Source organism: Aeromonas sp. S15(2024), assembly GCF_041402265.1.
Classification (GTDB): domain Bacteria; phylum Pseudomonadota; class Gammaproteobacteria; order Enterobacterales; family Aeromonadaceae; genus Aeromonas; species Aeromonas dhakensis.
In genome coordinates this window covers 627425-685095 of the sequence record NZ_JBGLQY010000002.1, presented here as the reverse complement: position 1 = coordinate 685095, position 57671 = coordinate 627425, and the positions used below count along the sequence as shown (strand labels likewise).

The window sequence follows — 57671 nt, the reverse complement described above, 5'->3', positions numbered from 1 at the left end:
GCCGGTGCAGATCCTCCACATGACGCTGGGGCACCACATAGAGCAGATGACCCTCGCGCAGATCGTAGATGCGGCCATCCTGCGGGGTGAGGCCGTTGACGTAGGCACCGAAGGCCTGCTCTATCTCGCGGCTCACCTGGTAGCCGTGCTGCTCCAGGCTGTTGACCAGGAAGGGGACCCGAAACAGCAGGTAGTGCAGCTTGTCGTCGAACTCGCTGCTGGGCAGCTCGCTCAGATACCAGCGCTCGGAGCGCTGCTGGCGCTTGGCCATCTCCCGTGGCCAGCGGCTCATCAGTCGCTGCCAGTTGGCCAGCCCGGTGCGTGGCTCGAGCAGCAGCGCCTCGCCCAGCTGCTTGCCCTGCAGGCGGGCGACCCGCAACTTGAGCCAGAGGGTGAAGAAGAGGTAGATGAACAGGGTCAGCAGCAGGCCGGTTATCACGCTCGACCAGAGGTAGCGATCCTGTTGATGCTTGCTGGTGCTGAGCTGCTGCTCCAGCTCCTTGATCTGCTGTTCACGCTCCACCTGGGCGTAGTTGTCGCGGATCGCCTCCTGCTCCAGATCGACCTGCTGCTGGCGCACCTGCTCGCTGCGCTGGTGGAAATTCTTGTAGCTCTCCAGCGCCTGCTGCAGATAGCCCTTCTGTTCGTAGGCGGCCGAGAGCAGGCGGAAGATCTCGAACTGGCGCTGGGTGTCGCCGATCTGGTTGGCCAGCGCCAGCGCGTTCTCCAGCTGCAGGATGGCGATGCCCGCCTCCTTCTGCTTGAGGTGCAGCTCGCCCAGCAGCAGCAGGGTGTCGATCAGCGGCTCCTTGTCATCCCCCAGCTCGTGGGACTGGCGGGCCGCGGTGAGGTAGTTGCGGGCCAGGGTCAGGTTGCCGGTTTCCAGATAGGTTTTGCCGATTTCGTACTTGAGGTTGGCGATGCGGGTGCGGTTGTTGCCCTCGTCCAGCAGGTCCAGGGCGTTGAAGAAGTAGACCAGCGCCATGTTCATCTCGCCCTGCTCCCGGTTGAGGCGGGCCAGCACGATGAGGGCGTCGCTCAGCAGGGAGGGATTGCCGAGGGCGTGGAAGTAGTTGGCTGCCTCATTGGCATATTGCAGCGCCTTCTGCGGCTCCTGCTCCTCTTCATAGAGGTTCACTATCTGGTTCGACAGCAGGCCGAGGAAGAGGGGATCCTGCAGGCCCCTGGCCTGCTGCTGGGCGTCGATGTAGTCGCCCAGCGAGAGCTGCGGCTGCTTGAGGGCGTGGTAGAGATCGCCGCTCACCGCGCTGACCCAGGCGCTGGCCAGCGGGTTCTTGGTCTGATCCGCCCAGCGGCGGGCTTCGGCCAGCTGGCGTTTGGCCTCGTCGAACTGGTGCGCCTCTATGCTGGCATTGGTGCGCAGCAGCCGGCTGTAAACCTGCAGCTGGCTCTCTTTCAGGCTGGGGGTGCTGAGCAGGGTCTCCAGCTGACCGAGCAGGCCGCTGCTGGCACCGTGGGAGCGTTCCAGCAGGTTCTGGCTGCGGATCTTGAGGTAGAGGCCGTGGGCCTGCAACTCCAGCTGCTGCTCCTTGGCCGCCATGGCGATGCCCTGATCGAGGGACTTCTGGGCGGCCTGGAACTGGCCCAGTTGCAGCAGGCACTCCCCCTTGAGCAGGTGGGCGCCGGTGGCCTGGGCGGCGGTGCCATAGCTCAACAGCGGCTCACGGTAGCCGTACTCCTGGCGATTGCTGATGATTTGCTTGGGATTATTGGCCGTGCGCGCAAGGAAGGCGGAGGTGATCTGCACGCATCTGGCAGGATCGGTCAGCACCAGGGTCTGGGCCTGTTGCAGATCGATGGACAACTGCTCCTTGGCCAGATCCAGATCAGGAGCGGACAGGGAGGACATCATCATTGCCAGAAAAAACAGTTGATTCATTGGATTAAGGGCAGCACGGGAGTGAGGGCATGTTATCCAAGCCCGGCCCCGTGCGTCCAGAGTTTACTGACAGATTGCGCGCCAACCCCGTTATCCGGGCGCTGGCGGCGCAGAGCGGCGGGGGCAGTGACTGCGGATTATTGCCGGATCAGGCGCAGGTTGGCCGGCACTACTTCCCAGTCGCTGCGAAACGGGTTGATGTCCAGGCCGCCGCGGCGGGTGTAGCGGGCGTAGACGGTCAGCTGGCTCGGGGCGCAGAAGTGCTTGAGATCGGTGAAGATCCGCTCGATGCACTGCTCGTGGAACTCGTTGTGCTGGCGAAACGAGATGAGGTAGCGCAGCAGTTTTTCCCGGTCCAGCTGCGGGCCGCGATAGTGGATCACCACGGAGCCCCAGTCCGGCTGGCTGGTCACCAGGCAGTTGGATTTGAGCAGGTGGCTGTGCAGGGTCTCCTCCACCTCCTGGCTGCCGGCCGCGCCTTGCAGCAGGTCGGCATCGAACTCGTAACAGTCCACGGCGATGTCCTGCTCGTCGATGCACTCGCCCGGCAGGGCGGCAATGTGGTGCGGAGCCTGGGCCAGCGGGAACAGGGTGACGCTCACATCGCTGCCGGCACAGGCGCTCAGGTCCTTGACCAGCATGGCCTGCACCGCTTCCAGCGAGTCGCAGCGGGTCTGGTTGAAGGAGTTGAGATAGAGCTTGAACGACTTGGATTCGATGAGGTTTGCGCTGGTGGCAGGCACCGAGACCTCGCCGACGGCGACCATGGGCTTGCCTTTGGCATTGAGCCAGGAGAGCTCGTACAGGGTCCAGACGTCGCAGCCCTGGAACGGCAGCTCGCCGCCAAGACCGAGGTCGTCGCGGTTCAGACTGCGGGGCACCGGCTGCAGCAGGGCCGGGGTGTACTGGCTGATGTAGGCCGATTGCTGGCCGAGACTCAGCCCCTGCAGGGCGCTGGCGCCGGCGTATCTATCTTGTTTGCTCATCTGTGTGACTCGAACGTTGAATGGGCGATGGCAGAGGCATGGGCCCCGCTTGGGGTGGCAAGGCGGGGAGTGCCGGCTGGCGATCCGCGCTTCACCTTGTCTGCTCATGGCTTTGATGGTGCAATAGCGGACTTTGGCAGCAATTGTGGGGAATTTCGATGTCGGATCAAGTCTTGTCTGCCCTGGAACACTTTTTTTTGCGCTGGCAGCGCGACGGCGAGGCGAGGCGAGGGCTGCCCCTGTGCGAGTGGGAGGCGGACTGGCGCTCCCCCTGCGAGCTGGATGAACCCAAGGAAGGCCGGGTCGCCTGGCGCCCGCATCGGCGCACCGAGCCCGCCGATTTCACGGCGATGAACGAGGCGCTCGAGCTGACCCTGCACCCGGCCGCGCAGGCCCTGTTTGGTGGCTGGTTCAGTCGCCCTGTGCCCTGCCTCTACAAGGGGTTGCGGCTCGAGTTTGTGCTGCCCTGGAACGAGGCGGATCTCGACCTGCTCAAGGAGAACCTCATCGGCCACCTGCTGATGCTGCGCAAGTTGAAGCGCAGCCCCTCCCTGTTCATTGCCACCACCCGCAACGAGATGACGCTGGTATCGCTCGACAACGAGAGTGGTCAGGTGTGGCTGGAGTGGCTCGACTCGGGCCGCCGATTGGTGCTGGCGCCTTCTCTGCCCGCGTTCCTGGAGCGGCTGGAGACCCTGCCGCAATAAGCGGCGTTAGCCACAATGAAAAACGCCTTGCCGACCGGCAAGGCGTTTTTGTCTGGTTCACCGCCGGGCTCAGTCCTTGAAATCCCAGGAGAGGTTGGCGACCAGCCGACAGGGATCGCACTTGAAGTCGAAGATCTCGTGCAAGGGCTCGGCCAGCGCCCACTCGCCGCCGCAACCCGGACAGGGGCGAGCCTTCTCCTCGGCCGCACTGCGGCCACCCACCCGGTAGAGGTAGTAGTAGGTGGGGATGCCGGTCAGGGCTTCCAGCCGCTTGCCGAGATCGCTGCCACGGCGCTGGAGCCGGCTGCCCACCTCACCGATTTCGTGCAGCGCCGCATGTTCGGCGATGGAGCCGTTCATCTGCAGCTGATCGCACGCCTCCCAATCCTCCTGCCACTTGATGATCTGCTTGTGGTCGCCGTTGGCGACGGCCGGCAGCCGATAGAGCGGGATGGGGGCGAAGTGATCGCCGCAGCGCAGCGGCGAGCAGGTGTGCAGGAAGCTGGTATAGAGCAGCATCCAGCTGGGGCGCTCGCCATCATGGCCGCAGGGGTCGGTGCTGTCAGAGAGCAGGTCCGCCCCCTGCAGGTGGAGTTTGGGGGCGAGCAGCCCGGCCTGGTGCAGGCCCTGCTCCGCCAGCTTGACCTGTTCGCTCTGGTTGTCGGGGTGCAGGCTGTCCTGCTCTGGGCAGACCACCCGGCTGACGAAGTAGCCCTCGTGCATGCTGGTGGGAAACTCCCGACCGAGGATCTGGCCCTGATAGCGCAGCATGTCGAGGTAGTTGACGATGGCCCGCTCGGCCTCACCCAGCGAGGTGTCGCGATAGCACTCAAAGCAGAGTTCAAGGATGTACATGGCTCACGGCTTCCCTTGCTGGAGCAGCAGCTCGGTCAACCGATCCACTTTGCGTTCGATACGTTCGAGCCGTTCGGCAAGCTGCAGCAGGGTGGGCTCGGCGGCGGGAGCGGGGGCTTCCTGCGCCGGGCTGGCGACTTCCGGGGCGCCTGCGGGTTGCTGTTTCCACTGGCTCAACACTTTGAGCAGCTCGGCCATGGGAACGGGCTGGCCGAGGCGGGCCTTGACCATGGCGGTGGTGGGGGCGATGCCCTTGGCCGCCAGTTCATTGGCGATGCGGATGATCTCTTGGGCTGACATGAGTGCTCCTGCACGGCATGGGGATATTGGGGCTGGACGGGGCACAGAGCTTAACCAAAGCGTGCGGGGCTGAAAAGCGGGAAGCGGGTCAATCGTGCCGGCGCAGCAGTACGTCCAGCTCATCGATGGTTTCCGACCAGTCCGAATCGTTCCACAGGGCATCGCGCAGAAAATTGGCCTGGGCACTGGTCCAGAAGGGGGCTTCCGGCAGCAGGGTCTGGTTGTCGAGGCGGTGCTCGTGAATGAAGCGGTGCAGGCTCAGCTCGTCGTTGGCCAGCCCAAGCTGGGCAAACAGGGCGGCCAGATCGTGGGTCAGGAACTCCATCTCATCTCTCCGAAAAGACATTCCAGAACAGTATAGGCTCGCCCCGTGGCGGGAGATTTACAGGCTGGGTACCCGATGTGGCGGGAGGTCAACGCCGACCACCTGCAGCCCCTGCATGCGCAGTTGCCCCAGGTAGTGGCTCTCGCCATCGCTGGAGAATTCGAACTCGTAATAGGTGAGCAGGCGCAGCGGCTGGTGGGCCAGCGCCCGGTGGCTGCGTGCCAGCGACAGCAGTTGCAGGTCGTGATGCTGGCAGTAGCGGCGCATGTATTGCCAGGCGAGTTCGGCCTGGCGCCGCTGGTGCCAGAAGGCACCTGCACCCAGGGTCAGCAGCAAGATGGCGAGCACTTCACCCATCGCGGGCTCCTTTTGCGGTGTGTCCGTGTCGGGTGGCGCCCCGCCAGGGGGCGGGGCGCCGCTATCATCAGGCCGAGGCGAACAGGCGGCCGATGGCCTGGCCCAGGGCGTCGCTGCGCTCGGGGTCGCGTAGTCTGGCCAGCATATCATTGCGCAGGGCCGGCAGGGTCACCAGTTCGGCAAATACCTGATTGAAGAACTGGGTCGGCTGCAGGGCCAGCTGCTCCAGGAACAGGCTGAGCAGGGCGGCATCCTTCAGATCGGGCCAGAGCCGGCCGGCGATGGCCAGCAGCAGGGCCGGGCTCGGCTGGGTTTGCAGCAGGGTCAGCAGCTTGTTGGTGCGCATGCTGCTGCCGTTGCAGGAGGCCAGCGCCCGACACAGGTAGGCCAGGGTCTCGGCGTTGGGCTCGGCGCACTCCTGCTCCTTGCCGATGCGCTCGAACAGGGCGCCCTGTACGGCCGGCGGCAGCGGGGCGTTCTCCAGGCTCTGGCAGAGAGCATAGAGCGGCTCTTGCGGCAGCTTCGGCAGCGCCTTGCACACCAGCGCCAGGTTGCGTTCATCCTGCAGCCGCTCCGCCAGATCAGCAAAGCCCTGCACGCCGAGGGTCTGCCACCCTTCGGGGGAGGGGGCGGACAGGTAGTGGCAGAGCCCTTCGAAGTAGGCGGACGGGGCCTGCTCCAGCTGGCGGGCCAGCTTGGCGTGCAGGCTGGCCATCTTGGCTTCGGCCGGGCGGAAGGTGTAGGGATTCTCGGCCAGCCGCTGGGCCTTCTCCTCATCGAGCTCGCCGGTCAGCTTGTAGCCCAGAGTCTCCACCACCTGATCCATGAAGTGCTTGGGGCCGCTCGAGATGAGCAGACCGCGCTCGTCGAGAGCAAACTTGAGGAACCAGAGGTAGTGGCGCGACTCGGCCGGCTGGAAGAAGTGGACGCCGAGCCAGGCGTGCTGCTGCAGGGGCCAGGGGTAGGGCTCCTGCTGCTGCTCGATGCGCACGAAGGTGTCGCTCGCCAGCGGCCGCACCTGGCGGCCCATATCGAACAGCTGAAACTGGGTATCGGCCTGGGTCAGAAAGTCAGTCAGAGTATTGATGGTGGACATGAGGTGATCCGGCTAAGGGTGATGCGGGCCGATTATAAGGCGCTGGCACAAGATAGCCAGCAGGGAGGCGTGTTGCGGCCCGTACGGATGGCCGTTGGGGTTACCTGTTGCCCGGCCGCCGGGGGCATGGCAGAGAGCGGGGGAGAGGGTGTATAGTAGCGCCCTTTTTTGCAAAGCCCGGTTCGCTGTTGACTGAACCGCGAACCGGGGACGTGGTGATGAGGAAGAGAGCGCAATGAATCAATATCTGCTGGTAGCCGGCCTGCTGGGCGAACTGACCGCCGAACTGCAACGTCTGGAACGTTGGCAAGCGACCCATCCGGGGGAAGAGGCTCTGGCCAGCGAGCTGCCGTTTTGCGTCGATACCCTGAGCTTCGATCAGTGGCTGCAGTTCGTGCTGATCCCGCGCATGGAGCAGTTGGTGCTGCTGCAGGCGCCGCTGCCCAGCAGCGTCTCTCTCTATCCCATGGCCAGCGAAGTCTATAAGGAAGAGCTGGCCGAGGTCGAAGCCCTGCTGCGCCTGATCGCCCGCTTCGATCTGTTGCTCTCCGGCAAAGTGGTCGAACAATGATGAGCGAGCAGACCCTGGGTCATCAGATGAAAACGCAGACGGGCGGCAGTTCCGATGCTTGCACCACTCAAGACGACGGCGAGATGAAGCTGACCCTGCTCTACCAGGATGACTGGCTGGTGGCAGTCAACAAGCCCTCCGGTCTGTTGGTGCATCGCAGCTGGCTCGACAAGGCCGAAACCCGTTTTGCCATGCAGATGACCCGGGATCTCATCGGCGGTCGTCACGTCTACCCGGTACATCGGCTGGATAGACCCACCTCGGGGGTGCTGCTGTTTGCCCTCGATCCTGCCGTGGCCCGTACCCTGACCGAGGCCTTTGCCGCCCGTCAGGTTCACAAGGAGTATCTGGCGCTGGTGCGAGGCTGGGCTCCGGAGCAGGGGGTGATCGACTACCCCCTCAAGGAGCAGCTGGACAAGATCGCCGATGCCATGAGCGATCCGGATCGTCCGGCCCAGGAGGCGGTGACCGCGTTTCGTCGCCTGCATCAGGTCGAGTTGCCCCATGCGGTTTCCAAGAAACACCCTACCAGTCGCTACAGCCTGGTTCGGCTGTTCCCCAAGACGGGTCGCAAGCATCAGCTGCGCCGTCACCTCGATCATCTGTTCCACCCCATCGTCGGTGACACCACCCACGGCGATGGCCGCCACAACCGCTTCTTTCGCGAGCACTATGGTTGCGATCGCCTGCTGCTGGTGGCCCGCACCCTCAGCTTCCAGCATCCGGTGCTGAAGGTGCCGATGCGCATCCAGGCCCCGCTTGGGTCGCACGTACTGCAGCTGTTTGCCGCACTGGGCTGGCCTGCCAGCGAGAGCGACTACTGAAGCGTTCGGGGTGTTGCCTGACTCCGCGCTGTGGCATGCTGGGCATCCATGCTGGTCAAAGGGGGTCGTGATGGTGCAGATAGATATAGTGGTGGGAACCGTGTACGGGGCTGCCATGCTGGTGGCCGAGACGCTGGCGGCGCGGCTGGAACAGGCGGGGCACGGCTGTCGGGTGTTTGAGGAGGCCGAGCTGGAAGATCTGGATGCGAGTCGATTCTTGCTGGTCATCACCGCCACCACCGGCCAGGGCGACATTCCCCCCAATCTGCAACCACTGGCTACTGCCCTGACTGATCGGGCCCCCTACATGAAAGGGTGGCGTTATGCCCTCATCGCCATGGGGGACAGCAGCTATGAGCACTTCTGTGGCGCCGGTCGCCACCTCGATGGACTGCTGCAGGAGCTTGGCGCCAGCCCTCTGCTGCCCCGCCTGGAAATAGATGCCACCGTCGACGATGAACCGGAAAAAGTGGCGCTGGCCTGGCTCAATGACTGGCTAAATAAACTCTAGCGACCACTCTTTTTCATCACTTATAGATCCCCGTTCAGTCCGTCTGGCGCGGATATTTATTTTGTGGGGCAGGCCAGTCTCAACTGGCCATATTTGCCCGCTATTTCTCCGGTTATTTTTCAAGCCGTTCCTTGTTTGCTCAGTGATTTATTTCGGCGCCAGCTGACATGCCGCAAATTTAAAAGTTCCCCATTGAAAGCGATTTCAGTCATGTTTTTGTCATCAATTTGAATATTTATCACTTAATCCTCGAAGCGAATTAATTGCTGGTAGCGGTTTCATGGTGGATCTTTTTGCATTTCAACCATAGTAAATAGTGAGTTATTGCATAGATTTACAGTTATCCATCCCATAAAACCCTCTGCGACCAATGCTGGGCGATTTGTCGCCATTTTGTGAATCAGCTCATGTTTGTCCCGAAATTGGCTACCTATAATCGGCCTCGGTTATCACCCAAACGTTTTTACGGTGATAAGAACTTGGATATTCAGGATCACACTCCTCACAGCGGGAATAAGGAAAATGAAAATGAAAGCAAAGTGGCTCCCGATCGCTGCAGCAGTAACCGCAGCCCTGGCTTCCCAAGCCGCCTTCGCCGTTGATTTCCACGGCTACATGCGTTCCGGTGTCGGTGTTTCCGATAACGGTGACATGCAGGTGTTGGGTGATCAGCAGAAGCACCGTGTAGGTCGTTTAGGTAATGAAAACGACACATATGGTGAAGTGCAGTTGGGCCAAGAGGTGTACAATAAAAACAACCAGACCTTCTATGTTGATTCAATGTTCACTATGAAGAGCAATTTCCAGAGTCGTGACTGGGAAAGCACTAATGGTGATAATGCTGAGTTTGCACTTCGTCAGTTCAACGTTCAGGCCAAAAATCTGTTTGGTGGCAATGAAACCGTATGGGCAGGTAAGCGTTTCTATCAGCGTCATGATATCCACATTTCTGATACCTACTATTGGGATGTGTCCGGGGCCGGTGCTGGTGTAGAAAACATTGAAGTTGGCCCTGGTAAACTTGCTCTGGCGGTTACCCGTAATGACCCATGGGAAGCCGTGACTGGCACCAAAGACACAATCGATACCAATGTGTTTGATATTCGTTATGCTGGTATTCCGCTTTGGGCTGATGCATCGTTGGAAGTTGGTTATGATTTTGCCATGGCAAACCCGACCGATGAACAGGATAAGCTGAATCCAAATATTAATGATGGTCATATGTTGACTGCTGAACTTACCCAATCCATGCTGGGTGGCTTCAACAAGACTGTTGTTCAGTACTTTATAGATGGCTTGGCTGCTCAAGGTGTGAGCTATGGCTCCGGCTCTGGTAGTGGCCTGCAATCTAACTCCAGCAGTGGTGATGGTTTCCGTTTGATAAACTGGGGTGTACTGCCGATTGGTGACAAGGTTGAATTCGGTCATCAACTGATTTATGCGCAGGCAAGTGACTTCACAGAGTGGGGAACCCAGTATGATGACAAGGATACTTTCTCTGTTGTTGTCCGTCCTATGTACAAATGGAATGATGTTATGAAGACCATCGCTGAGGTGGGTTACTTCAAGGATCATGAAACCCAAAAAGGTGCGGCAGAAACGTCCACTGATGGTAGCAAATTTACTCTTGCACAAGCTTGGTCTGCAGGCTCCAGTTTCTGGGCTCGTCCGGAGATCCGTGTGTTCGCATCTTATGTGCAGCAAGATGGGGCGTTCCGTGCTGATAGCAATGGTGTTAAACAAGACGACACTTGGAACTTCGGTGTTCAAGCAGAAGCTTGGTGGTAATCTGTTGACGTCATGACTGCAAGTGCCCCCGCATGACGGGGGCTCTTTTTTACAATACGTTTCTTAGGGTCACGCGATGAGATATTCCAGATTAGCCTTGACTGTATTCTGTTCTGTTGTGCTGGGTGGGTGCGCCACGTTGGAAACGACGGTGGCGCCGACTCAGGAGTTCAAGTCCATCATGGGAAATCGCGACGTTGCGATGAGCCAATTGGCTACGGTTAGCAGCTGCTGTCGCGATGTCTCCAGTCTGCCGTTTCAGGACATACAACCGGGCGCAACCAAGCTTATCCCCATTGATGGCAGCTCCCCCGTTTACGCTTTCAGCGAAGGGAAAAGCCACTTCGCAGCCTTCCGCTTGCCGGTCAACTCCGGTGACCTGCGCATCACGGTTGATGGCTTGATCGACAAATCGCTGTTCAACCCGACCGTCTTGATGCTTGATTCCAAATTCAATGTGACCCGCAAGTTGGGCAGCGACGTGTTCAAGTACGAGCCTGCACGCATGCTGCAGGGGGATCGCATGGAAGCCGTGTTTACCGTGGATCGCTCCTATGTCGGTAACCCCAACAACGAAAGTTACATGGTGATCTACACAGACCAGAGTGGTCTGGACAAAACAACCACCATTCTGAGCCCTTCCAAGCTGATGACCAAGTCACTGGGGGTGGTTGATTATGGTGAAAAAGACCCCGTCATTCCGCACTCCCCCTGGGGCGTGGTCAGCCTCTCTGTGGAGGACTTGAGTGGCGTCAAAACCGAGAGCAACTACTACAAGCCCGTCTATCAGGATGTGATTGATGCCAACACCCCGGTAGTCAACACGGCACCAAACAAGCTTGTCGTGCCCCTGGCGACCGCCGGTGCAGTCAAGAGCAGTGCCCCCATGCTGAGCGAAACCGAGGCCTTCTATCAATCCCAGATCGAGAAAGCGGTGAAAGCCGGTGACATCGACAAGGCGATGAGACTGGTCAGCGAAGCGGAACGGGCAGGTTCGACCAAGGCGAAATCGGTCTTTGTGGATGCGGTCAAGCGTTCCCAGAAAGGCTGAATATCGTCCGGTCTTTAAAAGATAATATTTATTTGAGGCCTCCCTTGTTGGAGGCCTTTTTAATCGGTAGACTAAAATAGAAAAAACAGCAAATGGTTACATTAAGTTACATTGCGTTTCATGGTGTATTGTTTTGATTGGCTAAAATACAATGCGAAACAGCACTTTTCATATTTCTGGTTTAGCATGAAGATGCCGAAATATAGCTGTAATTAGCTGAAAATTCCCGCCGAAATTATCTTGTGATCTCCCCTCCAAATTTTTTATTCGCTTACCCCTGATGGAAGATATTTGCGATCTGCTGGGTTATATTCAGCTGGTCAAAATAAACAAACCCGCGTCGAATTCATGCCGATGAGAGATGATGTTCTTGGTCGTCTATAAATTGGACTGAAGCGTCTACGGTAAGACATTCCATTCAGGAGCGCACACATGTTAAAAAATGCTTTCTCTAATCTGCAAAAGGTCGGTAAGGCGCTGATGCTGCCAGTATCGGTCTTGCCCGTTGCAGGTATTCTGCTGGGGGTGGGTGCTGCCCACTTCAGCTGGTTGCCGGAAATTGTCTCCCAGCTGATGGAGCAGGCCGGTGGTTCCGTATTCGGTCAGATGGCCCTGCTGTTCGCAGTGGGCGTGGCACTCGGCTTTACCAATAACGACGGCGTATCCGGCCTGTCCGCCATCGTTGGCTACGGCATCATGAGCGCCACCCTGAAGGTGATGGCCCCCGTGATGGGCGTCGAGACCATCGAGACCGGCGTACTGGGTGGTATCCTCGCCGGTGGCGTGGCCGCCTGGGCGTTCAACCGCTTCTACAAGATCCAGTTGCCCGAGTACCTGGGCTTCTTCGCCGGCAAGCGTGCCGTGCCGATCATCACCGGTTTCGTCTCTATCGGTCTGGGCGTGATCCTGTCCGTGATTTGGCCGCCGGTAGGTGCCGCCATCGGTGCCTTCTCCGACTGGGCTGCCAACCAGAACCCGGTACTGGCCTTCGGTATCTACGGCGTGGTTGAGCGCTCCCTGATCCCGTTCGGTCTGCACCACATCTGGAACGTGCCGTTCTTCTATCAGGCTGGTACCTGTGTCAACGCCGCTGGCGAAACCGTACACGGCATCATGACCTGCTTCCTGACTGCTGACGACGCCTCCCGCGCTGCCGGCAACGGCTTCGGTCAGCTGGCTGGTGGCTACCTGTTCAAGATGTTCGGTCTGCCTGCCGCCGCGTTTGCCATCGCGCACTCCGCCAAGCCGGAAAACCGTGCCAAGATCGTAGGTATCATGGCCTCTGCCGCCCTGACCTCTTTCCTGACCGGTATCACCGAGCCGATCGAATTCTCCTTCCTGTTCATCGCGCCGGTACTGTACGCCATCCACGCCGTGCTGGCCGGTCTGGCCTACGTGCTGACCAACTCCCTGGGCGTGGTACATGGCCACACCTTCTCCAACGGCTTCATCGACTTCGTGGTGCAATCCCCGCGTGCCGATCACGTGCTGCTGCTGGTGGGTCTGGGTCTGGTTTATGCCGTCATCTACTACGTGGTCTTCACCGTGGTCATCCGTGCCATGAACCTGAAGACCCCGGGTCGTGAAGACGAAACTGCTGAAGAGAGCGTTGGTCAGAGCAAGGACGAGATGTCTGCCGCACTGGTCACTGCCTTCGGTGGCAAGGAGAACATCGCTTCTCTGGACGCTTGCATCACCCGTCTGCGTGTCGGCGTGAAGGATGTGGCCAAGGTTGACCAGGCTGGTCTGAAGAAACTGGGCGCCGCCGGTGTGGTGGTTGCAGGTTCTGGCGTACAAGCCATCTTCGGTACCAAGTCCGACAACCTGAAAACCGACATGGACATCTGGATGAAGAGCAACTAATCCCTGCTTTCATTCCGAGTTCCGAAAAGGGAGGCGCAAGCCTCCCTTTTTGCTGGGCCGCGTTTGGGCGGCGGGGCATGTGCGGGGCTGGCCTGATGACGCCTGCCTGATGTGACCCAATGAAAAAGGCGCCCGTGGGCGCCTTTGCTGCATCAGACCGGTTTAGAGCTTTTCCAGATCCCGCTCGATTTCGCTGATCTTGTTCTGCACCACTTTTTCCAGGTGACGCAGGTCGCGCAAGATCTTCTGCTTGATGTCCGGGTCGGCCTGCACGTGCACGCCCTGGGTCAGGTTGTCGAGCTCGTCCACCACGTATTTCAGATTGGCGTTGATCTCGGTGACATCCTTGTACTCATGGGTGCCCGAATCGACCAGCATGGTCTTGCGCTGGCGCGGGTATTTGAACTTGACGCTCTTGGCGAAAAACTCGCCCTTCTGCTTCTTGAAGTAGATCTTGAGGATGTCGTGGTTGGCCTCCTGGCGCAGGGTATAGCTGTCGACGGAGGCGGGATCCTGGATCCCCAGGCTCTTCAGATTCTCGTACATCAGGCTTCCTCGGTTTGAAACGATCCTGTCACGTCTATCTTAACCGAGCCGGTGTGGCTTGCCTGTGACAGGGGCGCCAAAATCAAAAGGGCGCCATCAGGCGCCCTTTTAAATCACAGCAAAACCGCTTACTCGTCGATGGAACGCAGCAGAGCGTTGATGCCGACCTTGGCGCGGGTCTTGGCATCCACCTTCTTGACGATGACGGCGGCGTAGAGGCTGTACTTGCCGCACTTGGAGGGCAGGGAGCCGGAGACGACCACGGAGCCAGCCGGGACGCGGCCGTAGTGGATCTCGCCGGTTTCACGGTCATAGATGCGAGTGGACTGGCCGATGAAGACGCCCATGGAGATGACGGAGCCTTCCTCGACGATCACCCCTTCCACCACTTCGGAGCGGGCACCGATGAAGCAGTTGTCCTCGATGATGGTCGGGTTGGCCTGCAGCGGCTCCAGTACGCCGCCGATGCCGACGCCGCCAGAGAGGTGAACGTTCTTGCCGATCTGGGCGCAGGAGCCCACGGTGGCCCAGGTGTCGACCATGGTGCCTTCATCGACGAAGGCGCCGATGTTGACGTAGGAGGGCATCAGCACGGTATTGGGCGCGATGAAGGAGCCTTTGCGGGCGGTGGCAGGGGGCACGACGCGCACACCGGCGGCCTTGAACTGCTCGGCGCTGTAGCCGGAGAACTTGAGGGGAACCTTGTCGTAGTACTGGGCATCGTCGCCCTTGATGATGCCGTTGTCATTGATGCGGAAGTAGAGCAGCACCGCCTTCTTCAACCACTGGTGCACCACCCACTCGCCGGCAATCTTCTCGGCGACGCGGGCCTTGCCGGAATCCAGCAGGTCGATGGCTTGCAGGATGGCGGCCTTGGTGGCGGCATCGACGGAGCCGGGAGTGATGGAATCACGGCGCTCGAAGGCCGCTTCGATGATCTGTTGCAACTCGGTCATGACAGGTTTCCTTTAAAAAATTCCGTTTGTTGTATCACACTTTTCCAACTGTTTTTAAGGGCCCGGGCCGATTTCTTCACAAGAACGGCGATTTATTGTACTCGAGTGGCCCAACCACTTGTTCTGACTGAAAAATCAGGTTGATAAACGGGGTCTTGTGAGGCCGGTCCGGGGTGTCATGGGCCTACCCTTCAGCACTCTCCACAGGGTTGAGCTGATTGACCAGCCGCTCCTCCAGCGCTTGCTGCTCGGTCTGGGTCAGGGGTTCTCCAGCCAGGGTGGTGAGGCTGAAGAAGTCCTCCACCCGCTCGCCGATGGTGGTGATCTTGGCGGCGTGCAGCGACAGGCCGCACTGCTGGAACACGGCGCCGATGCGGGCCAGCAGGCCCGGGGTGTCGAGCGCGGTCAGCTCCAGCAGGGTGTGGCGGTTTTCCCCCTTGTGGGGCAGAAACACCACCCGGGTCGGCACGCTGAACTGGCGGTGGCGGCGCGACAGCGGTTTGCTGCGCAGCACCAGCTTGCCCGGCTCCTGCAGCGCCTTCTCCAGTGCTTTCTTGATGGTGGCGGTGCGGTTGGGGCTGATGGGCTCGCCGTTGGGCTCGAGCACCACGAAGGTATCGAGCACGTAGTCGCTGCGCGAATTCATGATCTGGGCGTCGTGGATGTTGAGGTTCTTCTGATCCAGCGCCGAGGCCACGGTGGCGAACAGATTCGGGGTGTCACGACAGTAGATGAACACCTCGCTGCCGCCGCGGGTCGGGTGCTTGCCGATGATCACCAGCGGCGCCGGGTTGTCGCCGTGCTCGATGATCTTGCGGCAGTGCCAGGCGATCTGTTCCGGGGTGTGGCGCAGGAAATAATCGGCCTTGAAATCGCTCCAGAGCTGGTTGATGGCCTCTTCCGGCACGTCGCGCTGGGCCAGGAACTGCTTGGCCTGGCGCTGGTTTTCACGGATCCGCAGGCGCATGTCAGGCGGGTTTTCCAGCCCCTGGCGCAGGGCTTTCTGGGTGGCGAAGTAGAGCTCGCGCAGCAGGGTGCCCTTCCAGTCGTTCCACAGGGTGTCGTTGGTGGCGCAGATATCGGCCACTGTCAGGCAGTAGAGCAGGTCGAGGTGCTGCTCGTCGCGCACCTTCTGGGCAAAGTCGGTAACCACGTCCGGGTCGTAGATGTCGCGGCGTTGGGCGGTGACCGACATCAGCAGATGGTGGCGCACCAGCCAGGCGACCAGCCGGCTCTCGTAGCGATCCAGGCCGTGCAGCTGGCAGAACTCCAGCGCATCGACGGCGCCGAGCTCGGAGTGATCGCCACGTCGCCCCTTGGCGATGTCGTGAAAGAGGGCGGCGATGCTGAGCAGCTCCGGCTTGCGCAGCCGGGTGAAGACCTCGTGGCAGAGCGGGTGGGTCTGGCGGCTGGCCGGGTTGGGAAACTGGTGGATGTTCTTGAGCAGCCGGTGGGTGTGTTCGTCCACCGTGTAGGCGTGGAACATGTCGAACTGCATCTGGCCGACGATAAGGTTCCACTGCGGCAGGTAGGCGGCCAGGATGCCGTATTTGTGCATCAGGCTGAGTGGTTGGCCGATGCCGTTGGGGTGGCGCAGCAGCGCCATGAACAGGCGGCGGCACTCGGGCAGGTCCTGCAGCCAGCAGTTGAGCTTGCGACGCGCCTCGCGCAGCTGGCGCAAGGTGGCGGAGTGGATGCCGGCAATCTCCGGGTGCTGGGCAATCTGGTAGAAGAGGCGCAGGATGGCGGCGGGATCGCGGCCGAACAGCTCGCTATCCACCGCATCGATGAGGCGCCCGCGCAGCTGGAACTCGTCGGAGAGGCGGCGCACGTCCATGGCTGTGTTGCCGAGGATCGCCTCGTCAAACAGCTGCAGCAGCATCTCGTTGAGCTCGGAGACCCGTCGCACCGTTTGATAGAAACGTTTCATCATCTGCTCGACCGGGGCGTTGCCTTCCCCCTCGAAACCCAGCATCTGGGCCACGGTGCGCTGGCGATCGAACAGCAGCCGGTTGTCGCCCTTGTTGATGGCCATGTGCAGGGCGAAGCGCACCTTCCAGAGGAAATTCTGGCAGTCGAGCAGCTCGCGATACTCGGCCCGGTTGAGAAAACCGTGGCTGGTCATCTCGAACAGGGTGGTGGCGCCGAAGTGGCGGCGAGCCACCCAGGCCAGGGTCTGGATGTCGCGCAGCCCCCCCGGATTGCACTTGAGATCCGGTTCGAGCTTGTAGGCTGTACCGAGAAACTGCTGATGGCGTTGGGCCTGCTCTTCGCGCTTGGCCTTGAAGAACTGCTCGCTCGGCCAGAAGTGCTGGGGGCCGGTAGCCTCCTTGAGCTGCTGGAAGCCCGCCTCGCGGCCGGTGATGTAGCGCGCCTCGATGAGGTTGGTGGCGACCGTGATGTCGCCGCGTCCCTGCTCGATGCACTCGCGCACGTTGCGCACCGCCTGGCCCACCTCCAGCTTGAGATCCCACAACAGGGTGATGAACTCGCCGATGCGCAGCCCCAGCACCTCGTCCAGCTCGTCCCCTTCGTAGAGGATCAGCAGGTCTATGTCGGAGTGGGGGTGCAGCTCGCCGCGGCCATAGCCTCCCACCGCGATCAGGGTGAGCTCCGTCTTGTCGAAGCCGAATTTCTGCCACAGCCGGGTCAGCAGCTGGTCCATGTATTCGGAGCGGGTGGCCACCAGTTCGATGATGTTGTCACCGGCGTCGAAGCGGGCGTGCAGCCAGCCGAGAAAACGGCTCAGGTACTCCTTGCAGTTCTCGCGGGTGAGCTGATCGTCGGGCAGCAGATGGGGGGAAAGCAGGCTGGCGTCCATGGCGTCTCACACTCTTGTCGCAGGCCGAAGTGCGGGGCCTGCGGCTGATAAAAACAAAACCCCGGCGAGGGGCCGGGGTTTGATGTTAACCGTGTTTGATGAGACGGTCGATAGTGTCGTCCGGGCGCAGGGTCAGCACCTCGCAGCCATCCTCGGTCACCAGCAGGGTGTGCTCCCACTGGGCGGAGTCGCCGCCATCCTTGGTGGTCACGGTCCAGCCATCCTTCGGGTTGACCTTGCAGTGGTACTTCTTGCTGTTGACCATGGGCTCGATGGTGAAGCACATGCCAGGTTTGAGCTCCAGCTTGCCGCCGTTGCGGTAGTGCAGGATCTGCGGCTCTTCGTGGAACTCGGCCCCGATGCCGTGACCACAGTAGTCACGTACCACGGAGAAACCGGCCTTCTCGACGATGGGCTGGATCACGGCGCCGATCTCGGTGATGCACATGCCGGGGCGCACCTGCTTGATGGCGGCGTAGAGGCTCTCCTGAGCCACCTTGCAGAGCTGGCGGCGCAGCGGGGTGGTCTCGCCCACGATGAACATGGCGGAGGTATCACCGTGGTAGCCATCCTTGATGACGGTGATGTCGAGGTTGATGATGTCACCCTCGCGCAGCTTCTTGTGGTTCGGAATGCCGTGGCAGATCACATCGTTCACCGAGGTGCAGATGGACTTGGGGAAGCCGTGATAGTTGAGCGGGGCAGGGATGGCCTGCTGCACGTCGACCATGTAGTTGTGGCAGATGGTGTTCAGTTCGTCGGTGGTGACGCCCGCCTTGACGTGGGGGGCGATCATGACCAGCACATCGGCGGCCAGCTGGCCGGCAACGCGCATCTTTTCAATCTCTTCCGGTGTCTTGATTTTAATGGACATGGGATCTCTCTTGGGACCTGACCGCGCACCCTGTGATGTCCGGCAATCAGGTAATGAAAAATAGATGCGTTTGCAATCAGGCCAAAATTTTATCCCCAACCCCCGTTTACTTCCAGTGTGATTGTCATCACAGCGTCAAATCGGTGCCGCAACCTGCTCGGCAGGGATCCATTTTTAGCGGTACGGCTGGTGGTGTCCTGACCAAAGTTATGGTATAAAGCGCGCCGGAATGGGGAACTTGTCTCCCCGTACCATCACCCTTACTTAAACAACACACACACATCGACACATATGCCGGGGTGCCTTAACGGGTCGGTTATATGGGATGTGTGGAGGCCTAACCCCAATACAGAGGTATAAAATGGCTAAAGTTTCTATGCGCGACATGCTGCAAGCCGGCGTTCACTTCGGTCACCAGACTCGTTACTGGAACCCGAAAATGAAATCCTACATCTTCGGTGCCCGCAGCAAGGTTCACATCATCAACCTGGAAAAAACCGTTCCGATGTTTGACGATGCCATGAACTTCATCAGCTCCGTAGCTGCCAAGAAGGGCAAGGTACTGTTCGTAGGTACCAAGCGTGCCGCGTCTGAAGCCGTAAAAGAAGCCGCTGAGCGTTGCGACCAGTTCTATGTTAACCACCGCTGGCTGGGCGGCATGCTGACCAACTGGAAAACCGTTCGTCAGTCCATCAAGCGCCTGAAAGATCTGGAAACCCAGAGCCAAGACGGTACCTTCGACAAGCTGACCAAGAAAGAGGCGCTGATGCGTACTCGCGAAATGGAAAAGCTGGAGAAGAGCCTGGGTGGTATCAAGAACATGGGCGGCCTGCCTGACGTTCTGTTCGTTGTCGATGCCGACCACGAGCACATCGCTATCAAAGAAGCCAACAACCTGGGTATCCCGGTAGTTTCCATCGTTGATACCAACTCCAACCCGGACGGCGTTGACTATGTCATCCCGGGTAACGACGACGCTATCCGTGCCGTTCAGCTGTACCTGAATGCTGCTGCTGACACCGTACTGGAAGCTCGCGCTCAGGACATCGTTGTTCAAGCCGAACAAGATGGCTTCGTTGAAGCTGAGTAATTGATAAGGACTGCAAAGCCCTTATTAACCAAGCTGATGTAATTGGTTAGCAGGGGCCCTTGTGGCCCCTGTTTCTTGTCAATTCAAGACCGAGGATACTGGACATGGCAAACATTTCTGCCGCCCTGGTAAAAGAACTGCGCGAGCGCACCGCCGCTGGCATGATGGATTGCAAAAAAGCACTGGAAGAAGCCAACGGTGATATCGAACTGGCTATCGAAAACATGCGCAAATCCGGTCAGGCCAAAGCCGCCAAGAAAGCTGGCCGTATCGCCGCTGAAGGTGTGATCTTCGCCCGTACCGAAGGCAACGTTGCCGTCATGATCGAGCTGAACTGCGAGACTGACTTCGTTTCCAAGGATGCCGGCTTCCTGGCCATGGGTCAGAAAATCGTTGAGATCGCCGCTACCCAGAAGATTGCTGACGTTGACGCGCTGAAAGCCGCCGACTTCGGCAACGGCGAGTCCGTCGAGCTGACCATCACCAACCTGATCGCCAAGATCGGTGAGAACATGAACCTGCGTCGCGTGATGCTGGTTGAAGGTGACAACCTGGGCACCTACGTTCACGGTTCCCGCATCGGTGTTATCACCAAGCTGGTCGGCGGTACCGACGAGCTGGCCAAAGATCTGGCCATGCACGTTGCTGCCAACAGCCCGCAATTCGTCAAGCCGGAAGATGTGTCTGCCGACGTCGTTGCCAAAGAGCGCGAAATCCAGATCGACATCGCCATCAACTCCGGCAAGCCGAAAGAGATCGCCGAGAAGATGGTTGAAGGCCGCATGAAGAAGTTCACCGGTGAGGTTTCCCTGACTGGTCAGCCGTTCGTGAAGGATCCTTCCATGACCGTTGCCGAGCTGCTGAAGAAAGAAGGCGCTGACGTTGTTTCCTTCACCCGTTTCGAAGTGGGCGAAGGCATCGAGAAGCAAGAGACCGATTTCGCTGCAGAAGTAGCAGCTCAAATCGCGGCCGCTCAAAAGGCCTAATCGAACCGGTTTTTCCGTTTCCCCAGACCGCGACTTATGTCGCGGTCTTTATATGACCAGGAATCAGTGACATGAGTACCAATCCCAAGCCTGCATACAGACGTGTTCTTCTGAAGTTGAGTGGTGAAGCCCTGCAAGGATCCGAGGGTTTTGGCATTGATCCGGCGGTGCTGGATCGGATGGCCCAAGAGATCAAAGAACTGGTTGAGCTGGGTGTTCAGGTCGGTCTGGTCATCGGTGGCGGCAACCTGTTCCGTGGTGCCGGTCTTGCCAAGGCGGGCATGAACCGCGTGGTGGGCGACCACATGGGTATGCTGGCAACCGTGATGAACGGTCTGGCCATGCGTGATGCCCTGCATCGTGCTTATGTGAATGCCCGTCTGATGTCTGCCATCTCCCTGCAAGGCATCTGTGACTCCTATGTCTGGGCTGAAGCCATCAGCCAGCTGCGCGCCGGCAAGGTGGTGATCTTCTCCGCCGGTACCGGAAACCCCTTCTTTACTACCGATTCTGCGGCCTGTCTGCGCGGGATCGAGATCGAAGCTGACGTCGTGCTCAAGGCCACCAAGGTGGATGGCGTGTTCACGGATGATCCGGTCAAGAACCCGGATGCCGTGCTGTACCATGAACTGAGTTATGATGAAGTTCTTGAAAAAGAACTCAAAGTGATGGATCTTGCTGCTTTTACTCTGGCCCGCGACCACGATCTGCCGATCCGCGTGTTCAACATGAACAAGCCGGGTGCGCTGCGTCGGGTGATCATGGGTGAGCCGGAAGGTACCCTGATCCACCATGTCAGCAAGTGAGACAAGCGTGAGCTCCGGCTCGTTTGTCCATGACGCCAGCAAATAAGATAGATACGGGCCGGTAGACGGCTCGTTCGCCAAAAGGAAAACCACTGTGATCAACGAGATTAAAAACGACGCCAAGGACCGCATGGGCAAGAGTGTCGAGTCGCTCAAGACCCAGATGTCCAAGATCCGCACCGGCCGTGCTCACCCGAGCCTGCTCGACGGCATCCAGGTGGAGTATTACGGTGCCGCCACTCCTCTGAAACAGTTGGCCAACGTGGTGGCAGAAGATGCCCGCACCCTCTCCATCTCCATCTTCGATCGCTCCATGATCCAGGCGGTGGAAAAGGCCATCCTGACCTCCGATCTGGGCCTGAACCCGTCCAGCAACGGCCAGACCCTGCGCGTGCCGTTGCCGCCGCTGACCGAAGAGCGCCGTCGTGATCTGACCAAGATCGTGCGTGCCGAAGCGGAAGGTGCCCGGGTTGCCGTTCGCAACATCCGTCGCGATGCCAACGCCGATCTGAAGGCCCTGCTCAAAGACAAAGAGATCTCCGAAGACGACGACCGTCGTGCCCAGGAAGAGATCCAGAAGTTGACCGATTCCTTCATCAAGCTGGTAGACGATGCGCTGGCCGTGAAGGAAAAGGAGCTAATGGAAATCTAAGCCTCTGACAGGTATATTACGAGCGCCGTGTAGTGCCCCTGCACGGCGCTTTTGTCTTTGTGGGAGAAATGAATGTCGCTTTTGGCAGCCGTAGGTGATTGTGCCAATTCGTCCCTGCCTCGTCACGTGGCCATCATCATGGATGGCAACGGACGCTGGGCCCAGAACCGTGGCAAGATGCGGGTCTATGGCCACAAGGCTGGCGTGAAGTCCGTTCGCGAGGCGGTGACCTTTGCTGCGCGTGCCAAGCTGGATGCGCTCACCCTGTTTGCGTTTTCCAGCGAGAACTGGCGCCGTCCGGAAGGGGAGGTCAGTGCCCTGATGGAGCTGTTCATGACGGTGCTGGGCCGCGAGGTGCAGAAGCTGCACAGCAACGGTATTCGGCTCAAGGTGATCGGCGATACCGCCCGCTTCAGCGAACGGCTGCAGGCCAAAATCGCCAAGGCGGAGGCGCTGACTGCCAACAACAGGGGGCTGACCCTCAACATCGCCGCCAATTACGGTGGCCAGTGGGACATCACCCAGGCGGCCCGCAAGCTGGCCACGGCTGTGGCGGCAGGTGAATTGTCGGCCGACCAGATTGATGAAACCCTGCTTGGTCGCGAGATGTGCATGGCCGACCTGCCGCCGGTGGATCTGCTGATCCGTACCGGTGGCGATCATCGCATCAGCAACTTCGTGCTGTGGCAGCTCGCCTATGCCGAGCTCTATTTTACCCCGGTGCTGTGGCCCGACTTCGGCGAAGCCGAGTTCAGCGAGGCCGTGGCCTCCTTCGTCTCCCGTGAGCGCCGTTTTGGCTGCACCGGTGAACAGATCCGGGAATTGATCGCCGAGCAACAGACCGGCTAACCCCCCTCCCAAGAGAGAGGCTTCTTTTGCTAAAACAACGAATTATTACCGCATTGCTACTGGTTCCCCTGGTGTTGGGAGCCCTCTTTTTTCTGCCGTTGAAATTCTTTGCCCTGTTGGCATCCCTGGTATTTCTGTTGGCCAGCCGCGAGTGGAGCGGCTTTGTCTCCGCCAAACCGCAACAGTGGCTGCCGCTGGTCTATTGCCTGCTGCTCGGTGCCAGCCTGTTCTGGCTGCCGGTGGAGCAGTTGTGGACTCCCCACCTGCATCCGCTGGTGATGGGCGTGCTCTGGACCGCCGTCAGCTGGTGGCTGCTGGGGCTGCTGCTGGTGCTGCGCTACCCCCAGAGCGCCAAGCTGTGGAAGGAGTCCATCTGGCTCAAGTCCCTGTTCGGTCTGGTGACCCTGGTGCCCTTCTTCTGGTCCCTGGTGGCCATCCGTGGTTACAACTTCTATCACGACCCCATGATGGGAGCCTGGATCCTGCTGTTCGTGATGGGACTGGTCTGGGCGGCAGATTCTGGCGCGTATTTTTTCGGCAAGGCGTTCGGCAAACACAAGCTGGCGCCGGCCGTGAGCCCGGGTAAAACCATCGAAGGCATGTGTGGCGGCCTGTTTACCGCCAGCCTGCTGGCGGTGGGGGTGACCTGGTTCATGGGCTTCGTGCCCGCCAAGATGGCCATAGTGCTGTTCTGCTCCCTGCTGGCGGTGCTCGCCTCTGTGCTCGGTGACCTGACCGAGAGCATGTTCAAGCGCGAGGCCGGCATCAAGGATTCAGGGACCCTGCTGCCCGGTCACGGCGGCATTCTCGACCGTATCGACAGCCTGACCGCCGCCCTGCCGGTATTCCTGCTCAGCTACCTGTTGCTCAGCCAGGAGTTCTGATGGACTGCCCGATGATCCGGCAGGCCGCAGGTGCCATCCATTCGTCATACAGCGGGAGTTTTGATGCATAACCTGGTGATTCTGGGAGCTTCCGGCTCCATTGGTCAGAGTACGCTCAAGGTACTGCGGCACAATCCTGGGCGCTGGCAGGTGCTGGCGCTGACGGCGGCCCGCAGCGTGGATGCCATGCTGCGCGACTGCCTCGAGTTTTCCCCCCGTTTCGCCGTCATGGTGGATGAGGCGGCTGCCGCCGAGCTGGCAGGTCAACTCAAGACCCACGGCAGCGCCACCCGGGTGCTGTCCGGTCCGGCCGCCCTGTGTGACGTGGCCGCTCACCCCGATGCCCACAGTGTGATGGCGGCCATCGTCGGTGCCGCCGGCCTCGCGCCCACCATGGCCGCCGTGCGGGCCGGCAAGCGCATCCTGCTGGCCAACAAGGAGGCGCTGGTGATGTCCGGAGCCTTCTTCATGGAGGCGGTACGCGAGCACGGCGCCGAGCTGCTGCCCATCGACAGCGAACACAACGCCATTTTCCAGTGCCTGCCCGAGGCCATCCAGCGCCAGCCGGGCTTTTGCGACCTGGCGGGGGCGGGGATCAGCAAGATCCTGCTGACCGGCTCCGGCGGCCCGTTCCGCTACACCGACATCGGCGAGCTGGCCCATGTCACCCCGGCCCAGGCCATCGCCCATCCCAACTGGTCCATGGGAGCCAAGATCTCGGTTGACTCCGCCACCATGATCAACAAGGGGCTGGAGTATATCGAGGCGCGCTGGCTGTTCAACGCGGCGCCCGAGCAGATCCAGGTGGTGATCCATCCCCAGTCGGTCATCCACTCCATGGTGCAGTACAAGGACGGCTCCGTGCTGGCTCAGCTCGGCAACCCGGACATGTGCACCCCCATCGCCCACGCCCTGGCCTATCCGGCTCGGGTCGAGTCCGGTGTGGAACCTTTGGACTTCTTCAGTGTCGGAGAGTTCAGCTTTATCCGTCCCGACTATGAGCGCTATCCCTGTCTGCAGCTTGCCATGCATGCCTGTCAGCAGGGTCAGGCCGCGACCACGGCCCTCAATGCCGCCAACGAGGAGGCCGTAGCGGCTTTCCTTGCAGAGCGGATCGGTTTTATGGATATTGCCAGAGTCAATGAGGCCACCATGCTCGCCCTGGGCGGCACGGATGTCGGCTCGCTGGATGATTTGATTGCGCTGGATGGGGCGGCCCGTGCCCGTGCTCACAATTTGATTGAGGAGCTTAGCTGATGAGAAGTATTTCGTGGCATTGTGCTGCCTTCACCCTGAATGTCGGAGACAGGACCATGCATGAATGCGAGGTGATGGGCTGATGGGCGGTGTGTTGTGGAACATAGGTGCCTTTATCGTCGCCCTCGGGCTGCTGGTTGCGGTGCATGAATTCGGCCACTTCTGGGTGGCCCGCCGCTGCGGCGTCAAGGTCGAGCGCTTCTCCATCGGTTTTGGCAAGGCCATCTGGCGCCGGCTCGGCAAGGATGGCACCGAGTACGTGCTGGCCCTGATCCCCCTTGGTGGTTACGTCAAGATGCTGGATGGCCGGGTCGACGAACTCAAGCCCGGTGACGAGCAGTACGCCTTCAACCACAAGAGCGTCTGGGCGCGGATGGCCATCGTCGCAGCCGGCCCCATGGCCAACTTCGTGTTTGCCCTGTTCGCCCTCTGGCTGATGTTCATGATCGGCGTCCCCGCCGTCAAACCCGTGGTGGGCGAGGTGCGTCCCGCCTCCATCGTGGCGGCGGCCGGGGTGGAGCCCGGCATGGAGATCGTCGGCGTCGGCGGCGAGGAGACAGGTGACTGGGAGAGCGTGACCTATGCCCTCATCAGCCACCTTGGCGATGACTCGGTCCAGCTCAAGCTCAAGGCGGCCAACACCAGCTATGCGGTGGACAAAACCCTGCAGCTGGCCGGCTGGAAGTTTGATCCCGACAAGGAGTCCCCCATCGGGAGCCTCGGGATAGTGCCGCTGGGCGGCAAGGTGCTGCCGGTGGTCGATGCGGTGGTGGCCGCGAGCGCCAGCGAGAAGGCCGGCCTCCAGGCTGGCGATCGCATCAAGCGGGTAGGGGATGAGGCGATCACCGAGTGGGCCCAGTTTGTCCACCAGGTGCAGCAGTCGCCCAGGCAGCCGCTTGAGGTGACCGTCGAGCGGGCGGGCAGCGAGCTGACCCTGACTCTGACCCCGGATGCCAAGAAGGTGCGGGGCCAGCTGGTCGGTTTCGTCGGCCTGTCGCCGCAACTGGTTCCATTACCGGATGAGTATCGGATTCTGTTACAGTATGGGCCTTTGCAAGCCCTGTGGCAGGGCGCCCAGAAGACCTGGAGCCTGACCACCCTGACCTTCGACATGATCGGCAAGCTGATCGGTGGCATCGTTTCGCTGGACAACCTGAGCGGCCCCATCTCCATTGCCAAGGGGGCGGGCAGCAGTGCCGACTATGGACTGGTCTATTTCCTCGGCTTTCTGGCGCTGATCAGCGTCAACCTGGGGATCATCAACCTGTTCCCACTGCCGGTGCTGGATGGTGGCCATCTGGTCTACTTCCTCATCGAGGCGGTCACCGGCAAGCCGGTATCGGAAAAAATTCAGGAAGTGGGTTTCCGGATTGGCGCCGCCATTCTGATGTTACTGATGGGTATTGCGCTGTTTAATGATTTCGCTCGCCTCTGAGGCCAGAGCATCAACAAGGACACATAAGAACAAAATGGCTGTTAAAAAAGCATTGGTGTTGAGTTGCCTGCTGGGTGCCAGTTTCCTGGCCCAGGCGGCCCCTGCCTCTTTTGTGGTGCAAGATATTCAGGTTGAAGGTCTGCAGCGGGTGACCCTGGGTGCCGCCCTGTTGAACCTGCCGATCCGGGTTGGCGATTCCGTCGACTCCGTCGCGCTGGCCAACGCCATCAAGAAGCTCTATGCCTCCGGCAACTTCGAGGACGTCAAGGTCTACCGCGACGGCCAGGTACTGCAGGTGATGGTCAAGGAGCGGCCGACCATCTCCAGCATCGAATTCTCCGGCAACAAGGACATCAAGGAGGAGCAACTTACCCAGAGCCTGGAGTCCTCCGGCATCCGGGTGGGTGATCCCCTCGATCGCACTGTGCTGAGCTCCCTCGAGAAGGGGCTGGAAGATTTCTACTACGGCGTGGGCAAGTACTCCGCCAAGGTCAAGGCCATCGTCACCCCGCTGCCGCGCAACCGGGTCGACCTCAAGTTCACCTTCGTGGAAGGGGAAGCGGCCAAGATCCAGCAGATCAACATCGTCGGCAACAACGTCTTCCCGGAAGAGAAGCTGCTGGCCCAGCTCTCCCTCAAGGATGACGTGCCCTGGTGGAACTTCACCGGCGACCAGCGCTACCAGAAGCAGAAACTGGCCGGCGACATCGAAACCCTGCGCTCCTACTACATGGACCGCGGCTACATCCGCTTCCAGCAGGAGTCCACCCAGGTCTCCATGACCCCGGACAAGAAGGGGGTTTACGTCACCCTCAACGTCAAGGAAGGGGATCAGTACAAGGTTTCCGGCATCCAGCTCAAGGGCGATCTGATCGACCGCGGCGGCGAGATGAAGGGGCTCATCCCCATCGAGACCGGCAGCATCTACTCCGCCAGCCAGGTGACCCATACCGAAGAGGTGCTCTCCAAGTTCCTCGGTCGCTACGGCTACGCCTACCCGAAAGTGGTCACCTTCCCGCAGGTCAACGACCAGACCAAGGAAGTGGAGCTCATCGTCAACATCGAGCCGGGCCCGCGCGTCTACGTGCGCAACATCAACTTCAGCGGCAACGTCACCACCAAGGACGAAGTGCTGCGCCGCGAGATGCGTCAGATGGAGGGCACCTGGCTCTCCTCCGACAGCGTCGAGCAGTCCAAGACCCGTCTCAACCGCCTCGGCTTCTTCGAGAGCGCCGAAGTGGACACCAAGCGGGTGCCGGGTAGCGATGACCAGGTCGATCTGGACTTCAAGGTCAAGGAGCAGCCGGCCGGCTCCATCAACGCCGGTGTCGGCTACGGTACCGAGTCGGGCCTGAGCCTGCAGGCGGGCCTGCAGCAGGACAACTTCATGGGGACCGGCAAGAAGATCGGCATCTCAGCCAGTACCAACAAGTACTCCAAGAGCGTCGATCTCAGCTACAACGATCCCTACTTCACCGTGGACGGGGTCAGCCTGGGCGGTCGTCTCTACTACAACCAGTTCAGTGCGGCCGACGCCAACATCGTGGACTACGAGAACACCACCATCGGCTTCCGCCTCTCCAGTGGTTTCCCGGTCAACGAGAACAACCGTCTCGACTTCAGCCTCGGGGTCGAAAACAACAAACTGTCCCAACCCAACCCCTATCTGCAGGTGGATGAGTTCTGGAAGGTGTACAGCAAGAACAAGGATGGCGACAACCGCATGGTGTTCAACACCGTCGACGTCACCGCTGGCTGGACCCGTTCCACCCTCAACAAGGGCCAGTTCCCGACCGCCGGTGATCGTCAGCGGGTCAACGCCAAGGTCACAGTGCCGGGCATGGATCTGCAGTACTTCAAGCTCAACGCCGAAGACGCGCACTACTTCCCGTTCGATGCGGATCACAAGTGGGTGCTGATGGCCAAGGCGCGTGCCTCCTACGGCAACGGCTACGGCAGCAACGGCAACTATGATCATGTACTGCCGTTCTTCGAGAACTACTTCGCCGGTGGTTTCGACACCCTGCGCGGCTTCAAGAGCAACACGGTCGGTCCGAAGGCGCTCTACTACTACAACCTGAGCGGCAACGACGTCATCCAGGGTACCGACAGCTCGGTTGGCGGCAACGCCCTGGCGGTCGCCTCCCTCGAGATGATAGTGCCGACGCCGTTTGCGTCCGAGACCTATCAGCCGCAACTGCGGACCAGCTTCTTCATCGATGCCGGCTCGGTGTGGGATACCACCTTCGACTATGACCAGTACCGCAACCGTTGCTTCAGCGGCTGCAACTATCTGGCCGACTATTCGGATCCGACCAACTACCGCGCCTCGGCCGGTCTGTCGCTGCAGTGGCTCTCCCCGATGGGCCCGCTGGTGTTCGCGATTGCCCGTCCGCTCAAGCAGTACGAGGGCGACCGGACCGAGTTCTTCTCATTCAACATCGGCCGTACCTTCTAAGGACGGACCTTGCCCCCACCCAATGGTGGGGGTATTCAATGATGGGACGCGCAGCCTGCGTGCCTCACCAGGTAACAAGTCGGTCCGGGTACCACTTGCATAATCAGGTAAATCAGGTAGCCCTCACATGAGGGAACAAGGAGTAAGTGTGAATAAAGCGTTGAAAGTAGCTGGTTTGAGTTTTGCACTGATGGCTGCCGGCATGGGCTCCGCCTTGGCCGAGACCAAGATCGCCGTGGTCGACATGGGCGAAGTCTTCCAGAAGCTGCCCCAGCGTGAAGCCGTTTCCAAGAAGCTGAAAGGCGAATTCGAGCCGCGCATGCGCGAGCTGCAGAAGCTGGAAGCCGATGGTCAGAAACTGGTCGAGAAGTTCAAGAAGGACGAAGCCTTCATGAGCGCCGACCAGAAAAAACAAAGCCAGGAGAAGCTGGCCAAGCTGCAGATGGAGTTCAACCAGAAGCGTCAGGCGTTTGAACAGGACAACGGTCGCCGTCAGTCCGAAGAGCGCAACAAGATCCTGACCAAGGTGCAGGCTGCCATCGACTCCATCGCCAAGAGCAATGGTTACGATCTGGTGCTGGAGCGCAATGCCGCCCCGTACGCCGCCAGCAAGCTGGACATCTCTGCCCAGGTTATTTCTCAGGTAAGCAAGAGCAACTAATTGATGGCATTCACTCTCGCACAGCTGGCCCAGCAACTGGGGGCCCAGGTCCATGGCGACGGAACCCTGGAAATCCGCAAGGTAGCGACACTGGAAAAGGCCGGGGAGGGGGACATCACCTTCCTGTCCAATAAAAAGTACCGGCATTATCTGGAGCAGAGCAAGGCGACCGCCGTGCTCATCACAGAAGCGGATCTGCCATTTTGTCCCACCAATGCCCTGGTGCTCAAAGACCCCTACGTGGGCTTTGCAAGGGTTGCCCAACTGCTGGACACCACGCCGCAGCCGGCCACGGATATCCATCCGAGTGCGGTGATCGCGGCGGACGTGCAACTGGGCGAGAGAGTGGCCATCGGGGCCAATGCGGTGATCGAATCCGGCGTGGTGCTGGGGGATGATGTGCGCATCGGTCCGGGCTGTTTCGTTGGCAAGAATACCCGACTGGGAGCCCGCTCCCGGTTGTGGGCCAACGTCACCCTCTATCACGATGTCACCATGGGCACCGACTGTCTGGTTCAATCCGGCACAGTGATCGGCGCCGATGGTTTCGGTTATGCCAACGAGCGCGGCGAGTGGATCAAGATCCCCCAGCTCGGCGGCGTGACCATCGGCAACCGGGTCGAGATCGGTGCCTGCACCACCATCGACCGCGGCGCGCTGGAAGATACCCGCATCGCTGACAACGTCATCATCGACAACCAGTGCCAGATCGCCCACAACGTCGAGATTGGCTACGGCACCGCCGTGGCGGGCTCCACCGTGATGGCAGGTAGTCTCAAGGTCGGCAAATACTGTATCATTGGCGGCGCCTCCGTCTTTAACGGGCATATGGAGATCTGCGACCAGGCCACCGTTACCGGCATGGCTATGGTGATGCGACCCATTACCGAGCCCGGTGTCTACTCTTCCGGCATCCCCCTGCAAACCAATAAAGAGTGGCGCAAGACCGCCGCCCGGGTGATGCGTATCGAAGAGATGCACAAGCGGTTGAGCAAGCTTGAGAAGAAGCTGGACCAAGAATAATCACGATTGGTATAGGGTACTGTTTTGACTACTGAAAAGAAGAGCCTGGGTATCCAGGAAATAATGGATCTGCTGCCCCACCGTTATCCGTTCCTGATGGTGGACAAGGTGGAAAACTACGAGATCAGCGATGAGCGCAAGACCCTGCGCGCCATCAAGAACGTCTCCTTCAACGAGCCGATCTTTCAGGGGCACTTCCCGGCCAAGCCGGTGTTCCCCGGTGTGCTGATCCTGGAAGCCATGGCACAGGCCACCGGTATCCTGGCGTTTACCATGGTGGGCAAGCCGTCCCCCAACGAACTCTATTACTTTGCCTCAATCGACAACGCTCGTTTCAAGCGTCCGGTGGGCCCCGGCGATCAGCTGGTGCTCGACGTGGAGTTCCTGAAAGAGCGTCGCGGTATCGCCAAGTTCACCGGTGTGGCCACGGTCAACGGTGAAGTGGTCTGTACCGCCGAGCTGATGTGCGCCAAACGCGAGGTTTAACACACGTGATCGACCAGACTGCCATCATTCACGATACTGCCGTCGTCCATGAGTCTGCCGTCATCGGTAAAGGGGTTGAAATCGGCCCCTTTTCTGTCATCGGTGCCGAGGTGGAAATCGGCGACAACACCTGGGTCAGCTCCCATGTGGTGATCAAGGGCCCGACCAGGATTGGTCGTGGCAACAAGATCTTCCAGCACACCTCCATCGGTGAGGATTGCCAGGACAAGAAGTACGCCGGCGAGCGCACCTTCCTCGAGATCGGCGACAACAACGTCTTTCGCGAGAACTGTACCGTGCACCGTGGCACCATCCAGGATCAGTCCCTGACCCGGATCGGCAGCGGCAACCTGTTCATGGTCAACGTTCACGTTGCCCACGACTGCATCATCGGTGACAACTGCATCTTCGCCAACAACGCGACCTTGGCGGGCCACGTGGTGATCGGCGATTTCGTGATCTTCGGCGGTCTCTCCGCGATCCACCAGTTCGGCCGCGTCGGCTCCCACGCCTTCGTCGGTGGCTGCGCCGCCCTGAACAAGGACGTGCCGCCCTACGTGATGGCCGCCGGCAACTACGCCAAACCGTTCGGGGTCAACTCCGAAGGGCTGCGTCGCCGCGGTTACACGCCTGAGGCCATCTCCGCCGTCAAGCGCGCCTACAAGGAGATCTTCCGTTCCGGCAAGACCGTCGAAGAGGTGCTGCCTGTGCTGATCGAGATGGCGCAAGCCGAGCCGGCCGTCCAGCTCTATGTGGACTTCCTCAAAGACAACGAGCGCGGGATCATCCGTGCCTGATCCGGTTCGCATCGGTATCGTCGCCGGAGAGGTCTCCGGCGACATTCTGGCTGCCGGTCTGGTACGCGAGCTGCAGGCCCGCTACCCGGACGCGCAGTTCGAAGGGATCGCCGGGCCGCGCATGCAGGCCCTCGGCGTGAAGGCCCTGTTCGAGATGGAAGAGCTCTCCGTCATGGGGATCACCGAGGTGCTGGGCCGTCTGCCGCGCATCCTCAAGGTCCGCCGCGAACTGCTGCGCCACTTCATCGCCAATCCACCCGATATCTTCATCGGGGTGGATGCACCGGATTTCAATATCGGGGTGGAGCTGAAACTGCGCCGCGCCGGTATCAAGACGGTTCACTACGTCAGCCCCTCGGTGTGGGCCTGGCGCCAGAACCGCATTCACAAGATCAAGGCCGCCACCGACATGGTGCTCGCCTTCCTGCCGTTCGAGAAAGCCTTCTACGACCGCTTTGACGCCCCTTGCCGTTTCGTCGGCCACACCATGGCGGACGACATTCCGCTGGTGCCGGATCAGGCCGCGGTGCGCAGAACCCTCGGCATCGACGCCAATCGCCGCTGGCTGGCGGTGCTGCCGGGCAGCCGCACGGCGGAAGTGGGCTTCATGTCGCCGCTGTTTCTCGAGGCGTGCAAGCACCTGACGGTGCGCTACCCGGATCTCGGCTTCATCGTGCCGCTGGTCAACCAGAAGCGGCGCGAGCAGTTCATGGCCATCAAGGCCGACGTGGCGCCGGATCTCGACATGGTGCTGCTGGAAGGGCAGGGCCGCGAGGCGATGATCGCCGCCGACGTGGTGATGCTGGCCTCTGGCACCGCGGCGCTTGAAGCCATGCTGGTGAAAAAACCCATGGTGGTGGGCTACAAGCTCAAGCCCTTCAGCTACTGGCTGGCCCAGCGGCTGGTGAAGACCGAATTTGTCTCCCTGCCCAACCTGTTGGCCGGCCGCATGCTGGTGCCCGAACTCATCCAGCACGAGTGCACCCCGGAGAACCTGGTGGTCGAGGTGAGCAAGTATTTCGAGCACGACAATAGCGCGCTGGTGAACACCTTCACCGAGCTCCATCAGCTCATTCGCTGCAATGCCGACCACCAGGCCGCCGAGGCGGTGGCCGAGCTGCTGGGCCGGTAGAGAGCGGGCGGCCAGTTTGGCTGCGCCAACGCGACGCCAGGCCCTGCGGGGCCTGTTTTGATTCAAGGCTACAAGATGATGATCGATATTCCTGACGACAAGCTGGTTGCCGGTGTGGACGAGGTGGGCCGCGGCCCCCTGGTGGGAGACGTGGTGACCGCCGCCGTCATCCTCGACCCGGCCAACCCGATCGAGGGGCTCAACGACTCCAAGAAGCTCTCCGAAAAGAAGCGGCTCGCCCTGTTTGACGAGATCAAAGAGAAGGCGCTGGCCTTCGCCATCGGTCGCGCCAGCCCGGCGGAGATCGACGAGCTCAACATCCTGCACGCCACCATGCTGGCGATGCAGCGCGCCGTGGCGGGGCTCAAGGTCACGCCCGAGCTGGTCTTCATCGATGGCAACCGCTGCCCGGCTCTGCCGATGGAAGCCCGCGCAGTGGTCAAGGGCGACAGCCTGGTGGCCGCCATCAGCGCCGCCTCGATCCTCGCCAAGGTGACTCGCGATGCGGAGATGACCGAGCTGGACAGTCGCCATCCCGAGTACGGCTTTGCCCGCCACAAGGGCTATCCGACCGCGGAGCACCTCGCCATCCTGGCCGAGCGCGGCCCGTTGCCGGAATATCGTCAAAGTTTCAAACCGGTGCGCCGCGCACTGGGAGTGGAATAACCCATGCTGATTTGTCTAAGCGATGACTGCTTGCGTAATGAGAGGGCATGACGATGGCTGACCCCCGTTTCATTCACCTGCGGGTGCATACCGACTTCTCCATGGTGGATGGTCTGCAGAAGATCAACCCCATCGTCGGGGCCGCGGCGGCCGACAACATGCCGGCGTTGGCCCTGACCGACCAGATGAACATGTGTGGCCTGGTGCGCTTCTATGGCGCCGCCCACGGCAAGGGGATCAAACCCCTGGTCGGTGCCGACTTCTGGGTGCAGAGCAGTGAACTCGGCGACGAGCAGTTTCGCCTCACCCTGCTCGCCATGGACAACGACGGCTACCAGAACATCACCCTGCTCATCTCCCGCGGCTATCAGCGCGGTCATGTGCAGGGGCGGCCGGTCATCGACAAGGAGTGGCTGGTCGAGCACGCCAAGGGGGTGATCGTGCTCTCCGGCGGTCGCGAGGGGGACGTGGGCAAGTTCCTGCTCAAGGGCAACCGCCAGATGACCGAGCAGTGCGTCGCCTTCTATCAGACCCACTTCCCCGACGCCTACTACCTGGAGCTGCTGCGTACCGGTCGCTCCGACGAGGAGGTCTACCTGCACATGGCGGTGAACCTCGCGAGCGAGTTCGCGCTGCCGGTGGTGGCCACCAACGAGGTGGTGTTCCTCACCGCCGATGACTTCGACGCCCATGAGATCCGGGTCGCCATCCACGACGGCTACACCCTGATGGACAAGCGCCGGCCGCGCCGCTACAGCCCGCAGCAGTACCTGCGCAGTCAGGACGAGATGTGCGAACTGTTCGCCGACATCCCGGAGGCGCTGGAGAACACGGTGGAGATCGCCAAGCGCTGCAACGTGACGGTGCGTCTGGGTGAATACTTCCTGCCCAACTTCCCCACCGGCGACATGACCACCGAAGACTTCCTGGTGGCCAAGTCGAAAGAGGGGCTGGAGGAGCGACTCGAGTTCCTGTTCCCGGATCCGGCGGTGCGGGCTGAGCGTCGCCCCGAGTATGACGAGCGCCTCGACATCGAGCTGAAGGTGATCAACCAGATGGGCTTCCCGGGTTACTTCCTCATCGTGATGGAGTTTATCCAGTGGTCCAAGGACAACGGCATCCCGGTCGGCCCGGGCCGGGGCTCGGGTGCGGGTTCGTTGGTGGCCTACGCCCTCAAGATCACCGACCTCGACCCGCTCGAATTTGACCTGCTGTTCGAACGTTTCCTGAACCCCGAGCGGGTCTCCATGCCCGACTTCGACGTCGACTTCTGCATGGATCGACGGGACGAGGTGATCGAGCACGTCTCCGAGATGTACGGCCGGGATGCTGTGTCCCAGATCATCACCTTCGGCAGCATGGCGGCCAAGGCGGTGGTACGGGACGTGGGCCGGGTGCTGGGCCACGCCTACGGCTTCGTCGATCGCATCTCGAAACTCATTCCGCCGGATCCCGGCATGACCCTGGCCAAGGCGTTCGAGGCCGAGCCCAAGCTGCCCGAGCTCTACGAGCAGGACGAGGAGGTCAAGGATCTCATCGACATGGCGCGCCGCCTGGAAGGGGTGGTGCGCAACGCCGGCAAACACGCCGGTGGCGTGGTGATCGCGCCCACCAAGATCACCGACTTTGCACCGCTCTACTGCGATGACGAGGGCCATCACCCGGTCACCCAGTTCGACAAGAACGACGTGGAATACGCCGGCCTGGTGAAGTTCGACTTCCTGGGGCTGCGCACGCTCACCATCATCGACTGGGCCCTCGGCATGATAAACCCGCGCCTTGCCAAAGAGGGCAAGCCGCCGGTCGACATCGCCGCCATCCCCATCGACGACAAGCGCTCGTTCGACCTGCTGCAGCGCTACGAGACCACCGCGGTATTCCAGCTCGAATCCCGCGGCATGAAGGATCTCATCAAGCGGCTGCAGCCGGACTGTTTCGAAGACATGATCGCTCTGGTGGCCCTGTTCCGGCCGGGCCCGCTCCAGTCGGGCATGGTGGACAACTTCATCGACCGCAAACACGGCAATGAAGCCATCTCCTATCCGGACGAGAAGTGGCAGCACGAGAGTCTGCAACCCATCCTCGAACCCACCTACGGCATCATCCTCTATCAGGAGCAGGTGATGCAGATTGCCCAGACGCTGGCCGGGTACACCCTGGGGGGCGCAGATATGCTGCGCCGGGCCATGGGCAAGAAAAAACCCGAGGAGATGGCCAAGCAGCGGGCCGGTTTTGAAGAAGGCGCCATCAAGAACGGCGTCGACGGCGAGCTGGCGATGAAGATCTTCGACCTGGTGGAGAAGTTCGCGGGATACGGCTTCAACAAATCGCACTCCGCCGCCTATGCGCTGGTCTCCTACCAGACCCTCTGGCTCAAGACCCACTTCCCGGCCGAGTTCATGGCGGCGGTCATGACCGCCGACATGGACAACACTGACAAGATAGTGACCCTGGTGGACGAGTGTCAGCGGATGGGGCTGACGGTGATCCCGCCGGACGTCAACACCGGCCGCTACCGCTTCAGCGTCAACGAGGACGGCCACATCGTCTACGGCATCGGCGCGGTGAAGGGGGTGGGGGAAGGTCCCATCGATGCGATCCTGGAAGCACGGGATCGGGATGGCTCGTTCCGCGACCTGTTCGACTTCTGCAACCGGGTCGACATCAAGAAGCTCAACAAGCGGGTGATGGAGAAGCTTATCCTTTCCGGCGCCATGGACCGGCTCGGCCCTCACCGCGCCGCCCTGATGGCGACCCTGGAGGAGGCGATGCGCGCCGCCGAGCAGCACGCCAAGGCCCAGGCGGTGGGGCAGGTCGACATGTTCGGCGTGCTTACCGAAGAGATAGACGACGTCAAGAAGGCGTTCGCCAACGTGCCGCACTGGCCCGACAAGGTGTGGCTGGAAGGGGAGCGCGAAACCCTCGGGCTCTACCTCACCGGTCACCCCATCAACCAGTACAGCGGCGAATTACGTCGTTACACCTCGGGTCGCCTGTGCGATCTGCATCCCACCTCCCGCGATACCGTGACCACGGCAGCGGGGCTGGTGATCGCGGCGCGCAGCATGGTGACCAAGCGCGGCAACAAGATGGGGATCTTCACCCTGGACGACCGTTCCGGTCGCCTGGATGTGACCCTGTTCAGTGAAGCGCTGGAAAAATATGAAGAGTTGATGCAAAAAGACCGTATTTTGGTGGTTTCTGGACAGGTCAGCTTTGATGACTTCTCCGGTGGCCTTAAAATGTCGGCCCGTGAATTACTGGATATCAACGATGCGAGAGAGCGTTTTGCCAGGGCAATCCGCATCTCTCTCGATGAACAGCGAATCGATGATCGCTTTTTCCCGCGTTTGTGCGAGATTTTGGAGCCCGCCCGTGCCGGAGTCTGTCCGGTTCAGGTAAACTATCGTCGCCCCGGCTCCCGGGTGCGATTGACGCTCGGCACCGAGTGGCGGGTGACGCCCACCGATCAACTGATAGATGACTTGCGCGTCCTGCTGGGACGAGAGCGGGTTGAATTGGTTTTTGATTAGAGGATCTATAGTCCCTATGAGTCTTTTTCTGGATTTTGAACAGCCGATCGCCGAGTTGCAGGCACAGATCGATGAACTGCGCCATGTGAGCGAGCACAACAGTGCCGTGGATCTGAGCGAAGATATTCGTCGGCTGGAGAAGAAAAACGAAGAGCTGACCAAGAAGATCTTCGGCGATCTGGGCGCCTGGCAGGTGTCCCAGATGGCGCGTCATCCACAGCGCCCCTATACCCTCGACTACATCGAGCACATCTTCACCGATTTCGACGAGCTGGCCGGCGATCGTGCCTATGCCGATGACAAGGCCATCGTCGGTGGCATCGCCCGTCTGGACGGCGAGCCTGTGATGGTCATCGGCCACCAGAAGGGCCGCGAGACCAAGGAGAAGATCAAGCGCAACTTCGGCATGCCGCGCCCGGAAGGGTACCGCAAGGCCCTGCGCCTGATGGAGATGGCCGAGCGCTTCAAGATGCCGATCATCACCTTCATCGACACCCCGGGCGCCTACCCGGGTGTCGGTGCCGAGGAGCGTGGCCAGTCCGAAGCGATTGCCCGCAACCTGAAAGTGATGGCCGGTCTGACCGTGCCGGTGGTCTGCACCGTGATCGGTGAAGGCGGCTCGGGCGGCGCCCTGGCCATCGGTGTCGGCGATCGCGTCAACATGCTGCAGTACTCCACCTACTCCGTCATCTCGCCGGAAGGGTGCGCTTCCATCCTGTGGAAGAGCGCCGACAAGGCGCCGGTGGCTGCCGATGCCATGGGCATCACTGCCCAGCGTCTGAAAGAGCTCAAGCTCATCGACAACATCGTCGAGGAGCCGCTCGGCGGCGCCCACCGCAATGTGGAGAAGATGGCCAAGCACCTGAAAGACCGCATCCAGCAGGATCTCAACGCCCTGCGTCCCCTCGACAACGAGCAGCTGCTGGAGCAGCGCTACCAGCGTCTGCTGGGCTACGGCTACTGCTGAGCCCGGTCGGGAACAAATGGATGACGAAAGGCCCTCGCACTGCGGGGGCCTTCTTTTTTTACGGCGGCAGGGGCCCTGTCGGCAGGGAAAAATCCTGTCCATATGGATACCTGTTGGCACGATGTTTGCCAAAACCCCCTTGTTGGATCAATTCAGCGGCGATTTGTGGCCAAAAAAAGTGGGATCCCACTCCCGTTTTGCTTAAAGTGACCCTTTCCGATCGACCCGATCGGCATGCCCGCAAGGACGCTCTGCGGACGTAAACAGGCCAGCCCGGCCTGACTCACAGGAATGTTCACCCCGCCGGCGGCACTGCCTTTTGCTGCGCCCTGCTGCCCGTTCAGCCGCCCGGTGTTACGTCACTCTCATCTTGCATCGTCTCCATCTGCAGCGAGTGAATCATGAGCGAATCGGTTTTTGAGATCCACGACTGGACCCTGAGCGTCGACGACAACATGCTCTGTCGCCCTGACCGCGAGGTCTACCTCGAGCCCCGGCTGGTCAATCTGTTGCGCTTCCTGGCGAGCAACGCCGGCACAGTGTTCGGGCGCGACTGCCTGATCAACGAGGTCTGGGACGGTGCAGAGGTGACCGATCAGGTGGTCACCCAATCCATTTTCGAGCTGCGCAAGATCCTCAAGGATGGCCGCAACGACGCCGCCGACTACATAGTCACCGTGCCCAAGCGCGGCTACAAGCTGGTGGCGCCGGTGCGGCCGCAGCAGGTGGTCTCGGTGGTGATGGCAGGCGAGCAGGAGAGCGTCAATGCCCCCCGGCCGCCGCTCGCGATGCCAGACCTCGATGAAGAGGAGGTGCAGGGCAACGTCACCCCCTTCCCGGCCGGCCCGTTGACCCGCGCCGTCACCACCCATGCCAGAGAGGGGGGCAGTCGCTGGAAGCTGGTGGGGTTCGATATCTTCGTGGTGGCGATCCTGGTCGCCCTGGTCAGCCTGCTCAGCTATCAGCACACCAGTCCCCAGGTGCACTCCATGCTGGATCCCGAGCTGCTGGTGTTTCGCTTTCACTCCGGCATGGATGGCAGCAACGAGAACGTGCGCCTCGCCGACGGCATCACCCGCGCCCTGATGGGGGAGGTGGCTGCCGCCACGCCGCTGCGGGTGCAGTACGGCGCTAACACCCTGATGGGGGGCATCCTGCCCGGCAAGGAGCTGAGCGTGCGGGTCTCCCGCCAGCCGGGGGGCACCTATCTCGATCTGGAGTACCGCAACATCAACACCAACCGGGTGCTGTTCAGCCACCAGTACCAGCTCAGCCGCCACAACGTGCACGGGGTGCTGCAGGCGAGCAGCCGGGATCTGCTGAGCGCCCTCAATCAGCCGGATGCGCAGCCTGGCATGGGCTGGCCCACCGATGACGGCGCATTGATGGCCATGATGGAGGCGCACTACTACATCAACAGCCAGGATCCGGTGGCCCTCAAGCGAGGCGTCGAGCTGCTCGACAAGTCGCTGACCAGCCAGCCGGATCAGCCGCTGCTGCTGGCGGAGCGCTATCTGGCCGGGGAGGCGCTGGCAACCCTGACGGGCACCCCCCAGAGCGACCGGTTGCAGCAGATTGGTGCTCACCTGGCCCGGGTGGTTCAGAGCCAGCCCGTGCAGCCGGCCCGGGTGTGGGAGGCGCTGACCCTGCAGGCCATTCTGGGCGGCCAGCAGCAGGAGGCCAACCGTCTGCTGGGTGAGGCCGGCAGCCGGGGCCGCTCTGTGCTCTATCACATATTGCGCGGCAAGCTGGCGGAGCTGGATGGCCACCCGGAAGCGGCGGGGGATGCCTACAGCCAGGCCTTTCTGATGGAGGCGACCGAGCAGACCTACCTGCTCTGCCAGCAGCTCGGCTTCTACAGCAACATGGAAACCCTCACCCCGGCGCTGTTCAACGCCCTGGGCCAGAGCAAGGTCAAGCTGTTCTGAGCGGCGCCGGCCGCGCTCTGCCCCGCCGATCGCAGGCCGCCCACGGGCGGCCTGTGTGTTTCTTGCCTTGCCATAGGCACTCGGGCTTGCTCTTCTATCCCTATCCCTATCCCTATCCCTATCCCTATCCCTATCCCTATCCCTATCCCTATCCCTGACTCGCAACAACGACTGGCCATGGCAGGCCTGTGGCTGCGCCATCCCTCTGCTGGTCAAGCCCCGACCGCCATTTGCAGCTGCAGCCTGTCGATGCCGACAGCCGTGACCGTCGCCCCGGCGACCTGGCCGCCTTAGTCGATATCGTACCGAGTCATCACTGCGCCCGTTTGGTGTGTGGGGGCTGTTATGCCGGCCAGGGGGGCCTAGGTCGTGCAAAGCGAGCGGTGCAATGAAGGGCGGTGAGGGAAAAAGGGGGGGCGCTCGGCCGTATATCGTGCGGGGGAGAGGGGGTTATCGGCCCAGCTGCACCGCAGCGGGTCATCAGAAAAAAATCAAGGTGGTTCGGGTGGCACCGAGTGCTCTCATCAAGGGGGAAAACGAATATCAAGGTTTTATCAAGATGCCTGCGGTTCCTTCAGTCAACCTGCTGTTTTAACTGTGTTTTTATCGGCTTTGACGGGCGGGCTGAAAAAGTTTGCTCATGTTTTTATCCCTTAGCGGGACTTTATGTTTTCCGGGGCGCAGAGGCCTAGTCTGTGGCCATTGATTGGCGGAAGGCTCCGCCAAGCGTGTGTTTGATGCCTTAATATCGACCCGGAGATTTTATGTCCCTAGATACGAGCAAGAAGATCGGCCTTGTCGCCTGTACAGGTGTAGTGGCCGGCAACATGATGGGGAGCGGTATCGCGCTGCTGCCCTCGGCCCTGGCCACCATAGGTTCCATTTCTGTGTTCAGCTGGGCCATCTGCCTGGTCGGCGCCATGGGGCTGGCCTTCGTGTTCGCCCGCCTCGCCACCAAGAACCCGCAGGAGGGCGGCCCCATCGCCTACGCCGGCGAGATCTCTCCGGTGTTCGGCTTCCAGACTGGTGTGCTCTACTACCACGCCAACTGGATCGGCAACCTGGCCATCGCCATCACCGGCGTCTCCTACCTCTCCGTCTTCTTCCCGATCCTCAACAGCCCGATCCCGGCCGCCGCTGCCACCATCGCCGCCGTCTGGATCTTCACCCTGGTCAACCTGCTTGGCGGCAGCTGGGTGAGCCGGCTCTGTACCCTGGGTCTGGTGCTGATCCTGCTGCCGGTGGTGGGCACCGCCCTGGTGGGTTGGGGCCATTTTGATGCCGCCGTCTACAGCCAGAACTGGAACACCACCAGCGGCAGCGACCTGCATGCGGTCATCAGCGCCGTGCTCATCTGCCTCTGGTCCTTCGTGGGGGTGGAGTCTGCTGCCGTCTCCTCCGGCATGGTGAAGAATCCCAAGCGCACCGTACCGCTCGCTACCATGCTGGGCACCGGTATCGCGGGGGTCATCTACATCCTCTCCACCCAGGTGATCAGCGGCATGTTCCCGGCCGGTGAAGTGGCGGCCTCCGGCGCCCCGTTTGCCATGGCCTCCTCCGTCATCTTCGGCAACTGGTCCGCGCCGTTCGTCTCCGCCTTTACCGCCCTGGCCTGCTTCACCTCGCTGGGCTCCTGGATGATGCTGGTGGGCGAGGCGGGCAAGCGCGCCGCCCACGACGGCAACTTCCCGAAAATCTACGGCGAAGTGGACAAGAACGGCGTGGCCAAGAAGGGTCTGATCCTGGGCTCCCTCAAGATGACTGCGCTGATGATCGGCCTGACCGCCTTCACCTCCCAGTCCGCCCACGCGGCTGATCTCTTCAACGTGCTGACCACAGATGCGGTGCTGCTGACCATGCTGCCCTACTTCTACTCCAGCATTAACCTCATTCGCTTCGAGGGCATGACCTCCCGCAGCATCGGCGCCATGATCTTCTCCGGTGTGGCCTGCGTCTTCTGCCTGATTGCCCTGATGGGGGCCAAGGGTTCCAACCTCACAGCAACCTTCGTGGTGTCGCTCATCATCCTGATGTTCTACGCCAAAAAACTGGGCCTGCGTCAGCACGATGCCCTGCTGAGCGAACAGCCCAGCAACTGATTTCCCCTTTTATCTTCCGAGCGCTCTTCACTCACCATCCCTGATGGAGAGCGCCCTCTTACGTGTGGAGCATCAAGATGAACATCATTGCCATCCTCAACCACCTCGGCGTTTTCTTCAAAGAAGAACCCATTCGCCAGCTGCAAGCCTCCCTCGAGCGCAAGGGTTTCGAGGTCGTCTATCCGGTCGATGTGGCCGACTTGCTGAAACTCATCGAGAAGAACCCCCGCGTCTGCGGCGCCATCTTTGACTGGGACAAATACTCCCTGGGTCTGTGCAAGGAGATCCACGATCGCAACGAGAAGCTGCCGATCTTCGCCTTCGCCAACGACCAGTCCACCCTGGACATTCACCTGACTGACCTGCGTCTGAACGTGCACTTCTTCGAGTACCGTCTCGGCATGGCTGACGACATCGCCCTCAAGATGGGTCAGGCCACCCAGGAGTATCAGGACGCCATCCTGCCGCCGTTCACCAAGGCGCTGTTCAAGTACGTGGAAGAGGGCAAGTATACCTTCTGTACCCCGGGTCACATGGGCGGTACCGCCTTCCAGATGAGCCCGGCCGGCAGCATCTTCTATGACTTCTACGGCCCGAACGCCTTCAAGGCCGACGTCTCCATCTCCATGCCGGAGCTGGGCTCCCTGCTGGACCACTCAGGTCCGCACAAGGAAGCCGAGGAGTATATCGCCCGCACCTTCAACGCCGATCGCTCCTACATCGTCACCAACGGCACCTCCACCGCCAACAAGATTGTCGGCATGTACTCGGCGCCGGCTGGCAGCACCGTGCTGGTGGATCGCAACTGCCACAAGTCGCTCACTCACCTGATGATGATGAACGACGTGACCCCGCTCTACTTCCGTCCGACCCGCAACGCCTACGGCATTCTGGGTGGCATCCCGCAGAGCGAATTCAGCCGCGACACCATCGCCGCCAAGGTGGCCGCCACCCCAGGTGCCCAGGCGCCGCGCTACGCTGTGATCACCAACTCCACCTATGACGGCCTGCTCTACAACACCGGCTTCATCAAGGAGGCGCTGGACACCCCCTACATCCACTTCGACAGTGCCTGGGTGCCCTACACCAACTTCAGCCCGATCTACGAAGGCAAGTGCGGCATGAGCGGCGAAGCCATGCCGGGCAAGGTGTTCTACGAAACCCAGTCCACCCACAAGCTGCTGGCGGCCTTCTCCCAGGCGTCGATGATCCACATCAAGGGTGACGTGGAGGAAGAGACCTTCAACGAAGCCTTCATGATGCACACCTCCACTTCGCCGCAGTACAGCATCGTGGCCTCCACCGAGATCTCCGCCGCCATGATGCGGGGCAACACCGGCAAGCGGCTGATCAAGGACTCCATCGATCGCGCCATCTCCTTCCGCAAAGAGATCAAACGCCTGCGTGAGCAGAGCGAAGGCTGGTTCTTCGACGTATGGCAGCCGGACGACATCGACACCGTCGAGTGCTGGAAGCTGGATCCGAAGGATGACTGGCACGGCTTCAAGGACATTGACGACGACCACATGTACCTGGATCCCATCAAGGTGACCCTGCTGACCCCGGGCATGGGCCGTGATGGCCAGCTGCTGGAGCGCGGTCTCCCGGCGTCCCTGGTCTCCAAGTTCCTGGACGAGCGCGGCATCGTGGTGGAGAAGACCGGCCCCTACAACCTGCTGTTCCTCTTCTCCATCGGTATCGATCAGTCCAAGGCGATGCAGCTGCTGCGTGCCCTGACCGAGTTCAAGCGCGGCTATGACCTGAACCTGACCATCAAGAGCATTCTGCCGAGCCTCTATCGTGAAGACCCGAGCTTCTACGAAGGGATGCGCATTCAGGAACTGGCCCAGCGCATTCACGAGCTGACCAGCAAGTACCGTCTGCCGGAGCTGATGTTCAAGGCGTTCGACGTGCTGCCGGAGATGAAGATGACCCCGCACGCCGCCTGGCAGCAGGAACTGGCCGGCAACGTGGTGGAAGTGCCGCTGCGCGACATGGTGGACCGCATTAGCGCCAACATGATCCTGCCCTACCCGCCGGGAGTACCGTTGGTTCTGCCGGGCGAGATGGTGACCAGGGATTCTCTGCCGGTACTCGAGTTCCTCGAGATGCTGTGCGAGATCGGCGCCCACTACCCGGGCTTCGAGACCGACATCCACGGCCTCTATCGTCAGGCCGATGGCAGCTACACCGTCAAGGTGCTGCGTTAATCACAGTGACAACAACGGGCCGCAAGGCCCGTTTTTCCCATTTTGATTCATTCATTTTTTTGCGAGTCAGCATGAAGCGAGTTCTCTCCATCCAGTCCCACGTGGTGTTCGGTTGCGCCGGCAACAGCGCAGCCGTGTTTCCCATGCGCCGCATGGGGCTGGAGGTGTGGCCCGTCAACACGGTGCAATTTTCCAACCATACCCAGTACAGCGCCGGCTGGCAGGGGATGGTGATGCCAAACGGCCATATCCGCCAGCTGATGGCGGGGCTGGCCGACATCGGCGTGCTGGGGCAGTGCGATGCGATCCTGAGCGGTTATCTCGGCTCGGCCGAGCAGGGGGAGGAGATACTGGCGGCGGTGGCTCACCTCAAGGCGCTCAATCCGGCCGCCCGCTATTTTTGCGACCCCGTGATGGGGCATCCCGACAAGGGGTGCATCGTCGCGCCCGGCGTCGCCGATTTTCTGAAAAACCGGGCGCTGGCCTGCGCCGACCTGCTGGCCCCCAATCTGCTGGAGCTGGAGCAGCTGACCGGCCGCGAGATCCACAACCTGAGCGAGGCGATGGCCGCCTGCCAGCAACTGCGTGACGGGGGTGTCGAGCTGGTGATGGTCAAGCATCTGGGCCGCGCCGGCTTGAGCCTGGACCGGTTCGAGATGCTGCTGGTGTGCGAAGAGGGGGCGTTTCATATCTCGCGCCCCCTCTATGAGTTTCAACGTCAGCCCATCGGCGTGGGGGATCTGCTGAGTGCCACCATGCTGGCCAACCTGCTGGCGGGCTTTACGCCGGTGGCGGCGTTCGAGCGCACCAATGCCAGCGTGGACATGGTGCTGGCCCAGACCTGGCTGGCGGGCGCCTACGAGCTGCAGCTGGTGGCCGCCCAGCAGGCGCTGGTCGAGCCCGAGATCCGCACCTGCGCCAGCCGGCTGGGTTAGCCGCGCATCAGCCCGCGCGCCGTGCCAGCGTGACCTGCTGACGGGCAAGCGCCTTGGGCGAGCGCCTGGTGTGCGGGGCGCAGGCCAGCTTGAGCTGGTGCCACTCGCGCCACAGCAACCAGCACAGTGGCAGGGTCAGCAGCAGCACAGTGGTGGGCTGGGCCAGCAGCACGCCGTCGCGGCCCCACCAGAGCGGCAGCATGAAGATCAGCGGCAGCAGCAGCAGGGTCTTGGCGATGGAGATGAACAGCGCCTGACGGGTGCGCGCCATGGATTGCAGCAGCACGATGCCGAACATGATGATCCCCTCCAGCGGAATGGCGCCGAGATTGAGGGTCAGGCTGCTGATGGCGGCCGCAAGCAGCTCGCCATCCTGATCGCCGGTGTAGAGCATGGCCACCTGGCGCGGCAGCAGCTGGATCAGCAGCCAGACCGCCAGACCGTAGACGAGCGTGATCTTGAGCCCCATCTCCATCAGGAACTTGAGGTCACGATGGCGCTTGGCGCCGGCCGCCTGGCTGACCAGCGGCTGGATGCCGAAAGCCAGCCCCTGCAGAATGACGATGAACACCGCCTCGGTGTAGCCGGCCACGGTGAAGCCCGCCAGATCCTTGACCGAGCCGTGCACCATCAGCTGGCTGTTGTGCAGCATCAGCAGCAGGCCAAGGTTGAACTGGGCGATGAGGCTCGGCAAACCGGTGAACAGCAGGTTTGGCATGGCCGGCAAGCTGGGCAGCAGCTGGCGCCATTCCAGTCGCAATCTGGCGTGACGGGTAAAGAAGTAACCCAGGCCCAGCAGGCTGACCACCCCTTCCGAGATGAGGGTGGCCTGAGCCGTACCGATGAGTCCCAGCCCCAGCCGGCCCACCATGATGTAGTTGAGGATGATGTTGAGGATGGCGCCGCCGCTGACCAGCAGCATGGCGAGCCGCGGCCGGCCGTCGTTGCGCAGCAGATAGGGCACCGCCAGGTTGCAGGCCAGCAGCAGGGTGCCGCCGCCGATCCAGTAGAGGTAGTCGCTGGCCTGTTGCCAGGTGTCGGTGCCCTGCTCGATGCCCAGTGCCAGCAGGATGTCGATGTGCCAGTAGTGCAGCAGCAGCGGTGCCACCGTGCCCAGCCCCGCCAGCAGCCAGAGCGCATTGACCAGCGCCTGGCGGGCCAGCCCGGTGTTCCTGGCGCCCTGCTGGAAGGAGATGGCGGTGGCCGCCCCCATGCTGATCATGGCGGCAAGGCCGATCAGCACCATGATGACCGGGTAGACCAGGTTGATACCGGCGAGGCCGGCGGCCCCCACGTAGTGGCCGACGAAGATGCCATCGACCAGGTAGTAGGCGCCGGATACCAGCATGGCCATGACGGAGGGGAGGGCATAGCCCCAGAAACGGCGGGTCATCGCCCGCTGGCGCAGAGTGAAATAGGCAGACATATCTGTTCTCTTGGGGAGTTCGATTATCGAGCAGACAGTCTAGATTAATATTGTTTTTGCGATAATCCGGGTTCTACTTGAAGGATTGATGAGCAATATTCAGTAATTGGTCGGTTGATAGTGGGCTTTCAGCATGTCGATGAGAGCTCGCAAGCCGCTGCCCAGCTGATGCCGGCTGGGATAGAAGAGATAAAAACCGGCAAAGGTGGGGCACCAGGGCTCCAGCACGGTGAGCAGTTTCCCCTGGGCTACTTTTTGGCTCACCTCCTCTTCCAGACAGTAGGCCAGCCCCAGCCCCGCCTCGGCAGCCCCCAGATAGAGGGCCGGCGTGCTGGTGGTGAGCGGACCCGTCACCTCTATCTCCAGCAGGGATCCCTCCTCCCCGGCGAAGGCCCAGCGGTAGTGATGGGAGGGGGTGAGCCGGTAGCCGATGCAGGCGTGGCGCGACAGCTCGCGGGGGTGCTGTGGTGTGCCGTGTTCGGCCAGATAGGCGGGCGCCGCCACCACCAGATAGCGCTGGGGCGGCCCGAGCGGTACCCCGATCATCTCCTTGGGCAGCAGATCGCCGTAGAAGAGGGCGGCGTCATAGCCATCCTCGATGAGGCGCGGCATCAGCTCCTGTTCCACCACCTCCACCTGCATGCGCGGGTAGCGTACCAGGTAATCGATCAACACCGGGGCCAGCAGGTCGTCGATGGCCCCGCGCGGTGCGCAGATCTTCAGCCGTCCCACCGGCTCATCGCTGTGACGGGTCAGCTCGCCCAGTGCGCTCTCCAGATGGTTCAGGGTCGGCAGCAGCTGGGTCAGCAGCCGCTGGCCCGCCTCGGTGGGCACCACGGCGCGGGTGCTGCGGTTGAGCAGCCGTACCCCCAGCCGGGTCTCCAGCCCTTTCAGGCTGTGGCTCAGGGCAGATGCCGAGACCCCGAGTTCGAGGGCGGCCTTGCTGAAGCTCTGGTGACGGGCGACGGCGGCAAACACCGCCAGTTCGGCGAGGTCGGTACGGGTGATGGCCATATTAATTCAGCGGAAAAATGTTGAACAACAGGGTACGCCAGGGCGGGGCAAGGCACAACGTGGCCAACAAACAGACACATGTAGCGAAATTGTTGTACCCATAAGGATATAGATACGGGTGAAACTACCGCTATTTGTTAACGGCTGTTCACAAAATTGGGCTCGAAACGTGATCTCTGACGCCAGAAAGGCGATTCCAATCAAACTTTGGTTGATTAATTCAAAAAAACACTGTGATCGCTAAGGGGATTTAATTAGAGTCAGCTCATCGAAACAAAGGCGTGTTAGTGAGTTGTAAAAACTGACGCGTTTGCGGCCCTCGGGCCCACTCCCCACCGGTCTGTTTGTTGCAATTTGGTTGTTACATGGAGTGATGACCAGTTTGCCGGAGCGATGGGAATGAGAATAAAACAGGGATGGACTGCAGGCGTTCCAGGGAAATGGGACAGGGCATTGCGCCCGGTTGACTAGATATTTTCTATTTTCCTTGATGACAGGAACACCCCTATGTCTGACATGAACATTGCAGTAGAAGGCAACTTAGCCAGTAATGCATCTTCCCGTGGCATCAACAAGGCCGATGTGGTCTGGATGCTGGGTCTGTACGGTACCGCCATCGGTGCCGGTGTGCTCTTCCTGCCGATCAACGCCGGTGTAGGTGGCCTGTGGCCGCTGGTTGCCATGCTGATCCTGGCCCTGCCGCTGACCTTCTTCGCCCACCGTGGCCTGACCCGCTTCGTGCTGTCCGGCTCCACCCGTGACGGCGACATCACCGAAGTAGTAGAAGAGCACTTCGGCAAGACCGCAGGCAAGTTCATCACCCTGCTCTACTTCTTTGCCATCTACCCGATCGTGCTGATGTACTCGGTCGCCATCACCAACACAGTCGAGAGCCTGATTGTTCACCAGCTGGGCATGACTGCACCTCCCCGTGCCGTCCTGTCACTGGCACTGATCCTGGGTCTGATGGCGGTTGTTCGTCTGGGCGGCCAGGTCATCGTCAAGGCGATGAGCGTGCTGGTATTCCCGTTCGTGATCACCCTGATGGGCCTGGCGCTCTACCTGATCCCGCACTGGAATGGTGCCATCATCACCGAAGCCCCGGCGCTGGGTGATGCCTTCAACGGCGATTTCATCAAGACCCTGTGGCTGGCCATCCCGGTCATGGTGTTCTCCTTCAACCACTCTCCGATCATCTCCTCCTTCGCGGTGGACAACAAGGGTCGTTACGGTGAAGGTGCCGAGAAGAAGTGCAGCAACATCCTGCTGGGCGCCCACGTCATGATGGTGATGACCGTTATGTTCTTCGTATTCAGCTGTGTACTGAGCCTCTCTCCGGCTGACCTGGCTGCCGCCAAGGAACAGAACATCTCCATCCTGTCCTACCTGGCCAACCACTTCGACAACCCGGTTATCGCCACCGTGGCTCCGCTGATCGCCATGGTTGCCATCAGCAAATCCTTCCTGGGTCACTACCTGGGTGCGCAAGAGGGCATGAACGGCCTGATGGCCAAGGCGCTGCGCGAGAAGGGCAAGAACGTTGACACCAAGCAACTGAACAAAGTGACTGCCGTGTTCATGATCCTGACCACCTGGGCCATCGCCACCATCAACCCGAGCATCCTCGGCATGATTGAAGACCTGGGCGGCCCCATCATCGCGATGCTGCTGTTCCTGATGCCGATGTACGCCATCACCAAGGTGCCGGCCATGCGCAAATACGCTGGCAACATCAGCAACGGCTTCGTGACCATCATCGGCCTGATCGCCATGTCCGGTATCATCTACAAGCTGATTGCCTGATAACACCGGTTACCCGCTTGAATGAAGAAGCCGCCTCGCAAGAGGCGGCTTTTTTTATGGCCGCGGTCAGGGCTACGGCCTTGCATAAAACCGGGCATATTCTCGCCGCCGCCCTTAACAAAGAGGCGGGGCAGGCCTAACATGGCGGGATGTTTTTCTAGACAGGACAAAAGGATATGTCTGGGTTGAAAAAGGATCTCGGGCTTTTGCAGGGGATGGGACTGCTCGCCACCTCGCTGCTGGGCACCGGGATCTTCGTGGTGCCGGCGACCGCCGCCTCGCTGGCGGGGGGGGCTTCGCTGTGGGCCTGGTTGCTGCTGATTGCGCTGGTACTGCCCATCGCCTTTACCTTCGCCCGCCTCGGCCGTCGTTATCCCCACGCCGGCGGGGCACCACACCTTATCGGCCTTGCCTTTGGCAACGGCGCCGAGCGCTTCTCCGCCTTCCTGTTTCTGGCCGTGTTGCCGGTGGGTCTGCCCGCCGCCCTGATGATCGCCGCCGGCTTCTGGCACGCCCTGTTCGATCTGGGGGAGTGGACCCTGTGGGGCATCCAGCTGCTCACCCTGCTCGGGGTATTTTTGCTGGGGGTGCGCGGGGCGCGCTCCTCCGGCAACCTGCAGTTGCTGATCGCGCTCGCCATTTTGGGGCTCACCCTGCTAATCTGGTTCAAGGGGGATATCAGCTGGCGCGACGCCGCCCGGCCGCTGCCGACGACGGACGAGTGGCCCGCCATGGCCACCGCGCTGGCGGTGATGTTCTGGTGTTTCGTGGGGCTCGAGGCCTTCGCCCACATGGGGGAGGAGTTCAAGCGACCGGAGCGGGACTATCCGCTGGCCCTGCTCGGCGGGGTGCTGCTGGCCGGGCTCATCTACTGGGTGCACTCGCTGGTGGTGCTCAAATATGGCCTCTACGGCGATGAGGCGGCCAACGCCACCGCCATTCCGGCCCTGCTCTCCCTGCTGTTCGGCCCCACCGCCAAGTGGTTGGTGGCGGTGCTCGGCTACCTCTCCTGTTTTGCCAGCATCAACATCTACATTCAGGGTTTTGCCCGGCTTATCTGGAGCATGGCGCGCGAAGGCAAGCTGCCCCCCTCGCTGGCGGTGCTTACCGCTCGCGGCGCGCCGCTGCGGGCGCTCGGTCTGGTACTGCTTATCTGCCTGCTCTGCATCACCCTCATCATCTGGTTGCGGTTGCCCCTCGATGAGCTGATCCGCTACGCCAACGGCAACTTCGTGCTGGTCTACCTGCTCTGCATGGCGGCGGGCTGGCGTCTGCTCGGCGGGGTTGGCAAGGGGCTGGCGGGGGTGAGCGTGCTGCTCTGCGCCCTGGTGCTGGTGGCGCTCGCTTCCCAGGTGCTCTATGCCGTCGTGCTCAGTCTGGGTTACGGCTGCTTCTCGTTGTGGCGGCGCAGAGGTCGCCGCTCGGCGCCAGATGATCGTGTCTGCGCCATCAAGTAACCCGACAAAAGCCCCGCAGTGCGGGGCTTTTTGCTGCCTGTCAGCGGTTGGCGGGCAGGTCACTGCGCAAGATGGCGTAGTGGCGCAGGGAGATGAAACCATCCCCCTTGCGTTCGCACTCCCGCGCGGTGCCCTCGTAGTGAAAGCCGGCCCGCTCCAGCAGGCGGGCGGAGGGGCGGTTGGGCTCCTCCACCACCGCCAGCAGCCGGTGCAGTGCTGTGGTGCGATAAGTGAGCGGCAGCCACAGTTGCAGCGCCGCGCTCATCACTCCCTTGCCCCAGTGCTCGGGATAGAGCCAGTAGCCCAGCTCGGCCCGCCGGTGCTCAGGATCGGCATCGTTGTAGCCGATGGCGCCGAGCGGTTCGCTCGTGTGCCGGTCACGAATGAGGTGCCAGGCGCCGCGGCCGGTGCGGGTCAGCTCGGCATACCAGGCCATCTGGGCCTGGCACGCCGTCAGGCTGTCGTAGCTGACGCCGTAGTAGGCGACGACCCGCGGATCGGAGAGGCCGCGGAAGATGTGGGGCAGATCGGCGTCGCTGACCGGATCCAGCCTGATGTGGGGTTGTTGCGTTGATGTCATGGTGGCTCCTTGCGGCCAACCTGAGTTGGCCGCGTGAGTTGAGTGATAAAGGATGGATGATGCTGGCTGGCGTCAGGCAAAGCCGAGCAGGTCAGCAAGGCGTGCCAGTTCTCCCCGCCACTGCTGCTGCAGGCGCGGGGTCTGGTGCCTGGGCTTGCGGGCCAGATCGGCGGCGAGCAGGGCATCTAGCTCATACCAGCGTGCCAGCAGTGCCTCTTCGTCATCCGCCGGGCCGGCCGGGGTCTGCCCCATGGCGGGGGCGGCCAGGCTTGCCTTGTCTGCTGCCGGCAAGGGAGCATCGCCGAGCAGCTCGGCATAGGCCCGCTCGGCACTGTGGGCCTCCTGGATGCGCCCATCCTTTATCAGCCAGAAGCGGTTGCAGCTGCGCTCGATCAGTTCCCGGTCGTGGGAGACCAGCAGCACGCCCCCCGGGAAGGCGGCAATGGCCTCGGCCAGCTCCTCCTTGCCCGCCAGATCCAGGTGGTTGGTAGGCTCGTCGAGCCAGAGCATGTGGTGGCTGCCGAGGGACAGGGCGAGAAACAGCAGCCGTGCCCGCTCCCCCCCGCTCAAGGTGTGCACCTGCTGACCGTGGCGGGCATAGGGGAAACCCGCCCGGATCAGCGCCTGACGCCGGGTGGTCTCCGGCAGAGGGGCCAGCGGGTAGAGGGCGTCGCTCAGGGTGGCGTCGTCCGCCAGCTGCTGCAGGGACTGATCGTAATAGGCGATGCTGGCGCCGGGGTGGCAGTACCAGCCCGCCTGCGGGCTCTGCGCGGCCAGTTCGCGCCAGCACTGGCGCAGCAGGGAGGACTTGCCGGTGCCGTTGGCTCCGAGCAGGGCGACCCTGTCCCCCGCCCGCAGCCAGAGTTCCTCGGCCCGCAGCAGCGGCGGCAGATCCGGTGCTGGTGACACGTCGAGGGCCTCCAGTCGCAGCAGGGTGTCGGCGGGCAGGCTCAGTCCGCGCAGCTCGAGCCGCCAGGGGGCCAGCGCCGCGACCTGACTCTGCTCCTCCTGCAGGCGGGCGATGCGTTTTTCCATGGATTTGGCCTGGCGCACCAGCTTCTCGTTGTCATGCTCCCGCCCCCAGAGGGCGAGGCGCTTGCTGCTGGCGCTCAGGCGGTCGATCTCCTTTTGCTCGTCGGCCCGGCGCAGGCGGGCCTGCTCATCCTCGGCGGCCAGCGCCGCCCTGGCCTGGCTGCAGGGCAGGGCGAAGCGGTGCAGCTGGCCACCCTGCAGGATCAGGGTCTGCTCGGTGACGCTGTCCAGCAGGCGAGCGTCGTGGGAAACCAGCACGAAGGCGCCGCGCCAGCCCAGCAGAAACTGCTCGAGCCAGAGCAGGGCGGGCAGGTCCAGGTGGTTGCTGGGCTCATCGAGCAGCAGCAGGTTGGGTTGGCGCAGCAGGGCGCGCCCTATCTGCAGCCGGCTGTGCTGGCCGCCGCTCAGCGCACTGACCGGCAGCGTGGCCTGGGCCTCCAGCTGCAGTTCGGTCAGCAGCTTGTCCATCTGCCACTCGGCGCTCGGGTCGTTGCCCAGCGCATCCAGCAGCACGGCGCGGGTGCTGAGGGTTGAAAGCCTGGTCGGCAGTTGCTGGGCCACGAACTCGCAGCGGCAGGCGGCAGCCTGCACGACCCGGCCAGCCTGGGACGTGCGCTCGCCCGCCAGCAGTGCCAGCAATGTGCTCTTGCCGCAGCCGTTGGCACCAATCAGGCCGAGCCGGTCGCCTGCGCGGATGCCAAGTTCGAGATGGTCAAATAACGGAAGGTGCCCCGCACTCATCTGCAGGGAATGGGTACTCATCAGGGTTGTCATGCTCTTGCTCTCTTAAATCGCGGGATCGAAGATCCCTGTCATCAGGAGCGCTGGCGACAACGGCAGAGTCGAGAAAGGTCTCGGTATGGAAGGGAGTCGGCTTTGCTCGAACCCGCTATCGCAGCGCGATGGTATGCAGGCAAGAGCAGGCGAATGTGCCGAACAGGCGAGCCGAGAACATCGGACACGCTTGGATAACCATTTTTTACCTCCTTGTGTTTCGTTATGGCACGGTGCGGCGATTATAAGCGCAGAAAAAATAACCGTCTATCCATGGCGGTGCCTGTGGATGAGGCGGGAAGGCGCTTTGTCAGCGGCGGGACAAAAAAACGCCCCGCTGGGCGGGGCGTGGTGATGGGGATGTCAGTCGCGGGGGGTCTTGAGGGCCTCAATCACATCGTCATTGGGGGCCAGCCCCTCCACGTGATTGAAGTTCTCCACCCCCTCCTGTGGGTTGAGGGTGAAGGCGTCGGCGCTCAGATAGCTGCCGCTGCCGGCACTCTCGACCACGACGATGAGCTCGGGCTGCTTGTCGCCATTGAGATCCAGCAGCTTGAGCTCCTTGATGCTGCCATCGCGCGGCAGCACCTTGCCGTCGATGAACTGATCCAGCGGGAACTGGGGGTTGGCGCCAGAGTAGAGGCGTACGTCGTAGCTGCCGGTGGAGGCCGGTTCGCCGCGCCCTTCGCTGACGGTCACTACCTGGCCTGAGGGGAGCGTCAGCTGTTTGAAGAACCCGTCCGCCGCCTGGCTGGCGAGGGGCAGGGTGAGCAGGCCGAGTGTCATGAGCAAGGCTTTCATCGGTTTGACCCTTGTTACTGCGGCGGCGGTTGCCCGCCACCTGTGTCACTGTGCGAACCGGCCTGGCAGTCCCCGCCGGTTCGCGTCATCCGCCCCTCAGCGGGGCCGTCATTACCAGATCTTGACCCGTTTGGCCGGGTCCAGATAGAGCTTGTCACCCGGCTGGATGTTGAACGCCTCGTAGAAGGCGGGGATGTTCGGCACCACGCCGTTGACCCGGTACTCGGGCGGCGAGTGGGGATCCGAGGCGAGCAGCATCTGCATCAGCTCGGGGCGATACATGCCCTTCCACACCTGAGCCCAGCCGAGGAAGAAGCGCTGCTCGCCGGTGAAGCCGTCCAGCACCGGGGCCTCCTTGCCATCCAGCGACAGCAGGTAGGCCTTGTGGGCGATGGTGAGGCCGCCCAGATCGCCGATGTTCTCCCCCAGGGTGAACTGGCCGTTGACGAACTGCCCCGCGATGGGTTCGAAGCGGTTGTACTGGGCCACCAGTCGGCTGGTGCGGAAGCGAAACTCCTTGAGATCGGTTGGCGTCCACCAGTCGCGCATCACGCCGTCACCGTCGGATTTGGCGCCCTGATCATCAAAACCGTGACCCATCTCGTGACCGATCACCCCGCCGATGGCGCCGTAGTTGACCGCATCATCCGCCTGCATGTCGAAGAAGGGGGGCTGCAGGATGGCGGCCGGGAAGACGATCTCGTTGTTGCTCGGGTTGTAGTAGGCATTCACCGTCTGCGGCGACATGTGCCACTCGTCTCTGTCCACCGGCTTGCCGAGGCGCGCCAGGTTGTCGGCGTATTCGAAGGCGCGGGCGCGCTGCAGGTTGCCCACCAGATCGTCGGCGCGGATCGCGATGGCGCTGTAATCCTTCCACTTGTCCGGGTAGCCGATCTTGGGGCGGAATTTGGCGAGCTTCTCTTTGGCCTGGGCCTTGGTGGCCGGCGACATCCAGTCCAGCTCCTCGATGCTCTGGCCGTAGGCTGTGCGCAGGTTCTCCACCAGCTGTTCCATGCGGGCCTTGGCCTGGGGCGGGAAGTAGCGCTCCACGTAGAGCTTGCCGACAGCCTCGCCCAGGTGATCATCCAGCACGCCGAGGGCCCGCTCCCAGGGGGCCCGCTGCTTGGGCGTGCCGCTCAGGGTGGTGCCGAAGAAGGCGAAGTTCTGGGCATCGGTCTGGCTGTCGAGGTAGGGGGCGTAATCGGTGATGAGCTGCCACTTGAGGTAGGCCTGCCAGTCGCCGATCGGGGTCTGCTTCATCACCTCGTTCAGGGCCGCGAGATAGCTCGGCTGGCCGATGACCAGGCTCTGCTGGCCGGCGAGGCCGGCCTGGCTCAGGTAGGCGTCCCAGTCGATGGCGGGGGCGAGGCGTTTGAGCTCGCTCTGAGGCCCCTTGTTGTAGTTCTTCTCCCGATCCCGCAGGTTGACGTTGTCCCACTGGATCTTGGCGAGTTTGCTCTCAAGGGCCAGCACCCGCTTGGCCTTGGCGGCGGCATCCGGCTCGCCGAAGCGACCCAGCATGGTGGCAATGTGCTGCTCGTATTTCTTGAGCAGCGCCTGGCTGGCGGCATCCGTCTTGAGGTAGTAGTCCCGATCCGGCAGGCTGAGGCCGGCCTGGTAGAGGTAGACGGCGTAGCTGTCCGGGGCCTTGGCGTCGGCGTCTATCCAGAAGCCGAAGGGGGCGCCGCCGCCGTTGCGACCGCTCTGGACGAAGGCGCGGGCGAGATCCTGGCTGCTCTTGATCTGCTCGATCTCGCTCAGCATGGGCAGCAGGGGAGCAGTACCCTTGGCATCCCGGGTCGCCTGATCCAGATAGCTGTGGTAGAGATCGCGGATCTGCTGGGCCTGCGAGCCGGCGGCGGCCTTGCCATCCAGCCCTTCCACCAGCACCCGCACGTCCGCCAGGGACTTGTCCCGCAGCAGGTAGAAGGCGCCGTCGGCGGGCCTGTCGTCAGGGATCTTGGCGGTGGTCAGCCAGTGGCCGTTCACGTAGCGGAAGAAGTCATCGCCGGGTTTGACGCTGGTGTCCATGTTGGCCAGCGCGAGGCCTGAGTGCTTGTTGCTGGTATCCGGCGCCTGACTGCAGCCTGCCAGCAGGGCCAGCCCGATGAGGCCGGCCAGTATGCTTTTCTTATTGTTCATTTTTTGATTCCAATTCGGGTTATACGGCTTCCTTGCCCACGCAGGGAGCGATTCACTCTAGCAGTCGGGTTAGCGCTTGATAAGCCCGACTCTGCTAAGATCCGCCTGGTCGTATTGGGGAAGCCTATGATTTCTCGTATTTATTCTCGCTTTTGTCAGACTCTGCCTGCGCCCGAAGGTTCCCGCGGCCTGCTGGTGGCCTTCAGCGGCGGGCTCGACTCCACCGTGCTGCTGGTGCTGGCGGCCCGCTTCGCTCACGCCCACGGCCTTGCCCTGCGCGCCCTGCACGTCCATCACGGCCTGAGCCCACATGCCGACGAATGGGTGGCCCACTGTGAAGGGGTGTGTCAGCAACTGGCGGTGCCGCTCATCACCGTGCGGGTGCAACTGCAACGGGGTAGCGGCGACAGTCTGGAGGCGCAGGCGCGGGAGGCCCGCTATCTGCGCCTCGCCGCCCAGCTGGGGGAGGGGGAGTGGCTGCTCACTGCCCACCATCAGGACGATCAGCTGGAGACCCTGCTGCTGGCGCTCAAGCGCGGCGCCGGTCTGCGCGGGCTGGCGGGCATGGTGCCGAGCCAACCCTTTGCCGGCGGCTTGCTGCTGCGCCCGCTGCTCGAGGTGAGCCGGGCCGAGCTGGCCGAGGCGGCGGCCAGCCTCCCCTATGGCTGGGTGGAGGATGAGAGCAATCAGGATGTGAGTTATGACCGCAATTTCCTGCGCCAGCAGCTCATTCCCCAGCTCAAGGCCCGCTGGCCCGCCATGGCCCAGACGGCGGCGCGCAGCATGGCGCTGTGCGCCGAACAGGAGGCGCTGCTGGAGGAGCTGGCCGAGGCCGACTGGCGGCTGGCGGCGGCAGGAGAGGCGCTGCAGATCACGCCGCTGCTGGCCCTGTCAGGCACCCGGCGCAACAACCTGCTGCGCTACTGGATCCGCCGCCAGGGGGGCGAGATGCCCTCTCGCGAGCAGCTCGGTCTGCTCTGGCAGGAGGTGGCGCTGGCGCGAGAAGACGCCAATCCCCAGCTCAACTGGGGGGAGCAGAGCTGCCGCCGCTTTCAGGGTCGGCTTCATCTGGTGCGACCCGGGTTGCAGCCTCGTCACGAGCAGCTGGCGTTGAGGGTGGGGGAGACGCTGATCCTGCCGGACGGGCTCGGCGAGGTGCGACTGATCTCGCGGACGGAGGGCGAAGGGCTGCGGCTGCCAGGGGCGGACGAGCCGTTGTCGGTGCGCTTCGGGGTGGCCGCCGGCAGCATGCTCAAGCCGGTGGGGCGCGGCGGCAGCCGGCGTCTCAAGAAGCTGCTGCAGGAGTACGGGGTTCCCTCCTGGCAGCGCGGCCGCATTCCCATCCTCTATTACGGCGAGCAGGTGGCGGCGGTGGGCGAGCTGTTCCTCTGTGACGGATTCATGACGCAGGAGCCTGGCCTGGCCTGGCACTGGCTGCCGGCGGCGGCCTGTCAGCC

At 61.7% G+C, this 57671-nt stretch carries 48 protein-coding genes (2 of these 48 running past the window's edge); 31 read left to right on the top strand and 17 right to left on the bottom strand.

Annotated features, from left to right (window positions below):
- Both ACB033_RS07150 and queF read right to left on the bottom strand, forming a co-directional pair.
- Window positions 1-1900, bottom strand: partial view of a hypothetical protein gene (locus ACB033_RS07150; RefSeq protein ID WP_017781874.1) — the 5' portion only. It extends 371 nt beyond the left edge of the window; the window shows 1900 of its 2271 coding nt (coding positions 1-1900); it begins with the start codon at window positions 1898-1900; the stop codon falls past the left edge of the window.
- A gap of 137 nt (window positions 1901-2037) precedes the next feature.
- Window positions 2038-2886 carry an NADPH-dependent 7-cyano-7-deazaguanine reductase QueF gene (gene queF, locus ACB033_RS07145; protein WP_010634793.1) on the bottom strand — a complete coding sequence of 283 codons (849 nt, stop codon included), beginning with the start codon at window positions 2884-2886 and terminating at the stop codon, window positions 2038-2040.
- Window positions 2887-3044: 158 nt separating this feature from the next.
- Here queF and syd point away from each other — a divergent pair, with 158 nt between their 5' ends.
- Entirely contained in the window at window positions 3045-3593 is a 549-nt protein-coding gene (syd, locus tag ACB033_RS07140; protein WP_010634792.1) for a SecY-interacting protein, read from the top strand.
- Between the two features lie 69 nt (window positions 3594-3662).
- Here syd and ACB033_RS07135 read toward each other — a convergent pair whose 3' ends face one another.
- The 5 genes from ACB033_RS07135 to ACB033_RS07115 all read right to left on the bottom strand — a co-directional run bounded on the left by ACB033_RS07135 (window position 3663) and on the right by ACB033_RS07115 (window position 6526).
- Window positions 3663-4448, bottom strand: a complete 786-nt coding sequence (locus ACB033_RS07135; protein WP_042009249.1) for a Zn-ribbon-containing protein — start codon at window positions 4446-4448, stop codon at window positions 3663-3665.
- A gap of 3 nt (window positions 4449-4451) precedes the next feature.
- Window positions 4452-4748: a DNA-binding protein gene (locus ACB033_RS07130; RefSeq protein WP_010634790.1), complete on the bottom strand. Its 297-nt coding sequence runs from the start codon at window positions 4746-4748 to the stop codon at window positions 4452-4454.
- Window positions 4749-4836: 88 nt separating this feature from the next.
- Entirely contained in the window at window positions 4837-5073 is a 237-nt protein-coding gene (locus ACB033_RS07125) for a DUF2789 domain-containing protein (protein WP_005303490.1), read from the bottom strand.
- A 57-nt stretch (window positions 5074-5130) separates the two neighbouring features.
- Window positions 5131-5430: a DUF3301 domain-containing protein gene (locus ACB033_RS07120; RefSeq protein ID WP_005303488.1), complete on the bottom strand. Its 300-nt coding sequence runs from the start codon at window positions 5428-5430 to the stop codon at window positions 5131-5133.
- Window positions 5431-5497: 67 nt separating this feature from the next.
- Entirely contained in the window at window positions 5498-6526 is a 1029-nt protein-coding gene (locus ACB033_RS07115) for a DUF3549 family protein (protein ID WP_005303486.1), read from the bottom strand.
- Between the two features lie 235 nt (window positions 6527-6761).
- Here ACB033_RS07115 and ACB033_RS07110 point away from each other — a divergent pair, with 235 nt between their 5' ends.
- From ACB033_RS07110 to ptsG, 6 genes are all read left to right on the top strand, one after another.
- A complete protein-coding gene (locus tag ACB033_RS07110; RefSeq protein ID WP_005303485.1) occupies window positions 6762-7097 on the top strand; it encodes a YqcC family protein in 336 nt (111 codons plus the stop codon).
- Between the two features lie 26 nt (window positions 7098-7123).
- Window positions 7124-7921: a tRNA pseudouridine(65) synthase TruC gene (gene truC, locus ACB033_RS07105; RefSeq protein WP_193557969.1), complete on the top strand. Its 798-nt coding sequence runs from the start codon at window positions 7124-7126 to the stop codon at window positions 7919-7921.
- 70 nt (window positions 7922-7991) lie between these two features.
- The gene (locus ACB033_RS07100; RefSeq protein WP_005303481.1) at window positions 7992-8432 is read left to right on the top strand and encodes a flavodoxin; all 441 of its coding nucleotides are present in this window, start codon (window positions 7992-7994) and stop codon (window positions 8430-8432) included.
- Window positions 8433-8960: 528 nt separating this feature from the next.
- Window positions 8961-10220: a maltoporin gene (locus ACB033_RS07095; RefSeq protein ID WP_139431431.1), complete on the top strand. Its 1260-nt coding sequence runs from the start codon at window positions 8961-8963 to the stop codon at window positions 10218-10220.
- A 181-nt stretch (window positions 10221-10401) separates the two neighbouring features.
- Window positions 10402-11271 carry a MalM family protein gene (locus tag ACB033_RS07090; RefSeq protein ID WP_226009481.1) on the top strand — a complete coding sequence of 290 codons (870 nt, stop codon included), beginning with the start codon at window positions 10402-10404 and terminating at the stop codon, window positions 11269-11271.
- 432 nt (window positions 11272-11703) lie between these two features.
- On the top strand, window positions 11704-13134 hold the full coding sequence (ptsG, locus tag ACB033_RS07085; RefSeq protein ID WP_139725376.1) for a PTS glucose transporter subunit IIBC: 1431 nt from the start codon (window positions 11704-11706) through the stop codon (window positions 13132-13134).
- 162 nt (window positions 13135-13296) lie between these two features.
- Here the strand turns inward: ptsG and ACB033_RS07080 are convergent, their stop codons facing one another.
- The 4 genes from ACB033_RS07080 to map all read right to left on the bottom strand — a co-directional run bounded on the left by ACB033_RS07080 (window position 13297) and on the right by map (window position 18331).
- Window positions 13297-13680 carry a DUF3461 family protein gene (locus ACB033_RS07080; RefSeq protein ID WP_005303475.1) on the bottom strand — a complete coding sequence of 128 codons (384 nt, stop codon included), beginning with the start codon at window positions 13678-13680 and terminating at the stop codon, window positions 13297-13299.
- A gap of 128 nt (window positions 13681-13808) precedes the next feature.
- The gene (gene dapD / locus ACB033_RS07075) at window positions 13809-14636 is read right to left on the bottom strand and encodes a 2,3,4,5-tetrahydropyridine-2,6-dicarboxylate N-succinyltransferase (RefSeq protein ID WP_139725377.1); all 828 of its coding nucleotides are present in this window, start codon (window positions 14634-14636) and stop codon (window positions 13809-13811) included.
- 184 nt (window positions 14637-14820) lie between these two features.
- On the bottom strand, window positions 14821-17457 hold the full coding sequence (gene glnD / locus ACB033_RS07070; RefSeq protein WP_005303472.1) for a bifunctional uridylyltransferase/uridylyl-removing protein GlnD: 2637 nt from the start codon (window positions 17455-17457) through the stop codon (window positions 14821-14823).
- A gap of 85 nt (window positions 17458-17542) precedes the next feature.
- On the bottom strand, window positions 17543-18331 hold the full coding sequence (gene map / locus ACB033_RS07065) for a type I methionyl aminopeptidase (RefSeq protein ID WP_005303471.1): 789 nt from the start codon (window positions 18329-18331) through the stop codon (window positions 17543-17545).
- 361 nt (window positions 18332-18692) lie between these two features.
- Here map and rpsB point away from each other — a divergent pair, with 361 nt between their 5' ends.
- The 21 genes from rpsB to pdxY all read left to right on the top strand — a co-directional run bounded on the left by rpsB (window position 18693) and on the right by pdxY (window position 45185).
- Complete coding sequence (gene rpsB, locus ACB033_RS07060; protein WP_005303470.1) at window positions 18693-19421, top strand: 30S ribosomal protein S2; 729 nt, start codon at window positions 18693-18695, stop codon at window positions 19419-19421.
- A 104-nt stretch (window positions 19422-19525) separates the two neighbouring features.
- The gene (gene tsf / locus ACB033_RS07055) at window positions 19526-20407 is read left to right on the top strand and encodes a translation elongation factor Ts (protein ID WP_005303460.1); all 882 of its coding nucleotides are present in this window, start codon (window positions 19526-19528) and stop codon (window positions 20405-20407) included.
- Window positions 20408-20478: 71 nt separating this feature from the next.
- On the top strand, window positions 20479-21213 hold the full coding sequence (gene pyrH / locus ACB033_RS07050; RefSeq protein WP_005303458.1) for a UMP kinase: 735 nt from the start codon (window positions 20479-20481) through the stop codon (window positions 21211-21213).
- Window positions 21214-21307: 94 nt separating this feature from the next.
- Window positions 21308-21865, top strand: a complete 558-nt coding sequence (gene frr, locus ACB033_RS07045; protein WP_005303456.1) for a ribosome recycling factor — start codon at window positions 21308-21310, stop codon at window positions 21863-21865.
- Window positions 21866-21937: 72 nt separating this feature from the next.
- The gene (gene uppS / locus ACB033_RS07040) at window positions 21938-22714 is read left to right on the top strand and encodes a polyprenyl diphosphate synthase (RefSeq protein ID WP_017779849.1); all 777 of its coding nucleotides are present in this window, start codon (window positions 21938-21940) and stop codon (window positions 22712-22714) included.
- A gap of 26 nt (window positions 22715-22740) precedes the next feature.
- Window positions 22741-23598, top strand: coding sequence for a phosphatidate cytidylyltransferase (locus ACB033_RS07035; RefSeq protein ID WP_005303453.1), 858 nt, complete (start codon window positions 22741-22743; stop codon window positions 23596-23598).
- 63 nt (window positions 23599-23661) lie between these two features.
- Window positions 23662-24855 (top strand): 1-deoxy-D-xylulose-5-phosphate reductoisomerase, encoded by a 1194-nt coding sequence (gene ispC / locus ACB033_RS07030; protein WP_017779850.1) that lies wholly within the window; start codon window positions 23662-23664, stop codon window positions 24853-24855.
- Between the two features lie 82 nt (window positions 24856-24937).
- The gene (rseP, locus tag ACB033_RS07025) at window positions 24938-26290 is read left to right on the top strand and encodes a sigma E protease regulator RseP (RefSeq protein WP_017764119.1); all 1353 of its coding nucleotides are present in this window, start codon (window positions 24938-24940) and stop codon (window positions 26288-26290) included.
- Between the two features lie 34 nt (window positions 26291-26324).
- Window positions 26325-28748, top strand: a complete 2424-nt coding sequence (gene bamA / locus ACB033_RS07020; RefSeq protein ID WP_005303446.1) for an outer membrane protein assembly factor BamA — start codon at window positions 26325-26327, stop codon at window positions 28746-28748.
- Window positions 28749-28896: 148 nt separating this feature from the next.
- A complete protein-coding gene (locus ACB033_RS07015; RefSeq protein WP_017764121.1) occupies window positions 28897-29409 on the top strand; it encodes an OmpH family outer membrane protein in 513 nt (170 codons plus the stop codon).
- A gap of 3 nt (window positions 29410-29412) precedes the next feature.
- Window positions 29413-30432 (top strand): UDP-3-O-(3-hydroxymyristoyl)glucosamine N-acyltransferase, encoded by a 1020-nt coding sequence (gene lpxD, locus ACB033_RS07010; RefSeq protein WP_005303442.1) that lies wholly within the window; start codon window positions 29413-29415, stop codon window positions 30430-30432.
- A 24-nt stretch (window positions 30433-30456) separates the two neighbouring features.
- Complete coding sequence (gene fabZ, locus ACB033_RS07005) at window positions 30457-30918, top strand: 3-hydroxyacyl-ACP dehydratase FabZ (protein WP_010634777.1); 462 nt, start codon at window positions 30457-30459, stop codon at window positions 30916-30918.
- A 5-nt stretch (window positions 30919-30923) separates the two neighbouring features.
- Entirely contained in the window at window positions 30924-31715 is a 792-nt protein-coding gene (gene lpxA, locus ACB033_RS07000; protein WP_017764123.1) for an acyl-ACP--UDP-N-acetylglucosamine O-acyltransferase, read from the top strand.
- Entirely contained in the window at window positions 31708-32847 is a 1140-nt protein-coding gene (gene lpxB, locus ACB033_RS06995; RefSeq protein WP_005303436.1) for a lipid-A-disaccharide synthase, read from the top strand. Before lpxA ends, lpxB begins: the two co-directional genes overlap by 8 nt.
- 75 nt (window positions 32848-32922) lie before the next feature.
- Window positions 32923-33513, top strand: coding sequence for a ribonuclease HII (gene rnhB, locus ACB033_RS06990; RefSeq protein ID WP_019839053.1), 591 nt, complete (start codon window positions 32923-32925; stop codon window positions 33511-33513).
- A 53-nt stretch (window positions 33514-33566) separates the two neighbouring features.
- Window positions 33567-37046 (top strand): DNA polymerase III subunit alpha, encoded by a 3480-nt coding sequence (dnaE, locus tag ACB033_RS06985; protein ID WP_371140426.1) that lies wholly within the window; start codon window positions 33567-33569, stop codon window positions 37044-37046.
- Window positions 37047-37062: 16 nt separating this feature from the next.
- On the top strand, window positions 37063-38013 hold the full coding sequence (gene accA / locus ACB033_RS06980; RefSeq protein WP_005303428.1) for an acetyl-CoA carboxylase carboxyl transferase subunit alpha: 951 nt from the start codon (window positions 37063-37065) through the stop codon (window positions 38011-38013).
- A 401-nt stretch (window positions 38014-38414) separates the two neighbouring features.
- Window positions 38415-39941: a lysine decarboxylation/transport transcriptional activator CadC gene (gene cadC / locus ACB033_RS06975; RefSeq protein WP_139725378.1), complete on the top strand. Its 1527-nt coding sequence runs from the start codon at window positions 38415-38417 to the stop codon at window positions 39939-39941.
- A gap of 764 nt (window positions 39942-40705) precedes the next feature.
- Window positions 40706-42040, top strand: a complete 1335-nt coding sequence (gene cadB / locus ACB033_RS06970; protein ID WP_005303424.1) for a cadaverine/lysine antiporter — start codon at window positions 40706-40708, stop codon at window positions 42038-42040.
- Window positions 42041-42117: 77 nt separating this feature from the next.
- On the top strand, window positions 42118-44250 hold the full coding sequence (locus tag ACB033_RS06965) for a lysine decarboxylase CadA (RefSeq protein WP_139725379.1): 2133 nt from the start codon (window positions 42118-42120) through the stop codon (window positions 44248-44250).
- Window positions 44251-44321: 71 nt separating this feature from the next.
- Entirely contained in the window at window positions 44322-45185 is an 864-nt protein-coding gene (gene pdxY, locus ACB033_RS06960) for a pyridoxal kinase PdxY (RefSeq protein ID WP_139725380.1), read from the top strand.
- 7 nt (window positions 45186-45192) lie between these two features.
- On the opposite strand, the gene ACB033_RS06955 is transcribed toward pdxY, so the two are convergent.
- Complete coding sequence (locus ACB033_RS06955; RefSeq protein ID WP_005303418.1) at window positions 45193-46611, bottom strand: MATE family efflux transporter; 1419 nt, start codon at window positions 46609-46611, stop codon at window positions 45193-45195.
- 99 nt (window positions 46612-46710) lie between these two features.
- On the bottom strand, window positions 46711-47625 hold the full coding sequence (locus tag ACB033_RS06950) for a LysR family transcriptional regulator (RefSeq protein ID WP_005303415.1): 915 nt from the start codon (window positions 47623-47625) through the stop codon (window positions 46711-46713).
- A gap of 507 nt (window positions 47626-48132) precedes the next feature.
- Here ACB033_RS06950 and ACB033_RS06945 point away from each other — a divergent pair.
- Window positions 48133-49428 (top strand): HAAAP family serine/threonine permease, encoded by a 1296-nt coding sequence (locus tag ACB033_RS06945; RefSeq protein WP_005303413.1) that lies wholly within the window; start codon window positions 48133-48135, stop codon window positions 49426-49428.
- A 176-nt stretch (window positions 49429-49604) separates the two neighbouring features.
- Entirely contained in the window at window positions 49605-50885 is a 1281-nt protein-coding gene (gene yjeH, locus ACB033_RS06940; RefSeq protein WP_139725381.1) for an L-methionine/branched-chain amino acid transporter, read from the top strand.
- Window positions 50886-50925: 40 nt separating this feature from the next.
- On the opposite strand, the gene ACB033_RS06935 is transcribed toward yjeH, so the two are convergent.
- The 4 genes from ACB033_RS06935 to ACB033_RS06920 all read right to left on the bottom strand — a co-directional run bounded on the left by ACB033_RS06935 (window position 50926) and on the right by ACB033_RS06920 (window position 56214).
- Window positions 50926-51465 carry a GNAT family N-acetyltransferase gene (locus tag ACB033_RS06935; RefSeq protein ID WP_139725382.1) on the bottom strand — a complete coding sequence of 180 codons (540 nt, stop codon included), beginning with the start codon at window positions 51463-51465 and terminating at the stop codon, window positions 50926-50928.
- A 72-nt stretch (window positions 51466-51537) separates the two neighbouring features.
- A complete protein-coding gene (locus tag ACB033_RS06930) occupies window positions 51538-53271 on the bottom strand; it encodes an ABC-F family ATP-binding cassette domain-containing protein (protein ID WP_139725383.1) in 1734 nt (577 codons plus the stop codon).
- A gap of 363 nt (window positions 53272-53634) precedes the next feature.
- Window positions 53635-54072: a PliI family lysozyme inhibitor of I-type lysozyme gene (locus ACB033_RS06925; RefSeq protein WP_010634765.1), complete on the bottom strand. Its 438-nt coding sequence runs from the start codon at window positions 54070-54072 to the stop codon at window positions 53635-53637.
- A 111-nt stretch (window positions 54073-54183) separates the two neighbouring features.
- Window positions 54184-56214, bottom strand: a complete 2031-nt coding sequence (locus ACB033_RS06920) for a M13 family metallopeptidase (protein WP_371140421.1) — start codon at window positions 56212-56214, stop codon at window positions 54184-54186.
- 126 nt (window positions 56215-56340) lie between these two features.
- On the opposite strand from ACB033_RS06920, the gene tilS reads away from it, so the two are divergent.
- On the top strand, window positions 56341-57671 hold the 5' portion of the coding sequence (tilS, locus tag ACB033_RS06915; RefSeq protein WP_139725385.1) for a tRNA lysidine(34) synthetase TilS. Its footprint extends 10 nt past the window's final position; 1331 of the gene's 1341 nt are visible here — the first part of the coding sequence; the start codon lies at window positions 56341-56343; the stop codon falls past the right edge of the window.

Bases quoted from the DNA above. Each gene is read 5' to 3' on its own strand.
- queF (WP_010634793.1), bottom strand. From the start codon at position 2,886: ATGAGCAAACAAGATAGATACGCCGGCGCCAGCGCCCTGCAGGGGCTG.
- syd (WP_010634792.1), top strand. From the start codon at position 3,045: ATGTCGGATCAAGTCTTGTCTGCCCTGGAACACTTTTTTTTGCGCTGG.
- ACB033_RS07135 (WP_042009249.1), bottom strand. From the start codon at position 4,448: ATGTACATCCTTGAACTCTGCTTTGAGTGCTATCGCGACACCTCGCTG.
- ACB033_RS07130 (WP_010634790.1), bottom strand. From the start codon at position 4,748: ATGTCAGCCCAAGAGATCATCCGCATCGCCAATGAACTGGCGGCCAAG.
- ACB033_RS07125 (WP_005303490.1), bottom strand. From the start codon at position 5,073: ATGGAGTTCCTGACCCACGATCTGGCCGCCCTGTTTGCCCAGCTTGGG.
- ACB033_RS07120 (WP_005303488.1), bottom strand. From the start codon at position 5,430: ATGGGTGAAGTGCTCGCCATCTTGCTGCTGACCCTGGGTGCAGGTGCC.
- ACB033_RS07115 (WP_005303486.1), bottom strand. From the start codon at position 6,526: ATGTCCACCATCAATACTCTGACTGACTTTCTGACCCAGGCCGATACC.
- ACB033_RS07110 (WP_005303485.1), top strand. From the start codon at position 6,762: ATGAATCAATATCTGCTGGTAGCCGGCCTGCTGGGCGAACTGACCGCC.
- truC (WP_193557969.1), top strand. From the start codon at position 7,124: ATGAAAACGCAGACGGGCGGCAGTTCCGATGCTTGCACCACTCAAGAC.
- ACB033_RS07100 (WP_005303481.1), top strand. From the start codon at position 7,992: ATGGTGCAGATAGATATAGTGGTGGGAACCGTGTACGGGGCTGCCATG.
- ACB033_RS07095 (WP_139431431.1), top strand. From the start codon at position 8,961: ATGAAAGCAAAGTGGCTCCCGATCGCTGCAGCAGTAACCGCAGCCCTG.
- ACB033_RS07090 (WP_226009481.1), top strand. From the start codon at position 10,402: ATGGGAAATCGCGACGTTGCGATGAGCCAATTGGCTACGGTTAGCAGC.
- ptsG (WP_139725376.1), top strand. From the start codon at position 11,704: ATGTTAAAAAATGCTTTCTCTAATCTGCAAAAGGTCGGTAAGGCGCTG.
- ACB033_RS07080 (WP_005303475.1), bottom strand. From the start codon at position 13,680: ATGTACGAGAATCTGAAGAGCCTGGGGATCCAGGATCCCGCCTCCGTC.
- dapD (WP_139725377.1), bottom strand. From the start codon at position 14,636: ATGACCGAGTTGCAACAGATCATCGAAGCGGCCTTCGAGCGCCGTGAT.
- glnD (WP_005303472.1), bottom strand. From the start codon at position 17,457: ATGGACGCCAGCCTGCTTTCCCCCCATCTGCTGCCCGACGATCAGCTC.
- map (WP_005303471.1), bottom strand. From the start codon at position 18,331: ATGTCCATTAAAATCAAGACACCGGAAGAGATTGAAAAGATGCGCGTT.
- rpsB (WP_005303470.1), top strand. From the start codon at position 18,693: ATGGCTAAAGTTTCTATGCGCGACATGCTGCAAGCCGGCGTTCACTTC.
- tsf (WP_005303460.1), top strand. From the start codon at position 19,526: ATGGCAAACATTTCTGCCGCCCTGGTAAAAGAACTGCGCGAGCGCACC.
- pyrH (WP_005303458.1), top strand. From the start codon at position 20,479: ATGAGTACCAATCCCAAGCCTGCATACAGACGTGTTCTTCTGAAGTTG.
- uppS (WP_017779849.1), top strand. From the start codon at position 21,938: ATGTCGCTTTTGGCAGCCGTAGGTGATTGTGCCAATTCGTCCCTGCCT.
- ispC (WP_017779850.1), top strand. From the start codon at position 23,662: ATGCATAACCTGGTGATTCTGGGAGCTTCCGGCTCCATTGGTCAGAGT.
- rseP (WP_017764119.1), top strand. From the start codon at position 24,938: ATGGGCGGTGTGTTGTGGAACATAGGTGCCTTTATCGTCGCCCTCGGG.
- bamA (WP_005303446.1), top strand. From the start codon at position 26,325: ATGGCTGTTAAAAAAGCATTGGTGTTGAGTTGCCTGCTGGGTGCCAGT.
- lpxD (WP_005303442.1), top strand. From the start codon at position 29,413: ATGGCATTCACTCTCGCACAGCTGGCCCAGCAACTGGGGGCCCAGGTC.
- rnhB (WP_019839053.1), top strand. From the start codon at position 32,923: ATGATGATCGATATTCCTGACGACAAGCTGGTTGCCGGTGTGGACGAG.
- dnaE (WP_371140426.1), top strand. From the start codon at position 33,567: ATGGCTGACCCCCGTTTCATTCACCTGCGGGTGCATACCGACTTCTCC.
- accA (WP_005303428.1), top strand. From the start codon at position 37,063: ATGAGTCTTTTTCTGGATTTTGAACAGCCGATCGCCGAGTTGCAGGCA.
- cadC (WP_139725378.1), top strand. From the start codon at position 38,415: ATGAGCGAATCGGTTTTTGAGATCCACGACTGGACCCTGAGCGTCGAC.
- cadB (WP_005303424.1), top strand. From the start codon at position 40,706: ATGTCCCTAGATACGAGCAAGAAGATCGGCCTTGTCGCCTGTACAGGT.
- ACB033_RS06965 (WP_139725379.1), top strand. From the start codon at position 42,118: ATGAACATCATTGCCATCCTCAACCACCTCGGCGTTTTCTTCAAAGAA.
- pdxY (WP_139725380.1), top strand. From the start codon at position 44,322: ATGAAGCGAGTTCTCTCCATCCAGTCCCACGTGGTGTTCGGTTGCGCC.
- ACB033_RS06955 (WP_005303418.1), bottom strand. From the start codon at position 46,611: ATGTCTGCCTATTTCACTCTGCGCCAGCGGGCGATGACCCGCCGTTTC.
- ACB033_RS06950 (WP_005303415.1), bottom strand. From the start codon at position 47,625: ATGGCCATCACCCGTACCGACCTCGCCGAACTGGCGGTGTTTGCCGCC.
- ACB033_RS06945 (WP_005303413.1), top strand. From the start codon at position 48,133: ATGTCTGACATGAACATTGCAGTAGAAGGCAACTTAGCCAGTAATGCA.
- yjeH (WP_139725381.1), top strand. From the start codon at position 49,605: ATGTCTGGGTTGAAAAAGGATCTCGGGCTTTTGCAGGGGATGGGACTG.
- ACB033_RS06935 (WP_139725382.1), bottom strand. From the start codon at position 51,465: ATGACATCAACGCAACAACCCCACATCAGGCTGGATCCGGTCAGCGAC.
- ACB033_RS06930 (WP_139725383.1), bottom strand. From the start codon at position 53,271: ATGACAACCCTGATGAGTACCCATTCCCTGCAGATGAGTGCGGGGCAC.
- ACB033_RS06925 (WP_010634765.1), bottom strand. From the start codon at position 54,072: ATGAAAGCCTTGCTCATGACACTCGGCCTGCTCACCCTGCCCCTCGCC.
- ACB033_RS06920 (WP_371140421.1), bottom strand. From the start codon at position 56,214: ATGAACAATAAGAAAAGCATACTGGCCGGCCTCATCGGGCTGGCCCTG.